60 protein-coding genes, 2 pseudogenes and 3 riboswitches (2 of these 65 running past the window's edge) are annotated in these 57,671 nt (G+C 34.9%); of the genes and pseudogenes, 19 read left to right on the forward strand and 43 right to left on the reverse strand.

What is annotated here, in order from left to right; all coding sequences use genetic code 11:
* The 12 genes from QRY57_RS19660 to QRY57_RS19715 all read right to left on the reverse strand — a co-directional run.
* Positions 1-68, reverse strand: the 5' end (the start) of a protein-coding gene (locus tag QRY57_RS19660; protein WP_051588525.1) for a potassium channel family protein. 646 nt of this gene lie to the left of the window's left edge; only the first 68 of its 714 coding nucleotides appear in the window; it begins with the start codon at positions 66-68; the stop codon falls past the left edge of the window.
* 35 nt (positions 69-103) lie between these two features.
* Positions 104-970 carry a cytochrome C oxidase assembly protein gene (locus tag QRY57_RS19665; protein ID WP_286015911.1) on the reverse strand — a complete coding sequence of 289 codons (867 nt, stop codon included), beginning with the start codon at positions 968-970 and terminating at the stop codon, positions 104-106.
* Positions 971-1,223: 253 nt separating this feature from the next.
* On the reverse strand, positions 1,224-1,682 hold the full coding sequence (locus tag QRY57_RS19670) for a TlpA disulfide reductase family protein (RefSeq protein WP_286015912.1): 459 nt from the start codon (positions 1,680-1,682) through the stop codon (positions 1,224-1,226).
* Positions 1,683-1,755: 73 nt separating this feature from the next.
* Positions 1,756-2,304: a peroxiredoxin gene (locus QRY57_RS19675; protein ID WP_026590179.1), complete on the reverse strand. Its 549-nt coding sequence runs from the start codon at positions 2,302-2,304 to the stop codon at positions 1,756-1,758.
* A 205-nt stretch (positions 2,305-2,509) separates the two neighbouring features.
* On the reverse strand, positions 2,510-3,640 hold the full coding sequence (locus QRY57_RS19680) for an N-acetyldiaminopimelate deacetylase (RefSeq protein WP_286015913.1): 1,131 nt from the start codon (positions 3,638-3,640) through the stop codon (positions 2,510-2,512).
* A gap of 60 nt (positions 3,641-3,700) precedes the next feature.
* Positions 3,701-4,423, reverse strand: coding sequence for a 2,3,4,5-tetrahydropyridine-2,6-dicarboxylate N-acetyltransferase (gene dapD / locus QRY57_RS19685; protein WP_026590177.1), 723 nt, complete (start codon positions 4,421-4,423; stop codon positions 3,701-3,703).
* 71 nt (positions 4,424-4,494) lie between these two features.
* Positions 4,495-5,352 carry a transcriptional regulator CcpC gene (gene ccpC / locus QRY57_RS19690; protein ID WP_432804056.1) on the reverse strand — a complete coding sequence of 286 codons (858 nt, stop codon included), beginning with the start codon at positions 5,350-5,352 and terminating at the stop codon, positions 4,495-4,497.
* A gap of 386 nt (positions 5,353-5,738) precedes the next feature.
* A complete protein-coding gene (cbpB, locus tag QRY57_RS19695; protein WP_026590175.1) occupies positions 5,739-6,182 on the reverse strand; it encodes a cyclic-di-AMP-binding protein CbpB in 444 nt (147 codons plus the stop codon).
* 249 nt (positions 6,183-6,431) lie between these two features.
* Entirely contained in the window at positions 6,432-6,623 is a 192-nt protein-coding gene (abbA, locus tag QRY57_RS19700) for an antirepressor AbbA (protein WP_026590174.1), read from the reverse strand.
* Positions 6,624-6,707: 84 nt separating this feature from the next.
* Complete coding sequence (locus QRY57_RS19705) at positions 6,708-7,184, reverse strand: ribonuclease H-like YkuK family protein (RefSeq protein WP_243765140.1); 477 nt, start codon at positions 7,182-7,184, stop codon at positions 6,708-6,710.
* Between the two features lie 116 nt (positions 7,185-7,300).
* Positions 7,301-7,450: a hypothetical protein gene (locus QRY57_RS19710; RefSeq protein ID WP_090687304.1), complete on the reverse strand. Its 150-nt coding sequence runs from the start codon at positions 7,448-7,450 to the stop codon at positions 7,301-7,303.
* 264 nt (positions 7,451-7,714) lie between these two features.
* The gene (locus QRY57_RS19715; protein WP_000055151.1) at positions 7,715-7,951 is read right to left on the reverse strand and encodes a YkuJ family protein; all 237 of its coding nucleotides are present in this window, start codon (positions 7,949-7,951) and stop codon (positions 7,715-7,717) included.
* Between the two features lie 233 nt (positions 7,952-8,184).
* Between QRY57_RS19715 and QRY57_RS19720 the strand changes: the two genes are divergently transcribed.
* The gene (locus tag QRY57_RS19720; protein ID WP_026590172.1) at positions 8,185-8,421 is read left to right on the forward strand and encodes a glutaredoxin family protein; all 237 of its coding nucleotides are present in this window, start codon (positions 8,185-8,187) and stop codon (positions 8,419-8,421) included.
* A 24-nt stretch (positions 8,422-8,445) separates the two neighbouring features.
* Here the strand turns inward: QRY57_RS19720 and QRY57_RS19725 are convergent, their stop codons facing one another.
* The 3 genes from QRY57_RS19725 to fadH form a co-directional block, all read right to left on the reverse strand.
* Positions 8,446-8,940 (reverse strand): DUF3993 domain-containing protein, encoded by a 495-nt coding sequence (locus tag QRY57_RS19725; protein WP_208017052.1) that lies wholly within the window; start codon positions 8,938-8,940, stop codon positions 8,446-8,448.
* Positions 8,941-9,121: 181 nt separating this feature from the next.
* Positions 9,122-10,339: an EAL domain-containing protein gene (locus QRY57_RS19730; protein ID WP_026590170.1), complete on the reverse strand. Its 1,218-nt coding sequence runs from the start codon at positions 10,337-10,339 to the stop codon at positions 9,122-9,124.
* A 264-nt stretch (positions 10,340-10,603) separates the two neighbouring features.
* Positions 10,604-11,368: a 2,4-dienoyl-CoA reductase gene (fadH, locus tag QRY57_RS19735; protein WP_026590169.1), complete on the reverse strand. Its 765-nt coding sequence runs from the start codon at positions 11,366-11,368 to the stop codon at positions 10,604-10,606.
* Positions 11,369-11,821: 453 nt separating this feature from the next.
* Between fadH and QRY57_RS19740 the strand changes: the two genes are divergently transcribed.
* A complete protein-coding gene (locus tag QRY57_RS19740) occupies positions 11,822-12,679 on the forward strand; it encodes a metallophosphoesterase (protein WP_286015914.1) in 858 nt (285 codons plus the stop codon).
* A gap of 99 nt (positions 12,680-12,778) precedes the next feature.
* On the forward strand, positions 12,779-12,997 hold the full coding sequence (locus QRY57_RS19745) for a hypothetical protein (protein WP_026590167.1): 219 nt from the start codon (positions 12,779-12,781) through the stop codon (positions 12,995-12,997).
* Positions 12,998-13,302: 305 nt separating this feature from the next.
* Here QRY57_RS19745 and QRY57_RS19750 read toward each other — a convergent pair whose 3' ends face one another.
* Complete coding sequence (locus QRY57_RS19750) at positions 13,303-15,411, reverse strand: RNA degradosome polyphosphate kinase (RefSeq protein ID WP_208017049.1); 2,109 nt, start codon at positions 15,409-15,411, stop codon at positions 13,303-13,305.
* A gap of 108 nt (positions 15,412-15,519) precedes the next feature.
* Positions 15,520-17,058 (reverse strand): Ppx/GppA family phosphatase, encoded by a 1,539-nt coding sequence (locus QRY57_RS19755; protein ID WP_286015915.1) that lies wholly within the window; start codon positions 17,056-17,058, stop codon positions 15,520-15,522.
* A 179-nt stretch (positions 17,059-17,237) separates the two neighbouring features.
* On the opposite strand from QRY57_RS19755, the gene QRY57_RS19760 reads away from it, so the two are divergent.
* Entirely contained in the window at positions 17,238-17,696 is a 459-nt protein-coding gene (locus QRY57_RS19760) for a YkyB family protein (protein WP_286015916.1), read from the forward strand.
* Positions 17,697-17,726: 30 nt separating this feature from the next.
* On the opposite strand, the gene QRY57_RS19765 is transcribed toward QRY57_RS19760, so the two are convergent.
* Positions 17,727-18,347, reverse strand: coding sequence for a YkyA family protein (locus tag QRY57_RS19765; protein ID WP_051588530.1), 621 nt, complete (start codon positions 18,345-18,347; stop codon positions 17,727-17,729).
* Between the two features lie 916 nt (positions 18,348-19,263).
* Between QRY57_RS19765 and QRY57_RS19770 the strand changes: the two genes are divergently transcribed.
* Positions 19,264-19,497, forward strand: a complete 234-nt coding sequence (locus tag QRY57_RS19770) for a phage holin (RefSeq protein WP_026590162.1) — start codon at positions 19,264-19,266, stop codon at positions 19,495-19,497.
* 28 nt (positions 19,498-19,525) lie between these two features.
* Here the strand turns inward: QRY57_RS19770 and QRY57_RS19775 are convergent, their stop codons facing one another.
* Entirely contained in the window at positions 19,526-20,041 is a 516-nt protein-coding gene (locus QRY57_RS19775) for a hypothetical protein (RefSeq protein ID WP_286015917.1), read from the reverse strand.
* Between the two features lie 531 nt (positions 20,042-20,572).
* Here QRY57_RS19775 and QRY57_RS19780 point away from each other — a divergent pair.
* From QRY57_RS19780 to metE, 3 genes are all read left to right on the forward strand, one after another.
* Positions 20,573-22,108 carry an MDR family MFS transporter gene (locus QRY57_RS19780; protein ID WP_286015918.1) on the forward strand — a complete coding sequence of 512 codons (1,536 nt, stop codon included), beginning with the start codon at positions 20,573-20,575 and terminating at the stop codon, positions 22,106-22,108.
* Between the two features lie 92 nt (positions 22,109-22,200).
* On the forward strand, positions 22,201-22,755 hold the full coding sequence (locus QRY57_RS19785) for a PadR family transcriptional regulator (protein ID WP_026590159.1): 555 nt from the start codon (positions 22,201-22,203) through the stop codon (positions 22,753-22,755).
* Positions 22,756-23,052: 297 nt separating this feature from the next.
* Positions 23,053-23,241, forward strand: a riboswitch (cobalamin riboswitch).
* Between the two features lie 129 nt (positions 23,242-23,370).
* Positions 23,371-25,659 carry a 5-methyltetrahydropteroyltriglutamate--homocysteine S-methyltransferase gene (metE, locus tag QRY57_RS19790; protein ID WP_286015919.1) on the forward strand — a complete coding sequence of 763 codons (2,289 nt, stop codon included), beginning with the start codon at positions 23,371-23,373 and terminating at the stop codon, positions 25,657-25,659.
* A gap of 27 nt (positions 25,660-25,686) precedes the next feature.
* On the opposite strand, the gene comJ is transcribed toward metE, so the two are convergent.
* Positions 25,687-26,076, reverse strand: coding sequence for a competence protein ComJ (gene comJ, locus QRY57_RS19795; RefSeq protein ID WP_286015920.1), 390 nt, complete (start codon positions 26,074-26,076; stop codon positions 25,687-25,689).
* Positions 26,077-26,132: 56 nt separating this feature from the next.
* A complete protein-coding gene (gene nucA, locus QRY57_RS19800) occupies positions 26,133-26,567 on the reverse strand; it encodes a DNA-entry nuclease (protein ID WP_286015921.1) in 435 nt (144 codons plus the stop codon).
* A 239-nt stretch (positions 26,568-26,806) separates the two neighbouring features.
* On the opposite strand from nucA, the gene QRY57_RS19805 reads away from it, so the two are divergent.
* The gene (locus tag QRY57_RS19805) at positions 26,807-27,550 is read left to right on the forward strand and encodes a DUF3967 domain-containing protein (protein WP_026590155.1); all 744 of its coding nucleotides are present in this window, start codon (positions 26,807-26,809) and stop codon (positions 27,548-27,550) included.
* Between the two features lie 232 nt (positions 27,551-27,782).
* Here the strand turns inward: QRY57_RS19805 and QRY57_RS19810 are convergent, their stop codons facing one another.
* Positions 27,783-29,057 (reverse strand): sensor histidine kinase, encoded by a 1,275-nt coding sequence (locus QRY57_RS19810; RefSeq protein ID WP_026590154.1) that lies wholly within the window; start codon positions 29,055-29,057, stop codon positions 27,783-27,785.
* A 309-nt stretch (positions 29,058-29,366) separates the two neighbouring features.
* Between QRY57_RS19810 and QRY57_RS19815 the strand changes: the two genes are divergently transcribed.
* Both QRY57_RS19815 and QRY57_RS19820 read left to right on the forward strand, forming a co-directional pair.
* Positions 29,367-29,567, forward strand: a complete 201-nt coding sequence (locus QRY57_RS19815) for a hypothetical protein (RefSeq protein WP_026590153.1) — start codon at positions 29,367-29,369, stop codon at positions 29,565-29,567.
* A gap of 100 nt (positions 29,568-29,667) precedes the next feature.
* Positions 29,668-30,831, forward strand: a complete 1,164-nt coding sequence (locus QRY57_RS19820) for an aminotransferase A (RefSeq protein WP_286015922.1) — start codon at positions 29,668-29,670, stop codon at positions 30,829-30,831.
* A 13-nt stretch (positions 30,832-30,844) separates the two neighbouring features.
* Here QRY57_RS19820 and malR read toward each other — a convergent pair whose 3' ends face one another.
* From malR to QRY57_RS19840, 4 genes are all read right to left on the reverse strand, one after another.
* Positions 30,845-31,867, reverse strand: a complete 1,023-nt coding sequence (gene malR / locus QRY57_RS19825) for a maltose operon transcriptional repressor MalR (protein ID WP_026590151.1) — start codon at positions 31,865-31,867, stop codon at positions 30,845-30,847.
* Positions 31,868-32,145: 278 nt separating this feature from the next.
* Positions 32,146-32,988, reverse strand: a complete 843-nt coding sequence (gene malD / locus QRY57_RS19830; RefSeq protein WP_026590150.1) for a maltosaccharide ABC transporter permease MalD — start codon at positions 32,986-32,988, stop codon at positions 32,146-32,148.
* Positions 32,989-34,290, reverse strand: coding sequence for a carbohydrate ABC transporter permease (locus tag QRY57_RS19835; RefSeq protein ID WP_026590149.1), 1,302 nt, complete (start codon positions 34,288-34,290; stop codon positions 32,989-32,991). It abuts the gene before it with no gap.
* Positions 34,291-34,367: 77 nt separating this feature from the next.
* Positions 34,368-35,627, reverse strand: a complete 1,260-nt coding sequence (locus tag QRY57_RS19840) for an extracellular solute-binding protein (RefSeq protein WP_286015923.1) — start codon at positions 35,625-35,627, stop codon at positions 34,368-34,370.
* Between the two features lie 315 nt (positions 35,628-35,942).
* On the opposite strand from QRY57_RS19840, the gene QRY57_RS19845 reads away from it, so the two are divergent.
* Positions 35,943-37,703: an alpha-glycosidase gene (locus tag QRY57_RS19845; protein ID WP_286015924.1), complete on the forward strand. Its 1,761-nt coding sequence runs from the start codon at positions 35,943-35,945 to the stop codon at positions 37,701-37,703.
* 190 nt (positions 37,704-37,893) lie between these two features.
* On the opposite strand, the pseudogene QRY57_RS19850 reads toward QRY57_RS19845, so the two are convergent.
* Positions 37,894-38,498 (reverse strand): annotated as a pseudogene (locus QRY57_RS19850) (hypothetical protein); the annotation flags it as partial.
* Between the two features lie 33 nt (positions 38,499-38,531).
* Positions 38,532-40,208, reverse strand: a complete 1,677-nt coding sequence (locus QRY57_RS19855) for a glycoside hydrolase family 13 protein (protein WP_286017910.1) — start codon at positions 40,206-40,208, stop codon at positions 38,532-38,534.
* Positions 40,209-40,486: 278 nt separating this feature from the next.
* On the opposite strand from QRY57_RS19855, the gene QRY57_RS19860 reads away from it, so the two are divergent.
* Complete coding sequence (locus tag QRY57_RS19860) at positions 40,487-41,587, forward strand: ABC transporter ATP-binding protein (protein WP_286015925.1); 1,101 nt, start codon at positions 40,487-40,489, stop codon at positions 41,585-41,587.
* Positions 41,588-41,660: 73 nt separating this feature from the next.
* Here the strand turns inward: QRY57_RS19860 and QRY57_RS19865 are convergent, their stop codons facing one another.
* The 3 genes from QRY57_RS19865 to QRY57_RS19870 all read right to left on the reverse strand — a co-directional run bounded on the left by QRY57_RS19865 (position 41,661) and on the right by QRY57_RS19870 (position 43,126).
* Positions 41,661-42,170 carry an SDR family NAD(P)-dependent oxidoreductase gene (locus tag QRY57_RS19865; RefSeq protein ID WP_286015926.1) on the reverse strand — a complete coding sequence of 170 codons (510 nt, stop codon included), beginning with the start codon at positions 42,168-42,170 and terminating at the stop codon, positions 41,661-41,663.
* 65 nt (positions 42,171-42,235) lie between these two features.
* Positions 42,236-42,334: a hypothetical protein gene (locus tag QRY57_RS27230; RefSeq protein ID WP_026590143.1), complete on the reverse strand. Its 99-nt coding sequence runs from the start codon at positions 42,332-42,334 to the stop codon at positions 42,236-42,238.
* A gap of 336 nt (positions 42,335-42,670) precedes the next feature.
* Complete coding sequence (locus QRY57_RS19870; RefSeq protein ID WP_286015927.1) at positions 42,671-43,126, reverse strand: RDD family protein; 456 nt, start codon at positions 43,124-43,126, stop codon at positions 42,671-42,673.
* A gap of 157 nt (positions 43,127-43,283) precedes the next feature.
* Here QRY57_RS19870 and QRY57_RS19875 point away from each other — a divergent pair, with 157 nt between their 5' ends.
* Positions 43,284-43,712, forward strand: a complete 429-nt coding sequence (locus tag QRY57_RS19875; RefSeq protein ID WP_372440495.1) for a DUF3997 domain-containing protein — start codon at positions 43,284-43,286, stop codon at positions 43,710-43,712.
* Positions 43,713-43,746: 34 nt separating this feature from the next.
* Here the strand turns inward: QRY57_RS19875 and QRY57_RS19880 are convergent, their stop codons facing one another.
* The 3 genes and pseudogenes from QRY57_RS19880 to QRY57_RS19890 all read right to left on the reverse strand — a co-directional run.
* Entirely contained in the window at positions 43,747-43,932 is a 186-nt protein-coding gene (locus QRY57_RS19880; RefSeq protein ID WP_026590140.1) for a hypothetical protein, read from the reverse strand.
* 80 nt (positions 43,933-44,012) lie between these two features.
* Entirely contained in the window at positions 44,013-44,762 is a 750-nt protein-coding gene (locus QRY57_RS19885) for a hypothetical protein (RefSeq protein ID WP_026590139.1), read from the reverse strand.
* Between the two features lie 124 nt (positions 44,763-44,886).
* A pseudogene (locus QRY57_RS19890) lies at positions 44,887-45,073 on the reverse strand (DUF4184 family protein); the annotation flags it as partial.
* A gap of 423 nt (positions 45,074-45,496) precedes the next feature.
* Here QRY57_RS19890 and QRY57_RS19895 point away from each other — a divergent pair.
* Positions 45,497-46,255, forward strand: a complete 759-nt coding sequence (locus tag QRY57_RS19895; protein ID WP_090687335.1) for an AAA family ATPase — start codon at positions 45,497-45,499, stop codon at positions 46,253-46,255.
* A 64-nt stretch (positions 46,256-46,319) separates the two neighbouring features.
* Here the strand turns inward: QRY57_RS19895 and QRY57_RS19900 are convergent, their stop codons facing one another.
* The 3 genes from QRY57_RS19900 to QRY57_RS19910 all read right to left on the reverse strand — a co-directional run bounded on the left by QRY57_RS19900 (position 46,320) and on the right by QRY57_RS19910 (position 48,499).
* Positions 46,320-47,495 carry an acetyl-CoA C-acetyltransferase gene (locus QRY57_RS19900; protein ID WP_090687337.1) on the reverse strand — a complete coding sequence of 392 codons (1,176 nt, stop codon included), beginning with the start codon at positions 47,493-47,495 and terminating at the stop codon, positions 46,320-46,322.
* A gap of 141 nt (positions 47,496-47,636) precedes the next feature.
* Entirely contained in the window at positions 47,637-48,086 is a 450-nt protein-coding gene (locus QRY57_RS19905) for an NUDIX hydrolase (RefSeq protein ID WP_208017028.1), read from the reverse strand.
* 119 nt (positions 48,087-48,205) lie between these two features.
* Positions 48,206-48,499 (reverse strand): DUF3928 family protein, encoded by a 294-nt coding sequence (locus QRY57_RS19910; RefSeq protein WP_026590135.1) that lies wholly within the window; start codon positions 48,497-48,499, stop codon positions 48,206-48,208.
* Positions 48,500-48,883: 384 nt separating this feature from the next.
* Between QRY57_RS19910 and QRY57_RS19915 the strand changes: the two genes are divergently transcribed.
* Positions 48,884-49,501, forward strand: coding sequence for an ImmA/IrrE family metallo-endopeptidase (locus QRY57_RS19915; protein WP_286015929.1), 618 nt, complete (start codon positions 48,884-48,886; stop codon positions 49,499-49,501).
* Positions 49,502-49,627: 126 nt separating this feature from the next.
* Here QRY57_RS19915 and QRY57_RS19920 read toward each other — a convergent pair whose 3' ends face one another.
* Together QRY57_RS19920 and QRY57_RS19925 are read right to left on the reverse strand one after the other, a co-directional pair.
* Positions 49,628-50,389, reverse strand: a complete 762-nt coding sequence (locus tag QRY57_RS19920; protein WP_286015930.1) for a DUF1129 domain-containing protein — start codon at positions 50,387-50,389, stop codon at positions 49,628-49,630.
* Between the two features lie 2 nt (positions 50,390-50,391).
* Positions 50,392-50,721 (reverse strand): PadR family transcriptional regulator, encoded by a 330-nt coding sequence (locus QRY57_RS19925; RefSeq protein ID WP_026590132.1) that lies wholly within the window; start codon positions 50,719-50,721, stop codon positions 50,392-50,394.
* A 196-nt stretch (positions 50,722-50,917) separates the two neighbouring features.
* Here QRY57_RS19925 and QRY57_RS19930 point away from each other — a divergent pair, with 196 nt between their 5' ends.
* On the forward strand, positions 50,918-51,694 hold the full coding sequence (locus QRY57_RS19930; RefSeq protein WP_026590131.1) for a 3-hydroxybutyrate dehydrogenase: 777 nt from the start codon (positions 50,918-50,920) through the stop codon (positions 51,692-51,694).
* A gap of 56 nt (positions 51,695-51,750) precedes the next feature.
* Here QRY57_RS19930 and QRY57_RS19935 read toward each other — a convergent pair whose 3' ends face one another.
* The 4 genes from QRY57_RS19935 to QRY57_RS19950 form a co-directional block, all read right to left on the reverse strand.
* Positions 51,751-51,912, reverse strand: coding sequence for a YvrJ family protein (locus QRY57_RS19935; protein ID WP_017151057.1), 162 nt, complete (start codon positions 51,910-51,912; stop codon positions 51,751-51,753).
* Between the two features lie 69 nt (positions 51,913-51,981).
* Positions 51,982-53,043 carry an S-methyl-5-thioribose-1-phosphate isomerase gene (gene mtnA / locus QRY57_RS19940; RefSeq protein ID WP_286015931.1) on the reverse strand — a complete coding sequence of 354 codons (1,062 nt, stop codon included), beginning with the start codon at positions 53,041-53,043 and terminating at the stop codon, positions 51,982-51,984.
* Positions 53,040-54,224, reverse strand: a complete 1,185-nt coding sequence (mtnK, locus tag QRY57_RS19945; protein ID WP_286015932.1) for an S-methyl-5-thioribose kinase — start codon at positions 54,222-54,224, stop codon at positions 53,040-53,042. The genes mtnA and mtnK overlap by 4 nt, the downstream gene beginning before the upstream one ends.
* Positions 54,225-54,314: 90 nt before the next feature.
* Positions 54,315-54,456: riboswitch (SAM riboswitch) on the reverse strand.
* Between the two features lie 73 nt (positions 54,457-54,529).
* Complete coding sequence (locus QRY57_RS19950; protein WP_286017911.1) at positions 54,530-55,393, reverse strand: carbon-nitrogen family hydrolase; 864 nt, start codon at positions 55,391-55,393, stop codon at positions 54,530-54,532.
* 14 nt (positions 55,394-55,407) lie between these two features.
* On the opposite strand from QRY57_RS19950, the gene QRY57_RS19955 reads away from it, so the two are divergent.
* Both QRY57_RS19955 and mtnW read left to right on the forward strand, forming a co-directional pair.
* Complete coding sequence (locus QRY57_RS19955; protein WP_286015933.1) at positions 55,408-56,598, forward strand: pyridoxal phosphate-dependent aminotransferase; 1,191 nt, start codon at positions 55,408-55,410, stop codon at positions 56,596-56,598.
* Positions 56,599-56,650: 52 nt separating this feature from the next.
* Positions 56,651-56,756, forward strand: a riboswitch (SAM riboswitch).
* Between the two features lie 64 nt (positions 56,757-56,820).
* Positions 56,821-57,671, forward strand: partial view of a 2,3-diketo-5-methylthiopentyl-1-phosphate enolase gene (gene mtnW, locus QRY57_RS19960; RefSeq protein ID WP_286015934.1) — the 5' portion only. Its footprint extends 394 nt past the window's final position; only the first 851 of its 1,245 coding nucleotides appear in the window; the start codon lies at positions 56,821-56,823; its stop codon lies off the right edge, out of view.

Here is a 57,671-nt window from a genome sequence, read left to right on the forward strand (position 1 = left end):
TCTTTCTCTTTCCCACTCACATGAATTCCTCCAATAACATCAAGTCCTATCTCTTTCCATTGTAGCATATTTTATATTCACCACAAAGCTTAGCAAATTGCACTTATTTTTGCTTCTCTATATAGAAATACTGTTGTAAATAAAACGCAATAATACAAACGAGCATACCAAAAACAAAAATGTTTCCAAACGAACTAAACGTTTGAAACACAAATAATAATGTTTCTTGACCAAAAAAGGCAAATAAGAGTTGTATAAAAGCAAATAAGAGCGCCCAGTTATAATGTTGTTGATGAAATAAATAATGAGTTGCTCCTAAAAATGCACAAAACGAGATGATAAAAATCCACCATGTTTCTAAAAAAACTTGCCATCCTGCAAAGTTATACCCATTTACAATAAGTGCAATGATTCCAATGACAAGCATTGTAGGGACGCTCCAAAATAACGCTCGACTTCGAAAAAAACGAATTCCATTAGAATCACCTTTTTTATTTGCGCAATATGTTAAAAATGCCGCACTTATATACAGGACAGAAAAAATTGTTAATACGATGATTAACCAAAAATGTAATTGATTGTATTCATGTTCGATATTCGTAACAATAGCTGCTAACATACCTGGAATCAACATACCTGTCCATCCATCAATTTTCCTTTCATTCCAAAACACAGCATTTCCTATTCGAATGCCTAAAAGCATAAAAATAATGACACCAATTACAAATAAGGTTGTCTTATTTCCAACTATGCTTGTTGAAAAAGCAATTAAACCAATAAATAAAAAAAGAACAAATCCATTCATAATCTCTAATACAGGTGATAAATAACCTTTCACCCATTTATATGTTTCTTCATATTCGCATTTATTCTTTAAACGATATGCATAAAAACTTATGCCGAAATAAACCGCTGCAATAATAACATATGCATACAAAAAGAAACATAAGATTGCGCTGCCAATCTGCACCTAATCCCCCACCCTTTTATCTATGTATCACATTGATTTTACACATTTTTCACATGAAAAGTAAACTAAAACATACAGTTCCATTGCTTTGAGTCAATTTTTTATTATTAAATCCATACCCTAGATGTATATCTCTCATTTAACCTACTATTTATAAAACCAAAAACCCCCTAATGAAAAGGAGGTTTTTTGCACATATCAAAAGAAATTTCTACTTCCAAGCCGTCTAGCATGTAAATAGAAAATCCACCTTTTATTCAGCTTCTTTTTGCGCTTCATCTAACACACGATTTACTCGTTTCGTTAGCATTTGCATCCCGCTTCCACCCGCTTGGAAATGACGAAGTACACCATTTTTATCAAACACATAATACGCTGGCACATATTGATTTTCAAATGAATCTGTAATCTTATGTTGATTGTCCACTAAAATAGGTTGGGAAATTCCATGTTCTTTTGCAACTACTTCCACTTGCTCAAGGTTTAAGTCTTCTTCTGAACGTGGCATATGAACGGAAACAACATTTAATTGCTCTTTATACTCATCACGAAAGTTATTAATATTTGGCATTGCTTCTTTACATAAGTGACAACTAACTGACCAGAAATGAATAAGTGTAGGTTTTTCACCAATTAGTGATTCACGTACAACTTCTCCATTTAATACTTTTGTTGCACCATCTAAAGAAGGCATTGATTCGCGTAATTTCATTATTTTTCCTCCTAATACATGTAGAGAAAGGCCTAACAAAATATTGTTAGACCTTCTATAGTTTACAATAAAATTAAACGTTTAAAGTTGCTTGACCTGGTTTCCAGTTTGCTGGGCAAAGTCCACCAGTTTGAAGAGCTTGAAGAACACGAATTACTTCATCAACTTCACGTCCGATGTTGTTGTGATGTACAACTTGGTACATTAATTCGCCTTCTGGACTAATAATGAATAAACCACGAAGTGCAATACCTTCTTCTTCAAGTAATACACCGTAGTCACGAGATACTACATGGTTCGTATCTGCTGCTAACGGATAATTTAATTCTCCTAAACCATTTTTCGTACGATCAGTGTTAATCCAAGCTAAATGAGTGTGGATTGTATCAGTAGATACACCGATTACTTCTGCATCTAAATCTTCAAACTCATCATAACGATCAGAAAGTGCGATGATTTCTGTTGGACATACGAAAGTGAAATCCATTGGATAGAAGAAAAGCACTGTCCATTTGTCCTGTTTCATAACTTCTTCAAGACTTACTTTACCAAATTCTTTGTTTGGCATAACAGCGTCCATTTCAAAGCGTGGCGCTTGTTTTGCTACCATACGTTCTGCCATATGTATCAACCTCCATTAATTTTTATCATATATGTCCACTCTTGTAGTATATAAGAGGAATCAGTTTTCAGTCAATTTCAATTGGTAATCATTACAAAACAACTTACTATCAACTTTTCCCTCCACCTACCATTATAAAGTATTGTGTTAGAATTACAAAAAAAATGCATTATATCTTATAATTTCTCAATTAAAAAGAACAAGTTTAAGACCTGTTCCCTTTCCATTTTACATATTGATTTAAAAATGAAATGGTCTGTTCAATCACTTCTTCCTTCGGTTGTAGTTTTGCATGATGTAAACCATATTCTGAGTCTACTCCAAGCCAGAACATAAACCCTGGAATATCACGAAGCATATAACCAAAATCTTCTCCTGTCATCGCTTCTGTACATGTAACAACATTCATATTTGTTTGTTCAGATGTAAATGTCATAAATTCTCGCGTTAACGCACCATGATTATACACTTGATGATACATGGCTCCGTAATCAATAACAGCTTCACATTGAAACGCTGCTTCAATTCCCGCCACAATTGCTTCAATTCGACTTTTCACTTGTTTCATTGACTCGACAGATAATGTTCGAATCGTCCCTTCTAAGCGAGATTTTTCAGCAATGATGTTTTGAACTGTACCACCTGTAATTTTACCAATTGTAATAACAGCGCTATCAAGCGGATTCACATTGCGGCTAATTACAGATTGAAGCTGTGTAACAAGATGACTCGCTGCTACAATCATATCATTCGCTGTATGTGGATATGCCGCATGTCCGCCTTTTCCTTTTAAATCAATATATAATTCTGATGTATTTGCAAATAACAATCCCTCTTTTGTCGCAATTGTTCCTACTGGATACTCAGGTGCGATATGAAGACCTAAAATCATATCAGGCTTCCATTCCTTCAACTCTTCACTTTCTAACATAGGAAGAGCTCCTCCTGGGCCTTCTTCAGCTGGTTGGAATAGAAAGACAATGTCATCATCTATTCTTTCATTTATAGCAGCCGTTAAAAGTCCTAAACCGATAGTAGTATGCAAATCATGACCACATGCGTGCATCATCCCTTCATGAGTAGAAGCGAATTCATAACCAGTCTCCTCAGTAATCGGTAAACCATCAATATCTGCACGATAACCAATCATTTTCTCCGGTTTTTTGCCATTCACTTTAACGATTACGCCTGTTTTCCATGTTTTAACTTCAATATATTCCTTAGGAAGAGTATGAATATACTCTAAAATATATTTTTGTGTTTTCCATTCCTTAAATCCTAATTCCGGAATTTTATGTAAATCCCTACGAATTTGTACAAATTTACTGACTGTCATGTCCGCACCACCATTTATAAAAAGCGTAAGGGCATGAATAGTCCCTTACGCTTTTTGTTTTTATTTTTCTGGGTTTAATTGACGAAGTTCTTGTTTAATTTCTGTTTTTGCCTTTGTCTTCTCATCAATTTCTTTAATAACACGCGCTGGTGTTCCTGCAACTACTGTATATGGTGGTACATCTTCCGTCACAACCGCACCCGCTGCAACAACTGCACCTTTACCAACTGTTACACCTTCTAGAACAACTACATTTGCACCAATTACAACGTCGTCTTCAACGATAACTGGTTTTGCAGAAGGTGGCTCGATAACACCTGCAAGTACCGCACCAGCACCAACGTGACAGTTTTTACCTACTGTAGCACGTCCGCCAAGCACTGCATTCATATCGATCATTGAGCCTTCACCGATTACTGCACCGATATTAATCGTTGCATTCATCATAATAACTGCATTATCACCGATTTCAACATGGTCACGAATAATCGCACCTGGTTCAATACGAGCTTTAATACCTTTTAAGTCAAGCATTGGAATTGCTGAGTTACGACGATCGTTTTCGACAACATAATCTACAACGTGCTTTTTATTTTCTTCAAGAACTGTCTTGATTTCAGACCATTCTCCAAATAAAACACCAGCTTTTTTATTTACAAACGCTTGTACTGTTTCAGGGAATGTTACTTCTTTTAAATCCCCTTTTATGTATACCTTTACAGGAGTTTTCTTCTCACTTTTTTGAATAAACGAAATAATTTCGTTTGCATCCATCATTTTCATGCTTGTTGCCTCCTAAATCCATTTATAATGTTACTCTACCAAACGAAAGAGCTACTAGCAAGACAATAATCTTATTTTTCCGCTTGAATTTCTTCTATAGTATCTAAAAACGCTTGTACTTGTTTAAGTTGCCTTGCAGAATCACTTGTCAATAACCACGTTTCTCGATTCAACTGAACCGGTGTTTTATATGTCTTTTCTCTTACTTCTTTTAAAACAGTGGAGGGCAACAACGCATAACCAATTCCATTTAAAACGAGCTGCTTACATGTTTCAATTTGATCAACTACAATCGTTCGTTTAGGAGGATTAGAAAATAAACCGTACCACCAATTCTGTATTTGTCCATAGTATGTCGAATCGCTTTTAAATTGTATAAACGGTCTGTTTGTATCTTTCAACATAGAAATATCTTTAATTTCTGTATCAACTAAATACAGCTCATCCTCAAATAGTTGCTCTTTATGCCCTTTATATTCTTGTTTCCCTCGTAATATAGCTACATGGACATCGCCTTCATAAAATTGCTTTTGTACTTCACTACTCCACCCTGTAAAAAGAGAGATTTTAACAGATGGGTATTTTTGTACAAATTTCTTTAAAACAGGTGGTAACCAGTATTGTCCAATCACAGAGGCAACCGCTATCTTTAATGTTCCGTATGTTTCCGTATGATAGATTGCTAATTCACTTTTAATGGCCTCTTCTCTCTGCAACATATCTTTCGCATAATTGGCCACTTTTTCTCCTTCTGGTGTAATTGTCAATCCTTTTTGAGAACGGATAAAAAATTTCATTCCCCACTGTTTTTCCATTGATTGTAATCGTTGACTGAGTGCAGGCTGTGAAACGAATAAGCGCTCCGCAGCTTTTCTCATATTGGATTCCTGGGCTAAAACAACCATCATTTGAAAATCATCAATTTGCAACTTTCTCCCTCTTTCCTTATCTTACATGTAACCATCTAACCTCAATATATACGTTGCACCATTCTCTAACATGCAATATTTAATTATTATTTCCAAGAAGCTTGGGTGAATTATGATTTCCCCTAACCTTTTATACCTGTTTAAACTAGCCACTCTACATATAAGTACAAATTGAAAAAACGACATAAAACCTAATAAGAGCAGCCAGATTTTTTTCCTGCCCCAGCCAAATTAAAACAAAGAGAAAAAACAAGTAGCAATCATCTATCGTTCCTCGTAACAGTGACTTATGCGTCGAAAAATCAAAATGCCTTTATATAAATACGTAAAAGAGATGCATGATAAAAAAGCGACTTCTCTTTTTATTCGAAGTCGCTTACCCTTCTTTATCGATTATATTGTCTTACTTTTTTGTTCAGCAATTTCAAAATAGCACGCCTTGTTAAAATCCCTTCGAAGTACCCATCATTGTTTACAGCACAAATAAATGGATGATCAATTGTCATTTCTAACGCTTTAGCAAATGAATCTTCAAGTCTAAGATTCGGAATGTCCTTTTTCATTACATTCTCAACTTTCATATCTTCAAGTTTTTCAAATTCAATACGCTCTAACCCTAAAATCCCATCCAAAATCATAGCAGTACTTATTAATCCATGCAATTTATACATAGGATCTAAAACAGGAATTGCTGAATATCCAGACTTTACAAGAACAAGCAAAGCATGTTCTAAGCTATTTCCAATTTGAACATGCGCAACTTTTTCTGATGAAATCATTAAATCCTTAACAAGAACTTGTTGAAACTCATCTTTCGGAATACTAATCATATTATATCCCCCACTTTTTCTTCCTTTTTCCTGCTAACATGATCTCCAATAGACAATTCATAAGAACCTTACTGTTCACAGTTAATCATATCCACGGCTAAAAGTTTCACTTTATTTCCCATTTCTATTCACATCTTATGATAGCGTTTTCATATTATTATTTTGTCCTAATTTTATTCCAACAAAAATAATGATACACAGTTCATTCTACCATAGAACACAAAAAAAAGACTACCTTTCTGGTAGCGCTTAGTATCCTTCATTTTTCAATCGATTAAATAGCCTTGTAATTCTTCTATATTGGGAAATATCAGTCTCTTTTAAACCACTTTCAATATCTGTAAGCTCAACAGCGAGAATTTCACTAGCATAGTTTTGTCGAAACAAAACATCTAACAACAAACTTTTTTCCTCTTTTGTTAAAGTAAAACTCTTCTGCATATACTCCTCTCCTTATACCTTTTTCCTTAGTATTTATTATATAAAATATTCGCTTAGTTTAATAGATGAAAAATTCAGTTTTTTTCATTTTGTGTAGCGATTTGCATAACTAAAAGCAGCATAGGCATCAGGTTTAATTTTTGCAGTTAGCCCCATCGCCTTCACCTTCGTTGTCATATCAGAAATAAATTCTTTTGTTAGTCCATCATTTCCTATATCTAAGTGAATTTCCATTACAAACCCCGCTCCTTCATGAGCATATGGATGTAACAACTCCCATATACGTCTTATATGTTCTGGCGTAAACAAATAAGCGACTTCTTGACTAAACTGTGTTTCTAAATATATTTTTTCACGTAAAGTAGTTGGTTTCTTACGTACCGCTTTATACCTTAAGCATCCCCATGCTCCTTTCCCAACACGATGAATGTGCACTGCCGTAATAAAACGGGTATCTTTTTGATGTGCTTGTGAATCTGTCCCAATAGATAGACGATACAAATTGCGTGGATCCCTTTCAATAAAGTTACAAATACGTAAGAATACTGTTTCAAAATCCATATGCCTCTCTGACACGTTATAAAATAGATATTCACCGTTCACTTAGTCACGTCCCTTCAATTAGACAGACTTTTTGCATTCTCATTGTATGGGACAAAAGAGTAAAATATGACTTATTATCCTTTACTCGTTTCTATATTTCGAACAGAATACTTACATGCTGGACAGATATAAATTACATTCTGATTAGATTGCGCTGTTAGTACATGATCCATTTCAAATGACATATGACATTTGGGACAAATAACAATTGGTAGTCGTTCCATATTTCACATTCCTTTCAAACTTTTAATACCAGTGTAGGAACAACAAAAAAATCTTATACATATAAAGTGAAACTTTAATCAGTGGGGGGTCTTACTGTCCATTAAGGCGGGATAACGTGAAGCTTCCATCAAGATTTTACAGTTCATTATCTCCACATGTCTTTTTCAATTCTTTATCCTTTTACTATCTAGTAATAAAAAATAAAATTTTTATTAAAATCACCAAAAAAGGTACCGTGAGAAACGGTACCTTTTTTGTATGTATCAAGAAATAATGTCGTAAATTTCAATTGCAACCATATCAATGTTATCGAATTGATATACTTGTGGCTTTTCGCCTTGTTGATACACTTCTAACTCATACATTTCACTTTTATCGAAAAATTTCACGCTACATTTGCGTTCACCGTTCACTTCAAAATAGCGTTGTGCTACTTCACCGCTTTCAGCTTGTTCTTGTAGACTAACAAGTCGAGTTAAAATTCCTTGGAGTAGAGACATGAAATCTCCCCTTTCTCTAATCTTCCTACCAATAGGTTTTACAGCTATACTCATTCTATCCGTCATAACAGAAAAAATGTTCCACACTCTAGGATAAAGCTTCTTGGCGAGAAACTCAACTAAAATTTGTCGAAAAAAGAAGTAAAAAACAGAAAGAAAATCTTTTTCTTCCTTTGTTGCGGTTTTTGTAGCTGCAGAATATAATAAAGAGCAGAAAAAGAGGAGGGTTTATAATGAAAAAAGTAGAGGTTTATACACAACCAGATTGTCCACCCTGTGCCATTGTAAAAGAATTTTTAAAACATAATAACGTAACGTACGAAGAATTCGATGTAAAAAAAGATACTGCAGCTCGCAATCGTCTTTTATATGACTATGATTCATATTCAACTCCAACAGTTGTCATTGACGGTGAAGTTGTTGCAGGTTTTCAAATTGAAAAGCTACAACAGTTACTAAATATAGAATAGGAATAGGTGACTATGCACCTATTCCTATTCTTTTAACTCTTCTAACTTTTTCATTTCTGTTAAAAGTTCCTGACTCTCATGATACCCCGCTAATTTCCATTTTCCTTTATCCTGTTGTAATGTTACTATTTGATATTGTTCATTTTTTGACCGTTCATATACATACAAAAGGTGATGTTCTTCATCATACAACATTTTAGTTGCCGAATTAAATGAAAAAGGTGCTTCTTTCGTAGGAAGTAAATATTCACCACTTTGTTTATCATTCCTACTATTTTCATCTGTAAAAACTTGAAGAAAATTATCTGTAAAGTACAGTGATAACGCATCAACCATTTTATTCATCGGCAAGTGCTTCCCACGAATTGAAAATTGTGCCTCGTATCCCTTTTGAATCGTTGTAAATACTTCTTTTCGATCCACTTTTATCTCTTCTTTACCAAGAACTGTTGTAACACTGTACCCAACCAGAAAGGCCACACATAGAAAGAGAACAAACCAAATTCCATATTTTTTCATTCTTTCACCTTCCTTTAACAGAGCTTGTCTTTGTAGTATTCATTGTAACAATGATTATGCAAAGAAAGGGATGGTTTCGTTCGTAAAATCTTTACAATGATAGACAGCATTTTCACCATCATTTTCACTATTACCAATTTATGATAAAACCAAACAAAAAATGCACGAATTGCTTCGTGCATTAAAATAAAACATCTTCCTCGTATAGAAATTCATAGGACAAATCAATAAATAAAAAATTCTCATCATCAATTGGAAATGAAAATGTTCGCACCATCTCCCCTGTTTCTATATCTGCATATAAATCCGAGAGTCTTGCTTTATTTTCAAATCTCATTTTCATTATATTTTCTAAAAAGTACGGGCGCCAGCTCCAATTTTTCATATAATACTCTGGCATCACAATCCATTCACCATCTTTTTTCATAATGTTTCCCGATTGCTGAAAACCATCTTCATTACAAATAAAGATTCGAAAACTATAATGCGATACATGTTGACTAAAATGTAATAACCAATCATTAACGTCTTCATTCTTTTTCTGCTTAGATAAAACATTCCCAACTTGATCACGTAATGTTTCTGTTAATTGATAAATTTTTTGTAGTTTTTTCTTTTCATGTTGAATAAATTGATGACATTCATTACCGAGACGTTCTTTTAAAATATCTGCTTCAATAAAATCTGGAAAACACTTTTTTAAATAATTGCCTTGATAATATCTCCCGCCATTTTTCCAAGCATATTGTAACTGGTAAAACGCGTCAATTTCTTCATATAATAATGTCGCACCAATCCTTCTTGCGAGTAGTGACAAAGAATATAAAATATCTTGATAAGATTGTAAAAGTGCAGTTTGTCTTAAGTTCGTTAAATCTACCTTTAAAATGTCAGGTGCTAGTACACTAATTCGTTCTAGATTACTCGTTCCTGTTCCGACTTTATTAATTGAAATTTGAATTCCATATGTACGGTAATACATAAGTAAATGATTAAATTGTTCTATATCTGCCTTACACTCGTGCTCTGTTATTTCTAAAACGATATGGCCTAAGTTCAATCCTTTTTTTTCATACATTAACAGTAAATGAAGTAAACTTTCTTCTTCATCATTCATTAATATGTTTGCACCCCGATGTATAAACAATAAAAAATCTTGATTTGTTTCTAAGTAGCGCTCTAATGCTTTTTCTACTATGACATTATCTGCCTCTAATTGGAATTCTCCCGGAATGGAATCATCGCGAAAAAAAGAAGCAAGACTTTGTATCCCATCTTCCGTTTGGATACGTCCTACTACTTCATATCCAATTACTGTATGTTCATCAGCACTAAAAATAGCTTGATAATAAGGAAGGACTTTATCCAAATTACTCATCACATCTAATGCATCTACCAAAATGTTTCCCTCCCTTTACTTTTCAAAATTATAACACGGTATGTATAGAAAAATAATAAAAAATCCCTTCAGTTTTCCTGAAGGGATTAGAGGGGTAAAATGCTAAGGGGAATTAGCAATTCTACTATGAAGAAAAAAGAGGTCTTAAATATACCTTATAAAAAACCTATTGTAAATACTTTTCTACCATATGTCACAAATCCGTCACATTTTACCTCACATGAATGGGGAATAATCCCCAAGTTTCACTCTTATATAATCCCTTTAAAACGGATATTGGTGCAAATGCTGTCCACCATCCATTGTCATACACGTTCCATTTATGTATGCTGCTTCATCAGAGCATAAATAAAAAGCTAAACCTGCAATTTCTTCTGGCGTACCAAGTCGACCAAGTGGGACGCTTCGCAGTGTACGTTTGGCTGCCTCTTCTGAAATCCATAATTTATCCGCGCCACCTGTTCGTTCGATTGGTCCAGGAGCAATTGCATTGACACGAATACCATATTTACGCCCCCACTCGACAGCGAGCGTTTTTGTCATTGCCAACACACCTGCTTTCGCTGCAGCAGAATGAATAACACCCGGTCCTGCATCCCAAGCATACGTTGCTACCATATTAATTATATTTCCTTTTATCCCTTTTTCAATCCAATACTTTCCTACTGCTTGACTGCAATAAAAGGTCCCATTCAACACAATATTAATAACCGCATTCCAGCCATTTATCGATAAATCTTCTGCATGACAAAGAAAATTACCTGCTGCATTATTTACTAAAATATCAATACGTCCAAATTTTTCATCAACATATTCAATCATACGCTTTATATCTTCTATATTTCGAACGTCCATTTGTACTGTCAATACTTGTCCTGCAAATTGCTCAATCTCTTTTTTTGCTTCTTCAAGCTTTTCTTGTGTACGCCCTGTAATAACAACCCGTGCTCCTTCCTTAGCAAAACGAGCTGCCATTCCTTTTCCCATTCCACTTGAACCACCTGTTATGATCGCTACTTTTTCTTTCAAAATATCCCCTCCCAAAAAATGAATACACATTCATTTTACCACTTTATTTCATAGAAATCTTTATATTTTTAAACTTTTCTGATATCTTTAGATAAGAAAATCACTTTCACTGTAATATTTCTTATAATCTATATAAATCCATTTTGACTTTTCGACATATAATTCTCTGCTATGAAGAGGAAAAAGTGACCCACACTTGTTTTCTCTCTTTTTTCACTTGATATGGGCATGAAAAGGATTCGAACACTTCTATACATGGCCAGACGCTCTCTCCCACCTAAAAAGTAGCCTTTGGTCGGCTTTTCAATTTGTATTTATATATGGCTCTTCAATACCCAAAAATACACTTTTGAAACAAGAAATAAACAGAAAGGAGATCCAAGTGACCTATAATGAATTGCCTGTATACCTTATAAACTTCCTTTTGTATACTATAGGTTCGCTCATATTCCTATGAAACAAATTACGAGAAGAAACTTTATAAAAACAGGAATACGCACTTTTCTCTATACTTGTGTTACAGGTGGTCTTGGTTATTACTATGCAAAGTATATAGAGCCGAACTTTCTCTCTTTAACACATCATACACTTCGTTCTTCACTCATTCCAAAAAACTTTCATGGTATGAAAATCGTCCAATTTAGTGATTTACATTTGGGGTACTATTTTTCTCTCCAACATCTTTCTACAATTGTTTCTAAAATAAATGAAACTACGCCCGACATTGTACTTTTTACTGGTGATTTAATCGATGACTACCAAACATATAGCGAAGCTCCTTTTGTTTCTTCAATTTTACGAAACATTCGTGCGCCCTTTGGTAAATTTGCAATCTACGGAAACCATGATCATGGGGGATATGGAACCGAATACTATGGTCAAATTATGAGTGACGCAGGTTTTGAAGTATTACAAAATACCGAAAAACGTATTCGCTTATTAGATAATAGTGAAATTTCTATTTTCGGAATCGATGACATGCTTCTTGGTAAGCCAGAAATCGATGTAACATTACACAATGTGCAGAAAGAGCTATATACAATTGTGCTCGTACATGAACCTGATATAGCCCCCAAAATTGCAGAATTTCCAGTAAATCTCCAACTTTCTGGGCATAGTCATGGGGGACAGGTACAACTTCCCTTTTTAGGAGCGATCGTTACCCCAGCACTAGCAAAGCATTACATTGAAGGATTTTATCATATTCAAGAATTACTTCTTTATGTAAATCGCGGTCTTGGAAGGACACGTGTTCCATTTCGTTTTTTATCCAAGCCTGAAATTACAGTATTCACTCTTCAGCACTTATAACCTATAATTGCCTATTTTCTTATATATCCTTTCTTGTACTCGCTCATCCATGCTATTTCACCATATGATAACAATGAGTCCAATAAAGGAGGTTTTTTCATGTACCCATACCCTCATCCCTATCTAGTTCGTTCAGGACCTATTGGCCCAGTAAGTGACTCACGCATCTTACCATTCTTCGGTGTCCCATTCTTAGCAGGACTTGCTGGCGGCTTAATTGGCGGAGCATTAGCATTCGGCCCTAGACCACCTTACTATCCTCCATATCCACCGCCATTTCCTTGTTATGGAAGTCCGTGCCAACCATATTATTATTAATATAAACAAAAACTATGAAAAAAGCCCCTTAACTTACAAGAGGCTTTTTTCGCCGTATTCTCATAATCTTGCATTCAGGAGTTTACTTGCTCACAAGTTATTAGACTTAACTATTTAATATATGTAAATTCATTTTAATTCGTTGATATACCAGTCACTGCTAGGGAAATAAAACATGGCCTCCACTCATGCTTTCCCTTTATTTGCACTTAACATGGGGAGAAAAGGATCTGACCACTTCTATGCACGGTTAGATTCTCTCCACCTCACAAAGGATGGTTTTATATCGTTTTCCAATTTACACATTACTCTGCATCAGTATTTTGATAAGCCATCTTAAATAATTTCACTTGGCTATCAATCTCTTGGGAACCATTATTTATTATATAATAGTATTCACCATCTTTATTTTGTTCACGTGTTTTTACGTTATCCGCTAAAATAAGCTGCAAAATTGCTTTGATTCTTGCTTTCATTTCAAATCCTAAAATCGGAAATGATATTTCTACCCGTTTTTCCATGTTCCTTGTCATCCAATCTGCTGAAGATAAGTAGATTTTTTCATCCCCATTATGATGAAAATAATAAATACGACTATGTTCTAAATAACGTCCAACAAGACTAATCACCCGAATATTCTCACTCACGTTTTTAATACCAGGCCGCAAGCAGCACGTTCCTCTAACAACAAGTTCTACTTTCACTCCAGCTTGCGATGCTTCATATAGTTTTTGAATTAACGGTTTATCTGTTAACGAGTTCATCTTTGCAATAATACGTCCGTTTCCATATTGCTTATGATAGCGAATCTCTTCATCGATCAATTCCATAAATTGATGACGTATATCGAACGGTGCTACTGATAGGTGATGGAAATGTGGCTTTGTTGTATAACCACTTAAGTAATTAAAGAAATTGGTCGCATCTACCCCAAAGTCTTTCCGAGATGTAATATATCCAAAATCGGTATATAACTTTGCCGTAGCATCATTATAATTTCCCGTTCCTAAATGGACAAATCTTTCAATCTTCCCGTGTTTTCTTCGTACAACAAGCGTAATTTTACTATGCGTTTTCAAATGACTTACACCATAAATAACGTGGCAACCAGCTTGTTCAAGTTCCTTTGCCCAATGGACATTATTTTCTTCATCAAAACGGGCTTTCAATTCAACAAGCACCGTTACTTGTTTCCCCTTTTCAGCTGCAATCTTTAACGCCTGAATAATTGGAGATCCTCCACTTACACGATATAACGTTTGCTTTATTGCTAGCACATTCGGATCATCAGCCGCATCACGTACAAAGTCAATAACTGGCTGAAAAGATTCAAATGGATGATGTAGTAAAATATCATGCTCTATTGCTTTTTCAAATACATCTTCTTCATCATCCAAATCTTGAGGTGGCTGCGGTATAAGAGCGGGGTAAACCAGATGTTCATATAAAGGTGCTAATTTTTTATATAGGGAAAATAAACATGTTAGGTCTAATGGTCCATCCATTATATATACATCTTCATCTTTCAATTCTAGCACTTCATACAGTAAAGCTAACACTCTTTCATCTAAATGCTCTTTGCCAATTTCTAAACGAACAGCCGCTCCCCATTTACGTTTTTTTAACTCTTTTTCAATTACTTTTAATAAATCCCTTGCACCCTCTTCATGAATTGTTAAATCCGCATTACGTGTAATACGAAAACGAGTAACAGAGGATACTTTATATCCTGTAAACAACTTATGAGTAAAGCTACTAATTACATCTTCTAATAATATAAATTTATGTTTTTGATCTTCGCTTGGTAAAAAAATAAAACGTTCGAGCAAAGATGGCACTTGAACGATTCCAAGCTTCGTTCGATTCTCTTCCTCTTCTTGCTTTTCATCATACAGAATAGTAGCTAAATTTAAACTTTTATTTAACAACATAGGGAATGGACGATATGCATCTATTGCGACAGGTGTTAACACCGGGAAAATTTGTTCATCAAAATACTCTTCAATAAATTCACGCTGTTCTTTCGTTAAATCTTGAAATGTTAGCGGCTCAACACCTTCTACTTCAAGCGCCGGCAACACCGTATTTTTAAATGTATTATACTGAACTTTCATTAATTCATGAGCTTTCATGGCAATTTTATTCAGCTGCTGTTTTGGTGTTAATCCAGCCTTATTTTCCGGTTGATTGAATCCCGCCTTCACTTGATCCTTTAATCCCGCAACACGTACCATAAAAAATTCATCCAAATTTGAACTAAAAATACTAATAAACTTTAATCTTTCTAAAAGTGGATTACTTTCATCTTGCGCTTCTTGCAATACACGTTCATTAAAAGCAAGCCAGCTTAATTCACGGTTATTATAGTAAGCAGTATCATTTAAATTCACAGTATTTCCCTTTATTAATTCCATTTCCCTCACACTTCCCCTTGAAACTTTTTCAATATAATTTAGTTACATTTATTGTAACAAATTCCAATTTATAAAAGTGTAAATTTTTTGTAAATATGTCCGTACAACTTAACCTTTCTCTTCAAACACTAGGTGAATGTTCATCTTTAATGCTTTTTCAAGTTGTTTTTTCTGCTTTTCTGCCTGTATCTTTTCTGCTAAAGCCGATTGTTCACACACAATATGAAATACAAGTTCCTCTTTATTTTTCTTCACTTGAATCGTTTCAATTAGTTCCCTTTGCCTCACATTTAAGGAAGCAGAAAATTGTAAGATTGCTCCTAACAAACGAATCTTTTTTTGTTCACTTTTATCAAACCATCCTTCAAATGGCTCCAAATGCTGCTTAAATAACATTTTCGACTTATAAGATGCAATAAGTGCAAGTCTAATACGCTCTTTATGCATCATGCCGTCAATTGTCTTATTCGCCAATAGATAGAATGTATGTAAACGGCTTGCTTCCGCATCTATATATTTCCCAATATTAAATACCTTGGCAGCTTGATAAAAGACCTCCCAATCTTTTTCTGAAAAAGAGATAATTTCAGACTCTTCAAGTTGTGTACAAATTAACGTTCCTTGCTTAATGAGTTGAACCACAAAGTTCATATCCATTTCATATTCATAGGACAATAAGTGTAAACTCTCTTCTATCACATTTGGGTAATAAGAAACACCTAAATTTTTTGTAAGTTCCTCATAGAAAACACCTTCTCGTAATCCTTTTCTACTTAATACAAATGACGGAGCTTGTATAATATTAGTTAGCATATAAAATACTTCTATCGCTGGAATAATTGTATCAGCTCGATCTTTCGCTAACCCATCTAGCTTCTGCAAGTCTGTAAAAGAAAGACTTTCTAATTCCTCTTTTACACCCTTTATATCCACTTCCTTCATTTTATATAAATGCAAACCGGCTATCGGATAAGAAAGAAAATTTTGATGAATTTTCACCATATTTCGAGCACTTCCACCTATCGCAATAAGAGGTAGCCTTTTTCCCTTTAACCAAGGTAACGTTTGAAATTGGTACCATAAATATCTTCTTAGTTCCTCTAATTCTTCTATCGTTGGTATTTCATTATGAATAAATTGTTTTTTTAAAGAAAGCGCACCAAAAGGAAAGCTATAATATTCTATCATTTCTCGGTCTCGAAAATATGTAACCTCTGTACTCCCTCCACCAATGTCGACAGTAATCCCTTCAGTAAAAGAAGTCGAATTCATCACAGCTAAGTAACCATAGCGTGCCTCTTCATATTCAGATAAAACCCTAAGTACAAAATCAGTTTTTCCTTCTACAAGTTTTTTAATTTCTTCTTGGTTCTTTGCTTGTCTAATTGTTGCCGTCGCAACGCAAAGTATATTATGTAATCCGTGAAACCTTGTACTTTCTTGAAATTGAAGTAATGTTTGGAGCAGTATATGCATTCCCTCTTCTATGAGCACACCATCTATTAGATAATTTCTTAATCGTGCAACAACTTTTGTATTTTCAATTTCCTTATAAAAACCTCCATTTTGTTTTTCATAAATCACCAGTCGCATCGTATTTGAACCAATATCAATAATGGCATATTGCTGTTTCAATATATCTTTCACACTTCTCACTCTTTCATCATTGAAGTTCTAGAATTCATTCCTATCACTATTATACAAAATAGTTGTTTTTTGTAACAATATTGCTTTAATATTGAAAATATATACAATCATTTTTTGTATATAATAAAAACTACTTTTATTTATGCTATAATAATGAAAAATTAGAAAGGGGTCCCATCATGAAACCTTCACAGCCACAGTCTCATTTACACAAACGATATTCTATTGATCAATTGGCTCAATCTATCTTTATTGTAAACCGGCATGCCAAAGCTGCTACAAATCCTAAATATTTATATTGGTTGAAAAAGATCGCTTTAGAACGTTTAATTCGTGAAAAGAAAGCAATAAAAGAAGGATTACATTTCTCTAGGAATCCACGTTTTAGTCAACAGCAATCTGATGTTCTCGTTCGGTTAGGCGACTATTTTTTCCATATCCCTCCTACAAAAGATGATTTCAATACTCTTCCACATCTCGGTAGCCTTGAATCTTCCTATAGAAACCCCAAAACAACTCTTTCTTTAGCAGTAGCAAAAAAAACGCTACAAGATTACATTGGGCCAGAAGCACTGAAACAAGAAAAAAAATTAAGCGAACCAATTCCTTGGTATCGTCGTACGTACACAAAAAAATAAAGCAGGTTTGCCTATAAAGGCCAACCTGCTTTATTTTTTGTCTTCTTTTATTTTAATGTTCGCTTGTTTATAAAATGCTACTTTTTCTGTATTATATGATTTTGTGTATTCATTGAACTTATCTTTTTCAGCATCAATATCTTTATACGATTGGTTCACTGTTTTTACTTTATCACTAATATCTTTTAATTTTGCTCCCTTATCTTGCAGCATTGTAAATAATTCTTTTTCTAATTTTAATGATTTACTATAATTATCATACATCTTCTTAAAAGACTCATGTCGTTTTTCGTATGTTTTCGTTACTTTATCCGCTTGTTCTTTTAGCTTACTATTCTCAATTTTCTTCACATATGTATCAACCGATTTTACTTCTTCTTGCGCTTTATTCAATGCTTCTTTTTCTTTATCAATTACTTTTCCACGTTCTGCTGTATTTTTCATTGCTTGATCTAATTTTTCTTTCACAGCTTGATTATTATCTTTTCCTTCTTGTACAATTTGACCGTATAATGTTTGGCCTTCTTTTTCCAGTTCCTCTAATTTTTTCGCATCTTCAAACATCGGTTTTTCTTGCTTCGCAGCATTTTCAAATGCTACATATAATTCCTCTTCTGGTTTTGGACCGAAACAACCTGCTAATAATGTCATAGATAAAACTGCTACAATTGCTATTTTATTATATTTCAACTTCTTTTCCTCCTAATCAAATTTCACCGTTGCTTTTTATCTAACTCAACTTCCCCCCTAATCACGGGCAAGCTGAATTAGGTTTTTCTGATCGGCTCCAGCTCTTGCAAGTGATGTAAAGGATTAAAATATGCCCCCTCCGCCGCGACAGCACAAATTGCATTAGCAATTATAACTAGCCGTCTGATTAAAGACGATCGTCGGCTTCTCACGTCTATCATTCTACCATTCCCTTTCTCACTTTCTATCAATCTTTTTCTAATCCATTTTACACAGTTTAAAAGTTCACTTGCAACAACTTACATATATTCTTTTTATTTCCTTAAAAGGAAAAGTGTAGAGTTCATTTCCCCCTACACTTTTTAAATGAAAAAACATTGTGCAAAATGTATTGACACATCCATCACAATTATATGATGTTTAAATCTATTTTTAAAGACTTTTGTTACAAAACATTGCTTTTTTGTAACAAAAGAGAAAAAAATGTTACGAAAAAACTTTTATTACTCTATCTTTTTTAATCTCTGTTTTATACAACTGCACTCCGTCCTCCCAGAGAATCCATCGTCTAAGATAATAGTTGATGACCTTTTGTATAATATAAATTATAAGTAACATTAAAAGATCGAACATCTGTACATATTGCATCGCTAACCATTTCGCAGCAGTCACTACATTACTAATCAAGAAACTAGCAACTCTCCTTTTATGTTTTATGCACCTTCTTCTTTTAAAATGATATATACTTCTATATCAATAATATTTTTTTACAACAAAAATACACTTACCCTTCGTACATTTTCTCTCTCAAACTTGTATTCATTTTCTTTTCTATTTCATATATATAGTATATAACCATTATCGAAAGGAGAAGGAAATGTTACAAAGAGAAAACATTTCAGACATCATTCGCTTTTTTGCAGGATTTCTCTTATCATTAAAACTATTATTTGAATCATTCGGTCTTTCTTTTATTACAAATGACCAAATCGATGCAATCATAAATGTTGCTTCTTTCTTATTTATTTTATACTTCGGATATAAAAATAACTATGTAGGAAAGAAAGGCCTAGACCAAAAAGAATTACTAAAAAAGCATAATTTGCATTAAAAAAGGAACCCACGCCCGGGGTTCCTTTTTATTGTTGTATCAAAATTGCTTCTGTTGTTTGAAGCGGTCCATATAATCGGCCCATCTGCTGAAATGTATATGTAGCACGCAATGAAATACGTGATGGGATTTGTACACGTGATGCGTTTACCTGACAGATTAATTGCGCTTTTTCACCTGATGATAATTCATCGATACGCCATCTTACAAGTCGAAATAAAAACTCTCCTGCCCCTTTATTCGTTTGTAATGTATTGGGGATATATGCAAAATAATCCCGAATCATATGACTAACGATTACACGAGAAATCCCTTCGCTTCCTCTGTTTTCAACTTCTAATTGGATAAAAAGAATTTCATGTACATCATAAACAATTTCTTGTGAAAAACTCTTTTCTTTCATACCGCGAATTTGTAATGTCACTGCTACATTTGGATTAGGCTGTTTTTTCGTAAATTCTCTAGAACCACCTTCCCTCCACATAACAGGTTGTAAAGACAACGGGAACACTTCTTTATCTAGATTTATTTCCCACATTTTCACAATAACAATTCACCTCATTCCAGATGGTATTCTCCGCACAAATTTATTGTGCTCTCCTAAATAATCAACCAGCCTTCTCCAATTCGTTCACCTTAAAACATTCTCTTATTTTCGCCCAATAAAAATATACGTTGTCAACATTTTTACCTTTCTCCTTTATCATATTCGGCAACGTGATGAAAAAACCATTTTAAATAGCTATAAAGTGAAACTTTAATCAGTGTGGGGTTCATCCCCACACTGATTATGAGCCCATTTTACGATCCGTTAATGCGAGATAAACTCCATCAGTCACTCATTTCCTTTTATTTCTTAAATAGTAAAAGCTATAAAATAAAAAATTTGCCTTTTAGTCAAATTTGACTATAATATGATGTATGCTTTCTATTCTTTATGGCACAAAAACACTATCTTCCCTTATAACAGCAACTATAAAATTATAGTGGTACATAATAAAGACAAGTTAAAGCACAAACTACTAATTAGATTTTCTTAAAGAACAGTTAATCTTATATAAAAGGAGGAATATATTTGCAAGAACAAACATCTCAAAACAAAGCAAGCAAAACAAAGTTTGTTGTAGCTGGATTATTACTTGGTATTTTAATGGCAGCAATGGATAATACAATTGTCGCCACTGCCATGGCAACAATTGTTGGAGACCTAGGAGGATTTGATAAATTTGTTTGGGTCACATCAGCCTACATGGTAGCAACGATGGCAGGAATGCCGATTTTCGGGAAATTATCTGATATGTACGGACGTAAACGTTTTTATATCGGCGGTTTACTGCTCTTCTTGCTTGGGTCAATTCTTTGCGGTACAGCATCAAGCATTGAACAGTTAAGCATTTACAGAGCAATTCAAGGAATTGGTGGCGGTGCCCTCATGCCAATCGCCTTCACAATCATGTATGATATATTCCCGCCAGAAAAACGAGGGAAAATGACAGGACTATTTGGAGCAGTTTTTGGAACATCAAGTGTATTTGGACCTTTATTAGGCGCTTATATTACGGAGTATATAAGTTGGCACTGGGTCTTTTATATCAATATTCCATTAGGCATTATTTCCTTCTTCTTTATCTCCAAGTACTACAAGGAATCTCTACAATATAGAAAACAAAAAATCGATTGGGCTGGCGCTATTACACTTGTAATAAGTATTATTTGCTTAATGTTTGCACTAGAACTTGGTGGTAAGGAATATGCATGGAATTCCAATATAATTCTTGGATTATTTGCTACGTTTGCTATTATGCTTATTATTTTCTTCTTCGTAGAAAGACGTGCAACAGAGCCAATTATTTCTTTCCATTTATTTAAAAAACCTTTATTTGCAGCAAGTCAAGGTGTTGCCTTTTTCTATGGAGCGGCTTTTATTATTTGCACTGTTTATATTCCAATCTTTGTCCAAGGTGTTCTTGGGGGTTCCGCATCAAATGCTGGATTAATTTTAACCCCGATGATGGTCGGTTCTGTAATTGGAAGTCAAGCAGGCGGACAATTTGCTTCACGTACGAGTTACCGTAACATTATGATCGTGTCTGGTATTTTCTTTGTACTTGGTATCTATTTACTCAGCACTTTAACAATGGACACACCGCGTGTACTCGTAACAGTCTTTATGATTCTTGCTGGACTTGGAGTAGGCTTCTCTTTCTCTGTTTTAAGTATGTCTTCCATTCACAACTTAGAAATGAGAGACCGAGGTTCTGCCACATCAACAAACTCATTCTTCCGTTCTCTCGGTATGACTCTTGGTGTAACAATTTTTGGGACTATTCAAAATCATATTTTCACAAATAAATTAGAAACTGTTTTCCCTCCAGAGTTGGCAAAAATGGCACCAAAAAGCGGAGACACAAGCTTTTTATTAGCACCACATGCTACCGAAAAAATCCCGCCTCAAATATTGGATGGAATTAAACAGGCGCTCGCAATATCTATTGCTGATACATTTTTCTGGGCACTTATCCCAGCTACTCTAAGTATTATCTGCATTACACTGATGGGAAAAGAACGTCTTGCAGCTGGAACAAAGAAAAAGCAGAAACAAGTAAGTTAATACATGATAAAACGGAGCGGTATAACCCTTTATGGAAAGGGTTATACCGTTTATAATATGTATAAAGTTTAAATTACAGGAGTTGAGACAGCGTGAGTATGAAACTAGTCATTCTCGGCTTATTACTCGAAGGAGACAAACATCCATATGAAGTACAGCATACAATGAAAGAACGGCAAATGGATTGTTATATTAAATATGCAAAAGGCTCCCTCTACTACGCTTTTGAACAATTAGAAAAGCAAGGAGCCATTGCGGTTACAAACATAGTACGAGATACAAACCGACCAGATAAGACCATTTTCCATATAACTGAAACGGGAAAAAAGCTTTTCCATACACTGCTTTTAAAACAATTTGAAGCAAAAAATCATATATATAAGCCAATCTATTCAGCACTATCATTCGCTCATTTTGGTGATGAAAAAAAAATCATTCCTATTTTAGAAAAAAAGATGGATGACACGATTCAATATTTACATACGATGCAATCCATATACGAACATAGCAAAGAAAATGTTCCACGTGCACAACTTTATATTTTAAAAAGTGTTATCGAACATATTACTGTTGAATTACGTTGGTTAAATGAACTCCATAAAGATGCAAGTGCTGGTTGCCTTTCCGAAATTGGAACAGATATATAGTAAGCCTACTATTGCTTACCGTCTCCTCTACTGCTATAAGACTCTCTATTAATTAGATTCTTATAAGCAGTTTTTTATTTTATCCTCGGGTATATATCTTCCAACCCATTCCTCTTCTTACAACTCCTTGTATTAAACATATTTTTGTAAAAAGCACTCCCATTATACACCTTATTATTCACAATATTTAGGAAAACAATAATTTAAAACTTTAAAATATTCTTATTTCAAAACAGTAGACAAGATTCGAAAAATTATGTTAGAATTTGTTTCAATATCATATTTGCTTGTTAAATTCCTTTCAAAAGGAAAATAGGTACATGGAATTTCTTATTTCGTGTTTAAAAGGGAAGCTTGGTGAAATTCCAACGCGGTCCCGCCACTGTAAGTGCAGAGAATTCTTTCCTATACCACTGTGAAAACGGGAAGGTGAAAGAAATCGTATAAAGCATAAGCCAGGAGACCTGCCTATTTTAACAACACTGATAGACTCACGGATGATGATTAGGTGTTAGAAACGAGAAGAAAGGGTTATTTTCTGTACCTTTATACTTTTCGTCACATGCATTTCCGAGTAAACGGAAGTGCTTACTTTCAATTAGGGAGGAAATTTAAATGGCAATTCAAACAAGTAATTTAGGGTATCCACGCATTGGATTACACCGAGAATGGAAAAAAACGTTGGAAGCTTTTTGGTCAAATAAGATCGATGAGCAGCAATTTTCAACAACCATGAAAGAACTTCGTCTTCAACATGTCAAAGTTCAACAAGAAAAAGGAATCGATTTAATTCCAATCGGCGACTTTACATATTATGATCATGTGCTGGACACAGCCTACATGCTTGGCTTTATTCCATCACGTTTTTCTGAGTTTTCTTCGTATCTTGATGTATATTTTGCAATGGCACGCGGCTCTAAAGATCACGTTGCTTCTGAAATGACAAAATGGTTTAATACAAACTATCATTATATTGTTCCTGAATATGAAGAAGGATTAGATATTTCTTTAAAAGACAATCGACCGCTTCGTTTATACGAGGAAGCAAAACAAGAATTAGGTATTGACGGCAAACCAGTTATATTAGGACCTTATACATTTTTAAAATTAGCAAAAGGATATAAAGAAGATCAATTTGCTACTATTCTAAATCAACTAGTTGCACCTTATGTACAACTATTAACTGAATTACATGAAGCTGGCGCACGCTTCGTACAAATTGATGAACCGATTTTTGCATCTTTAACTAAAGCAGAAATTGTAGAAGCAAAAGAACTTTATGAAACAATTCACAAAGAAGCACCACATGTATCTCTTATTCTACAAACTTATTTTGATAGCGTAGAAGAAAACTATAAAGAAATTATTACATTCCCTGTATCCGGCATTGGATTGGACTTTGTTCATGGTAAAGAAGGCAATGTAAGAGCTATTCTAGAGCACGGCTTCCCAACCGACAAAATCTTAGCATTCGGTTGTATAGATGGCCGTAACATTTGGAGAGCTGATCTTGATGACATTCTTTCTTTATTTAAAACATTACAGGACCGTGTTACACCAAAAGAATGGATTATTCAACCTTCGTGTAGCTTATTGCATACTCCAATTGATAAAACGGAAGAAACACACTTATCAGCAGAATTATTTGGTGCTCTTGCATTTGCAAATCAAAAGCTAGAAGAACTTACGCTTATTAAACGTGCAATTTCTGAAGGTGTGGAAAGTGTTAGTACTGAATTAGCTACTTACCGTAGCGCCCATGAAGCTATACGTTCTTCAGCTGCGCGTAATCGTGAAGATGTAAAAACAGCACGTGCAACTCTTAAAGAAGAAGACTTCTCTCGTCCTCTTCCATTTGAACAACGTTATGCTTTGCAACAAGAAGCTTTACAATTACCGATACTTCCAACAACAACAATCGGTAGCTTCCCGCAAACTACTGAAGTTCGTCAAACGCGTAAACAATGGCGAAGCGGTGATATTACAAATGAACAATATGAACAATTTATTGAAAAAGAAACTGCAAAATGGATTCGTTATCAAGAAGAAATTGGACTTGATGTGCTCGTTCACGGTGAATTTGAACGAACAGATATGGTGGAATACTTCGGCGAACGACTTGCTGGTTTCTCTTTCACTAAAAACGGCTGGGTACAATCATACGGTTCCCGTTGCGTAAAACCACCTGTAATCTATGGTGACGTTGCCTTTATTGATGGGATGACAATTAAAGAAACTGCATACGCACAAAGCCTTACAAATAAAGTTGTAAAAGGTATGTTAACAGGCCCAGTAACAATTCTAAACTGGTCATTCGTTCGAAATGATATTTCCCGAAAGGAAGTTTCTTATCAAATTGCATTGGCACTTCGCCATGAAATTGAATTACTTGAATCTTCTGGTATTCACATTATCCAAGTCGATGAGCCAGCACTTCGCGAAGGGATGCCATTAAAGGAAAAAAATTGGGATGCATACATTACATGGGCTGTTCAATCATTCCTTTTAGCGACTTCTTCTGTAGCGAACGAAACACAAATTCATACACATATGTGCTACAGTAACTTTGAAGATATCGTTGACGCGATTCGTGCTTTAGATGCTGATGTTATTTCTATCGAAACATCAAGAAGCCATGGGGAGTTCATTCATACATTAGAACATACAACATATGAAAAAGGAATCGGTTTAGGTGTTTATGATATTCATAGCCCTCGTGTTCCAAGTAAAGATGAAATGTATACCATTGTAGAACAATCCTTAAAAGTATGTGATCCAAAATACTTCTGGATTAACCCAGATTGTGGTTTAAAAACAAGAAGAACAGAAGAAGTTATACCTGCCTTAGAGCATATGGTTCAAGCTGCGAAAGAAGCTCGTTCCCTTTTAACAACAAACGCATAAAGAAAAAGCCACGATGCCGTGGCTTTTTCACTCTTTCTCTTCGAAAAACAATTCATATTGTATCTTGTACAATTCATCATCCGTTGATTTCTCAAGCGGTATGGCTTGCATCACTAACACATATTCACCTTGCGAAATAGGAATATGTAAAGTGTTTGAAAGAATGCTGCTTATAAAAACACCCTCATTCCCTACCGTAAACGGTGCTGATATCGTTTTTATTACCCCTTCTTTTTCAATGTGCTTTCCTACAGATACTTCTATTTCACACGTATAATCAGAAATTGCCTCAAAAATAACTACACCTTCTGCTTCGACGTATCCTCTCTCAAAAGCTTCATTCGTCCACTCTACATAAGGCTGTTCCCCATCATAATTCATCACGATTAATTGTGAATAGGAAATTGTTAATTCCACAAGCGTCATCTTCCTTCTACTATTGACTTTAAGTAAAATCTCCTTACATTCGCCTACTACTTCACTACAAATTTCACACGAGTACCATCCGGATATTTGTCTAACTTATTTCCAACCCAAGAACCAGCCCCTCTATTATCAGCTGGACTAATATATTCAATATGTGCATCTTTTCCTCCTTCTTTACACATTGCCATTGGCCATTCATCACGATCATATCCTTTTTTTGCTGGATATGGAGCTAGAGACAACTTTCTTCTATCAGCTGCACCATTTCGATCAATCGTACACACTTTAGAATGTCCTGCTTTGATCGCATCTGCAATATGTTTCCCTGTCTCGGGATAGCGTTCTTTTGGAAATTCTAAAACTTGATCATATGTAACTTCTTTCTTGCTCTTTGATTCTGTAGGTGAAAATACTTCATATACAGCAACCAAAATAGAAAGAATCGCAATAATTGAAATGATAATACCTTTTATTTGTTTCATAGATGTACCTCCGTTTTTCGATCCAATTTCTTTTCCTAGGTTATTATATCAAACATCCTCCCTATATGTTTTCAGACATTATTTTATCCCTTCCTCTCCTTTACGCCAAAAACATTCATTTTTATGCAACTTTTCGCTAATCATGTAGAAAACTTCTAGGCTTCCGACATTCTTTTTCAAAGGAAGTCCAAATAAAAAATGGAATTTGTACATACGATACTTTTTGGGGAGGAAATGTCATGGAAGCAACATATAAAACGAAGGATGTTACAAATAAAACAGGAATCCCGAAACACATAGTTCGAAAATATAGTCAACTTTTAGAACAACACGGTTATATGATTACCAAAACCGCTGATGCTCGTATATATAAAATGGATGATTTGAAGCTTTTAAAATTAATTCATGAACGAGCAGCCACTTTACAAGAAGATATTACAGAAACCATTCCAATTATTTTAAAAGAAAAAGACAGTCCACCTGTACCAATAGTAAAACAAAATCAAGAGGTACACGCGAAAGAAGAGGGCCGAAATTTTGAAGAATTTATGTTAAAACTCGATATGCTTGCTCAATTAAATGAAGCAATTATTCATCAAAACTCCACCTTAATCACACAAAACCGCTTAAAAGATGAAAAACTAGATGAATTAATGCAACAAGTTTATGTAAAAGAAGACCAGCAGGGAGAAATGCTGCAAGAGCTTATTGATCATGCAGCTCAAACAGATGCCTTGCAAAAAGAAAAAATGGACTTATTAATGAATCATATGTATAAGCGGGAATCAAAACAAGAAGAAAAAATGAACAAACTTGTCAATCATGTTTACAATAAAGATAACAATCGAGATGCACAGCTTATGCAAGTCATTCGTGAAATTCAAGAAACAAAACGGCTCATCGCCGCCTCAAAGGAGCAAGGTTTATTTCAATCATTTAAAAATTTATTTATTCGAGTCAAGCCAGAAAAAACAAATGAATAAAGTACAACATTCGTCGTTAGCTTTCCATCATCAAGGTAGAAACTTTACACTCCTTTCACTTTTACGTATATAAATCCATTTTAGCTTTTCGACATATAAGTCACTCATGCAAAGAAGAAAAAGTGACCACCTCTATGCATGGCTGGATTCTCTCAACTAAAAAGAATGGGGTTATTTCGTTTTTTCACTTGAGCTTATGATAAATAAAAAAGTTACCTTCTATCGGTAACTTTCATTCCTTATTTCTAGCTGCTGGTAATGTAATAATTGCTTCTGTTCCTTTTCCACTCTCACTTTTATATTCCAGCGTACCATTATGTGCTTGTAAAATACTAAAAGTAACCATAAGTCCTAGGCCTGTTCCTTTTTCTTTTAATGAATAATATGGTTGTCCAAGCCTAGCTAACTGTTCCTTCGTCATTCCAACGCCACTATCTTTTACTCGTACCATAATGACACTATCTTTTTGAATGGCGGTTACTTTTAAATACCCTTTGTTTTCTTGAATTGCTTCGATTCCATTTTTAACGATATTCATAATTGCTTGTTTTAACTTTGTCTTATCGCCAATTGTATAGAGGTTCTCAGAAATTTCAACTTGTAAATAAACGCCCTGCATAGCCGCAAATGAAGACATTAAAGTAGTCATTTCTATGAGTTGCGCTGATAAACATATACGTTCCTTTTTTTCAATTTGCGGCCTAGCTAAATTTAAGTAATCTGAAATAATTTGTTCAGCCCGATCAAGCTCAGCTAGTACAAGACGCATATATTCTTTATTCTTCATATCTTCTGTACTCTCTAATAGCTGAATAAAACCACGAACAACTGTAAGTGGATTTCGAACTTCATGCGCTACACTTGCCGCTAGCTCACTTACAATGTTTAGTTTTTCAGATTTTTGCATTTCTGTACGTAACAATGCATTTTCGTTTAAATACTCTGTTAAATACACTTGAAATACCATTGTCATAACCATAATAAGGGAAGCAAATATGTATCCACTATATAAATGCGACATAGGTGGCGTAAAGCCTACTCTCAGTAAAATTCCAAACATACTACATGCTAAACTGATCAGAGCGTACAAAGATGAAATAATAAGAGCTAAAATGAGTTTTTTCTCTCTTGGGAAAACAGACCACTTTTTTGATAATAATAAAGGAATAATCGCAATACATAAAACTTCTATTATCCGAAACCACTGTAAACCATTCAAAAACCATTCGTATATAACAAAGATAAAAGCTGGGATAACCCCTGCAATCCCACCATACAAAAAAGCACTAATAATTGGAATCGGATAGAAATTATAACCACACAAATCACCAAAGCAAATCGGATACGTCACAGAAAGAACAAGCGTAATACTAGATAAAAACATAATAAAGTAGCGATTGGGCTTTGGAAGCATATCTTGATAGCGATTTAGACGAATCGCTTCATATAAAAACAGTGGCAGAATAATGATAGCAACTTGGATCATTAAGTCACGGATTAGCTCCATACCCTTTCATCCTCTACATGTATTTTGATATGATTATATCATTTTACAGTCACTTTTGTTTTAAAATTTAGATTTTTCTTAACACATTTGTAAATCATTTGTGAATAAACGTTAAGAAATGTTACAACTTTCCGAAATGATTGTAAACCCTGTACCAAACTACCATGATGCAGTATACAATGAATACGGGTTAAAGAATAAAACAAAAATAGTCCAATAAACGGACAACTATAACAACATGTAGCATATAATCCATACTATCTATGTTTATAAATAAGTAATCATTATTTTAGTAGGAGGAAGATAAATATGGCAGGAACTACGCTTGTTCTAAAAGAGGAAAATTTGGTTGTTCTCGAAAATGTGGAGAAATCAGTATACGAAGAATTGCAAGATAAAGCTGGTGAAGAAAATTGCACATGCGCTGTAAATGAATCTGTTGTATACCTTGGAAAAGTATCTTCAGTTCTTTGGAATGAAGATGAAATAGATTGGGAATATGGGTACTAAAAAGTCGCTTTAAGCGGCTTTTTTTATGCACTCTAAAGCGAAAATATAAAATTTATGATAAAATAAAAGAAATTTTGCAAACAGAAGAAAGGGAGACAAAATGGAACAATTCATTAACCCTAGAGTGAAGGATATCCAAATTTCTGGTATTCGTCAATTCTCTAATATGATTCAAAACTATGATAATCTCATTTCTTTAACAATTGGACAACCAGATTTCCCAACGCCTTCTTTAGTAAAAGAAGCTGCAAAACGAGCGATTACAGAAAATCATACAAGCTACACACACAACGCTGGCCTATTAGATTTACGCAAAGCAGCTTGTCATTTTCTAAATGAAAATTACGATTTACACTATTCACCTGAAAACGAAACCATCGTTACAATCGGTGCTAGTGAAGCGATTGATGTTACGTTCCGTACTATTTTAGAACCTGGAACAGAAGTTATTTTACCTGCCCCTATTTACCCAGGCTATGAACCTATTATTAGACTATGCGGCGCAACACCTGTGTTTGTAGATGTTCGAGAAACTGGATTTCGTTTAACAGCAGAAGCGATTCAAAAAGCAATTACAGATCAAACAAGATGTATCGTTTTACCTTATCCTTCTAATCCAACTGGTGTTACACTGTCAAAAGAAGAACTAACAGATATTGTATCTGTTTTAAAAAATAAAAATATTTTCGTTCTTTCAGATGAAATCTATAGTGAGCTTGTATATGAAGATAATCATATATCCATTGCTCATTTTCCAGAAATGCGTGATAAAACAATTGTTATTAACGGACTAGCAAAATCACATTCAATGACAGGTTGGCGCATCGGTCTTTTATTTGCTCCAAGCTATTTAGCACAGCATATTTTAAAAGTCCATCAATACAACGTTACATGTGCAACTTCAATCTCACAATATGCTGCAATTGAAGCGTTAACAGCAGCAAAAGATGCACCGCGAATGATGCGTCATCAATATAAAAAACGCCGTGATTACGTATACAACAGACTGATTCAAATGGGTTTAACTGTTGAAAAACCAACGGGTGCCTTTTATTTATTCCCATACGTTGGAAATCTTACATCTTCATCATTTGATTTTGCTATTGATCTTGTCAAAGAAGCTGGGCTCGCAGTTGTTCCAGGAACGGCATTTTCAGAGTATGGCGAAGGGTATCTCCGTCTTTCATACGCTTATAGCATGGAAACACTGAAAGAAGGCTGTGATCGTTTAGAAAGATTTTTAAAACAAAAAGCTAAGAGATAACACTCTTAGCTTTTTACGCATAATGATCACAAGTCTGACGTTTCAGTAATTTATGCGGAATAATAATGCATTTTGAAGTGGACTCAGAATGCTCCACCTTATCAACTAACGCTTTTGCAGCTTCATACCCTAATTGATAAATATTTACATCAACCGTTGTGAGCGGCGGACTCGCTATTTCAGATAATAAAGCATTGTTAAAACTCACAATAGAAACATCTTTCGGTACAGCAACTCCTTTTTTCGCAAGTGCACTCAGTACCCCAAGGGCAATTAAGTCGTCTGTTGCCATAATTGCTGTTGGTGGCTTTTCAAGACCCATTAATTCTTCTACAGCTTGTTGACCACTCTCTCTTGAAAAATCAAAATGTAAAATATATTCATTTGGCAACACGATGTCTGCTAATTTTAATGCATCGCTCATTCCAGCTAAACGATCCTTTGTAACAAGTAAATCAGAGCCGCCGCCAATAAACGCTATTTGTTTATGTCCTAGTGAAATTAAATATTCCGCTACTTCTCTTGCAGCTGTATAGTTATTATTATCTACATATGTAATTTCATCTTTTCTTTCGTACGGCTTTCCAATTAAAACAAATGGGAAATTTTGTTCATGTAAATATTGAATAATACGATCGTTTTCACGTGAATAGAGAAGAATAATTCCACCGATTTGACGCCCCTGTACCATCTTCACAACACCATTAAAAATTTCCTCTTCTGTTTCACCAGTTGACATATACAGCGCATAACCTTCAACATGTGCAAAGGAACTTATCCCTCGAATTACTTCTGGGAAAAATGGATTTTGAAATGCCTTACTTGCAGAACTTGGCATAACAAGACCAATTGTTTTTGTCGTTTGATTCGCAAGGTTTCTCGCATTTAAATTAGGATGATACCCTAACTCGCTCATTACTTTACGAACACGACGCTTAGTTTTTTCACTTATACTTGGATTATCAGCAATTACACGAGACACAGTAGATGGTGCAACATTTGCCTTTTTTGCTACATCTTTAATTGTAACTGTCATTAAATCTCCTCCTCTCTTCTTATTCTTCATTCATATCTATTATTATTCTGTATTCCACAGATATTAGGAGAAAACGAAAGCTACCATTACTTTATTTCATTTCTCAAAAAAAATTATATTAATGTAAACTAATATTCTCCCTCTTCATGTATTGTAAGGGATACAGGCTTATTTTCCTATACTATAATATACTATTTTTTTCACATCTTTCCCCTTACGATGTCATATGAACCCGAATTTCTCCTAAAAAAAGAGAAATGGGACATAATGTCCCATCCTCATCCTTTCGTACCTCCAGCTGTTAAGCCTGAAATAAAATATTTTTGCAATGATAAGAATAAAATAGAAATCGGTATTGCAATTAATACAGAGCCAGCTGCAAATGTTGTAAATTCATTACCAAATTTTTTCGCGACCATTTCATATAATCCAACCGCTAACGTATAGTTTTCCGGTGTGCGTAAAATGATGCTCGCTAAAATAAAATCTGTAAACGGACCGATAAAGGTAAATAAAGCTACTACTGCCACAATTGGTTTTGCAAGCGGCATAATAATTTGCCAAAAAATACGGAAGTGTCCTGCCCCATCCATACGTGCTGACTCATCCAACTCTTTTGGAATCGTATCAAAATACCCTTTCATAAGCCACGTATTCATTGGAATTGCTCCGCCGACATAAATTAAAATTAATGCAAGATGTGTATCAATTAATCCTGTTAATTGTGCTAATACATAGAGTGCAATCAAAGCTGCAAAGTTGGGAATCATTTGCAAGATTAAAAATGTTAACAAACCATTCTTTCTTCCAACAAAACGATATCTTGAAAATGCATAAGCTGTAAAACTAATGGATAGTACAGAGAAAATCATCGTTAAAACACTTACTTTGAGTGTATTTTTATACCAAAGTAAATAATTGCTTTGTGAAAGATCTAATAACTTTCGGTAATGATCTAACGTTGCATTTTTCGGAATAATACTTGATCCTGATAAACTATCTCCTGGATTAAACGATGAACCAACAATCCACAATAATGGATAAAAAATAATGACACACATTATGAAAATTACAAAATAACTTAATGAGAGACGTAACATCTTTTGTCGTTTTATATTCATTTACATCATATCCTCTTCTTGGAATGATTTTGTTCTCTTAAATTGCCATAATGCAACTGAAATAACGATTAACGATAAAATCATCGTAAGTGCCGCTGCTTTTCCATATTGTGCTGATGTCATCGTTAATTTATAAATCCATGAAATTAAAATATCTGTTCCTCCTGCATTTTGCCCAGACACAGCAGGTCCCCCGCTATTAAACAGATAAATAATACTGAAGTTATTAAAGTTAAACGTATATTGTGTAATTAAGATTGGAGCTGTTGCATATAGAACAAGCGGCAATGTAATTTTTCGAAATTGTTGCCATGCCGTTGCCCCGTCTACTGTAGCTGCTTCATATAATTCCCCTGGAATCGATTGCAATATCCCTGTGGTCATTGCAAAAATAAATGGGAAACCAAGCCATGTTTGGATAAATATCAAAGCACATTTCGCCCAAAATGGATCTGTCATCCAAGCAATCTTTTCGATTCCAAATAAAGCTAACACTTGATTGTTAATTGCTCCAAATGATTCATTAAACATACCTGCAAAGACAAGAATGGATACGAATGCTGGAACAGCCCACGGTAAAATAAAAATCGTACGAATTACTGCTTTTCCTTTAATACCAGGCTGATTCACTAATATTGCTAAGAAAATCCCAAGGGCTACTTGTAAAGTAGTCGCGACGAATGTCCAAATCACAGTCCAAGAGAATACACTTAAAAGCGTGTCTCTCCACATTGGTAATGTAAAAATATCAATAAAGTTTTTGAATCCAACCCACTCTACCAATTTTGCAGGAGGGGAATGATATAAGTCATAGTTTGTAAATCCAATTAAGATAACAAAAATGATTGGAAATACAACAACAAAGATTAATAGCAGAAATCCTGGTGAAACCATTAAATACGGAAAACCTTGATCTAATAAATTACGATATTGCTCTTTCACAGAATTTAAAGGTATTCCTACATCACGCTTTTTTCCATTTTGATAGGCATCATATAAATTAAAAGCATATATACCTAATCCAAATGCAATAACAATTAGTGCTAAAATCCCTTTCACTAATAGAAAAATAGAGTGATCCCGAGGAACTTCTGTACCGAGCGTAACAATTCCCCACAATCCTATATTTAATAAATCAGCGAATGCTACCACAAATGAACCTGTTAATACAAGAAAGATAAGACCTTTTAGATATTGTTTATTATATATTTGACCAATACCTGGAATAATTGACAACATCGCGGCTGTTTTGCGGTGTTTTGAACCGTTCACTTCCTGTGCTGGTTCAATGGATGTTTGCATATTTCTTCCCCCTTTTTTCTTCCCCTTGGAAGGAAGAGAATCCGTATCTCCCTTTTACGAGAGATACGAATCCCATCTTATTTTTTCTTACTATGATTTGCTTCAATGTTTCCTTTAATTTGTTTTACAGCTTCATCAAGTGCTGCTTTCGATTCTTGTTTATTTGCTGCAACTAATTGAAGCGCATCTCCAGCTGGTTTCCAAACTTCTTGCATTTCTGGAATATTCGGCATCGGAATACCATTCTCTGATTGAACTGCCACCGCTTTTGCAGCTTCATTTTCTTTAATAATTGGATCTTCCATTACTGATTTAACAGGAGGAATTTCTTTCGTTTTTTCAAAACGGATTTTTGCGTTCTCTTCATTTGTTACCCACTCTGTAAATTTTGTTGCTAAATCATTCTGTTTGGAAAAGCTAGTTACATGCCATCCTTTTACACCCACAAAAGTTTTCATCGGTTGACCGTTTGGTAATTTTGGCATCGGTGCTACCCCATAATCAATGCCTGCTTTTTCCATCGCTTGGAATGCCCATGGACCATTCATCATAGATGCCGCTTTTCCTTCATTAAACAATCCATCTGCAGCTGCCCCACCAGATTCTCCAATAATTCCTTTTGGGAATAATTTTTCTTTATACCATTTTTGAATATATTCAGCACCTTGTACCGCACCACTATTATTTAATCCAATATCTTTCGGATTCGGTTTTCCATCTTTTTCACCAAATACATAACCGCCCATACCTGCCATGAATGCATTCGCAAAATAGAAGTTATCCCCTAATGCTAAAAATCCATACTTTCCATCTTTCGTAAAGTCTTTTGAGAAATTAAAAAGCTCATCCATTGTTTCTGGTGCTTTTGGCATTAACTTTTTATTATAAATAAAGATTGGTGTTTCAATTGCTTTTGGTAAACCGTACATTTTCCCATCGTATGTTTGTGCCTGTATTGATAAATCTGTAAATTTATTTTTCACAGTATCATCCACTTTTACTTCTGAAAGTAGCCCTTCTGTTACCGCATTACCAATATGATCATGAGGCAGTGTTACAACATCTGGCCCTGTACCAGCTGGACCGTCGAGACGAAGTTTTTCTACTTGTTTCGTCATCTGAACCTCTACAACTTTTACTTTCACATTATATTTCTTTTCAAAACTTTTCACTGCTGGATCTAACCCGACACCCTTTTTCTCATCTTCCCAAACAAGCAGATCATAATCTTTCTTCTCCTTGCTCGCTTCCTTTTTCCCTGAATCTTTCGGACCACATGCCGATAACATACCGATCGCCAACGTTGAAATTGTTAATAATGATAATGCTTTCTTCACCCTAAAAACCTCCCTAAATTATATGTACTGACCCAACAAATGAAAACGTTTGCACTAACTAGTTTAATAGAAGCGCAAACAATCTTCCAATCTATGAAAACGTTTGCGCTATTTGTCTCCCATTATACATTCTTTTATATATTTTGCAAATATTTTATTTCTGTATTTTTCAAAAAAATTTATGACATTATTCTTTCTTTCGATTGACTTTATATGAAATGAATACTACCCTTATAAGCAATATTAAAATTGTAACAAAAGCAATCGTTTGCAATATGTTTTTATTTATAGAGATATCAAAGGGGGATTTTCTATATGTTTAAAGAAGCAATATATCATAGACCAAAAGACAATTACGCATACGCTTATGATGAAGAAACGCTTCATATTCGATTGCGTACCAAAAAAAATGATGTGGATATCGTCTCATTTATTCATGGTGATCCTTATGAATGGCAAGATGGGAAATGGATCACAGCAAACATGCCAATGAAAAAAAGTGGATCAACAGATTTATTTGATTACTGGTTCATTTCAATCAAACCGAAATTTAAGCGCTTACGATATGGGTTTGAACTAAAAAATAATACGGAAACGATCATCTATACAGAACGTGGCTTTTTCCATGAAACACCTAATGGTGATGTGGGCAACTTTTTTTGCTTTCCATTTATTCATCAACAGGATGTTTTTAAAGCACCTTCATGGATAAAAGATACAGTCTGGTATCAAATTTTCCCTGAACGATTTGCTAATGGGGATCCTACATGTAATCCAGTAGATACACTACCTTGGGCGAGTACTGATCCAACACCTACTAATTTTTTTGGAGGAGATTTTGCCGGAATCATTCAACGGCTTGATTATCTTGTAGAACTCGGTATTTCTGGAATTTACTTTACTCCTATCTTTGCAGCACACTCGAATCATAAATATGACACAATTGACTACATGGAAATTGATCCGCAATTTGGGACGAAGGAAACTTTCAAAAAATTAGTTATCGCCTGCCACGAACGTGGTATAAAAGTCATGCTAGACGCCGTTTTTAACCATAGTGGGTACTTTTTTGATAAATTTCAAGATGTGCTAGAAAAAGGTGAGCAATCTCGCTATATCAACTGGTTTCATATTCATGAGTTTCCAATCGTGACAGAGCCACTTCCGAACTACGATACCTTTGCATTTACACCCTATATGCCAAAATTAAATACTGCCCATCCAGATGTAAAAGAGTATTTACTCGAGGTAGGACGTTATTGGGTACGGGAATTTCACATTGATGGCTGGCGCCTCGATGTAGCAAATGAAGTCGATCATAACTTTTGGAGAGAATTTCGTAGTGAAGTAAAAGCAATTAACCCTGAGGTCTATATTTTAGGAGAAATTTGGCACGATGCTCTGCCATGGTTACAAGGTGATCAATTCGATGCCGTTATGAGCTATCCTGTCACCAATGCCCTACATTCTTATTTTGCAAACGAAACAATTGGGGCAAGTGAATTTATGGAACAAATTACAACTTCTCTTCACTCCTATTCCATGAACGTAAACGAAGCTGCTTTTCATCTATTAGACAGTCATGATACACCGAGAATTTTAACAACCTGTAGTGAAAATAAAGATAAAGTAAAATTACTATATATATTCCACCTTTCTTTCATCGGTTCCCCATGCATTTATTATGGTGATGAAATCGGCATGGACGGCGGAATGGATCCTGAGTGCCGAAAATGTATGATTTGGGATGAGGATAAGCAAGATAAAGCATTATTTAAGCATATACAAACATTAATTTCATTACGGAAACAATACAAAGCATTTGGTAGCCATGGGGCATTTCAATTCATTGAAGCAAATGATGAACAGGGTTATATTTCTTATACGAAGACATATGGAGAAGAAACAATCTTCATTGTTTTAAATCCAACAAACAATGAAATATCCGCCCCTATACCTTTTGATATCTCTAGTAAAAAAATCGTCAACCTATATACAAATGAAGAATTTTCTGCAGAGGCAAACTCATTACAGGTTACACTTCCATCATATGGATTTTCAATTTTGAAATGGTAAAATATAGAGTGAAATTTTAATCAGTGAGGGCTTCTTCATCCCCCACTGACTATTAGTTCTGATCAATCGGGATTTTACGAAATAAAGGCTTGATCAAATTTTTCACATTATCTGTCTCCACTTGTTGTTTACGTCCGAAAATCATAAGTTTCTTTGTGCCTTCAGCCTATAGGGTGAAGTTGTGAATTCATTGTCTTTTTTCCTTTCTTGAAAGTTTAGGTTTCTTTTGAGACTGTGGTATGTTGATATGCCTTGAAGCCATGAATTGTTTTTTGAAATCAAAATAAAAATACAAATGTGTACTTAGAGACAAGAAAGCAACTGAAAAAAATGAAGAAAGAATGATCAGTACGATCGCCATAGATTTTTGGCTCAAAACCCAATACCAACTTGACCAATCATATAACCTAAACCTGAAAAAAATACGATTTTAGGAATTTTTACATCTTGATCTGTTATCTTCCTTAAGCGGGCTGTAAAATATTTAATCCAGAATAACACGGATTTATAAACAACAAAACCATATGCTATAAGCGATAAGATAAAAAATAAAGGTGACTCTAGCTCTACGAATTCGTATGCCAACTTTTGAACAGCTATAAAGCTGCAAATTGAGATACTGAATGCGACAAATCCAGTATATAGTAAATGTTGTAATTGAGGCTGCCGAGGCTTATAAATCAAAATCCAAATTCCCCATAGATTGCATATCACATAAAATGGAAGAGACACGTAAGAATATATACCTCGCGGTGGAAAAAGGTAACAAATGAACAACACCCCTTTAATTTGCATGTTTAATATGCGAATTAAAAGGGGTGTTGTTCATTATCTTAATTTATACACTCTCGCTTCATATGGCCGTAAATCAATACTCTCAATTATTTCATCTTGCACATCATAATTGTGTATTAATAATTCTGAACTATTATAAGCTATCTCTTTCGGTATTTTAAATACACACTCATCCTCAGTAAAGTTCGCAATCACCAGTAATTCTTCATCTTTCCATTTTCTTATATAAGCAAAAACAGATGGATGATCCTCTAAGATCAAATCATATGTACCATACACAATGATTTCATGTTTTTTACGAAGCTCAATCAATTTCTTGTAGTAATAAAAAATAGAGTTTGAATCTTGTAATGCTTGTTCTACATTGATTTCTTTATAATTAGGGTTTAATCCAATCCATGGTTCCCCGGTAGTAAATCCAGCGTATTCTGTTGCATTCCACTGCATGGGTGTTCTCGCATTATCTCGCCCTTTTATATAAATCGATTGCATTACTTGTTCTTCATCTTCACCACTCTCTATTACTTTTTCACGGTACATATTCAGCGTTTCAATATCTCGGTACTTATCAATCGAATCAAAGTGAACATTTGTCATCCCAATTTCTTCTCCTTGGTAAATATAAGGAGTGCCTTTCATCATATGAAGTACCGTCGCTAACATTTTCGCTGATTCTATGCGATATGCTTTATCATTACCAAAGCGAGAGACCACACGAGGCTGATCATGATTATTCCAATACAGACTATTCCATCCCGTTTGTTCTAAAGCTTTCTGCCATTTTGTCAAATTCTGCTTTAACGTAAGGAGTGAACACGGCTTTACGTCCCATTTCCCCCCTTCTCCAGAATCTAAATCCATATGTTCAAACTGAAATACCATTTGTAATTCTTGACGTTCTTCTGCTGTATAAAGTTTAGCTTCCTCTGTTGTTACACCTGGCATTTCACCAACTGTCATAACATCGTATTTTGACAATACCTTCTCATTCATTTCATGTAAGTACGTGTGAATGTTCGGTCCATTCATAAAGTATTGATGGCCTGAAACATAACCTTCTTTGTCTGTTTTCACAGTTGGTAATCCCTCTGTTTTAGAAATAAAGTTAATCACATCCATACGGAAACCATCAATTCCTTTTTCAAGCCAAAACTCCATCATTTCATAAACGTCTTTTCGTACCACTTCATTATCCCAATTTAAATCAGGTTGCTTTTTAGAGAATAAGTGTAAATAATATTCATCTGTCGCTTCATCATACTGCCAAGCAGATCCACTAAAAGCTGCTCCCCAATTATTTGGCTCTTTTCCCTCTGTACCAGGGCGCCAAATATAGTAATCTCGATACGGGTTATCTTTTGACTTGCGAGATTCGATAAACCAATTATGTTCATCAGAAGTATGGTTAACAACTAAATCCATCATTAATTTCATATTACGTTTATGCATTTCGTTTAATAATTCGTCCCAATCGTTCATTGTTCCAAACTCATCCATAATCTTTCGATAATCGCTAATATCATAGCCATTATCATCATTTGGAGATTCATAGACTGGTGATAGCCAAATAACATCTATACCTAGTTCCTGTAAATAATCAAGCTTTGAAATTATTCCACGAAGGTCACCAATCCCATCACCATTACTATCCATAAAACTACGTGGATAAATTTGATATACAACACTTTCTTTCCACCATTGTTTTCTCATCATGCTACCCCATTTCATTTTTCTTATCAAAAAATCTCAGGTGCAAACGTTTTCATTAATGAATGATAGCAGATTTTATAAGAATTGAAAATAGCGCTTACATTTTTCTCTTTTCATTTAGTCAGTTTACATAGATAAAAGGCTTTATTTATTAAATATTTTACTCTATTCATGAAAACGTTTTATTTTTTTGTATCATTTTTATTTATTTTTCAAAAACATTCGTTTATAATAAATTCAAAGAAAACGTTTGCATAATTTTTCTAGGAGGAAAAGTCATGGCAGAACTAAAGTTAGAAAATATTTATAAAATTTATGATAATAACGTAACAGCAGTAACAAACTTCAATTTACACATTCAAGATAAAGAGTTCATTGTTTTCGTTGGTCCATCCGGATGTGGAAAATCGACGACATTACGAATGGTAGCTGGACTTGAAGATATTTCAAAAGGGGAATTTTCTATTGATGGTAAAGTAATGAATGATGTTCCTCCCAAAGATCGCGATATCGCAATGGTCTTTCAAAACTATGCTCTCTATCCACATATGAGCGTTTACGATAACATGGCATTTGGATTAAAGCTTCGTAAAATCCCAAAAGACGAAATTGATCGCCGTGTAAAAGACGCAGCGCAAATTTTAGGGCTTTCGGAGTATTTAAACCGAAAACCAAAAGCATTATCTGGCGGACAGCGTCAACGTGTTGCGTTAGGTCGTGCGATTGTCCGTGACGCAAAAGTTTTCTTAATGGACGAGCCGTTATCAAATCTAGATGCAAAATTACGTGTAGCAATGCGCTCAGAAATTTCTAAACTACATCAACGGCTTGGAACAACAACAATTTATGTAACACATGATCAAACAGAAGCGATGACAATGGCTTCACGCCTTGTCGTTATGAAAGATGGAAAAATCCAGCAAATAGGTTCACCAAAAGAAGTATATGAAACACCTGAAAACATTTTCGTTGGTGGATTTATCGGCTCACCTGCAATGAATTTCTTCCGTGGTAAATTAACAGAACAAGACTTTGTTATAGATGATAAAATAACTATCAAAGTATCTGAAGGCAAAATGAAATTATTACGTGAACAAGGCTATGTGAATCAAGAAATTGTCTTAGGAATACGTCCAGAAGATATCCATGATGAACTTCTATTTTTAGAGGCTTCACAAGGCACAACATTTACAACTCAAATTGTAGTTGCCGAACTATTAGGTGCAGAATCTATTTTATATATGAAACTTGGAAATCAAGATTTTGCAGCCCGTGTTGATGCAAGACATACCTTTTCACATGGTGATCAAATCAAACTTGCATTCGATATGAACAAGGCACATTTCTTTGATAGTAAAACAGAAAAACGTATTCGCTAAAATATCGCTTTTCTTCACCTCAAACAGATACAAGAAAACCGTCCGCATATATTTTTGGGGCGGTTTTCTATTATTATATTAGGGTTCCTGCTGCATGAAATGACCGTTCTTCGGCACTAAAAATACCAAAAACAGGTAAATCAGTTAGTGTCACTTCTTCTTGCTGTTTCATAAAAGATGACGTCAATTGCTTTATTTCTATCCAAACGTCATTAATACAAAGTATATTGGAATCGTTCTCTTGTTGACGTGAAAAATTAGAATCTATTTTATATAATCCAGCATTGTTAAAGAGCACATCAATACGATTATAAGCGTCAATAGCTACTTCGATAACACGTTGCCAATCTCTTTGTTTCGCCATATCATGGGTTACAAAAAGCGCCTCTCCACCTAATTCTACAATTTTCTCCGCTGTTGCTTGTCCATTTTCCTGATCAATATCCGTCACAATTACTTTTGCACCTTGTTCTGCCAACAAAAGAGCTGTACTACGTCCAATACCGATGCCACCGCCAGTTACAACGGCAACTTTTCCTGCAAGCTTCATCGTCATTACCCCTTCTATAAGTCTTACCGTCATTCAGTATACTCCTTTCGCCTTTAGCTCTGCAAGCAGGAAAAGTCAACATTACCACTTGTATGCGTTCACCTTTTTGTTTTCTCTTTTTTCTTACTGTTATATTGATCAAAAGCTAGACCGATAAAAATAAGTATCACCCAAAAAAGCAAGCTACTGCCCGTCATTTTGATCACCCCTTTGTTATATAACACGATTGTTTCATTTATTATATCATTTTCTTAATTTTCAATCTAATGTACAAAAAAATAGGATATGTTAAAAAGTTTGCCTTCGCTTACTTTCTAACATATCCGACATCAATATGGAGGGTACTATATAGGAGATGTCCGCCCTATATGAACTCCATTATATCAATTAAATTGATCGAATTTTGTAAAAATTTTAAAAGTGTATAGAATTTTTTTACATCTCTTAAATTTCTTCCTTTTTGAATAACATATTGTCACTCAAAAAGGAAGAACTACAAAATATAACCATTTATCTTTCTATTCTATTATTCTTTAAACAAGGCTCATCACTTTCGTTTTCATAATTATATCATGGAAACCACAATTATCATGACGGAACAACATCATGTATACATTACACATAGATGGTATTCCAAGTAGCAATATGTTCGGTAATAACAATACAAAGAAACGTATTGTTATCGTTTGAATTGTTAACTTTTCACTTGTTAATGATATAAGTCTTATTCTGGTTATTTTCTTACCAATTGTACAACCGTTCCATATAAATGGAACAAGAATAAAATATATAGCCATTAATATTAAAACAAGCGCAAGATCATATCGATAATCACCTAAGCTTATATTAAAGCGATTGAAAATGGCTCCATAATTTCCCGTTACAATTGCCACAACCGCCCCATACATCACCGAGATTAGAAACATATCGATAATGGAAGCACCTATGCGATTCATTACCACCGCTGGACGATGCATCTTTAACTTCATTTTATGTCGACTCCTTTGTATCCTACTTTACCTGTCTCATAGTACCATTTCTAAAAACCATTGTAAATAACTCATATATTGGCGTTTCTCTTCCTTTTCTTGTACAATGTGTTTACAACAAGCATTTTATAAGGAGGGCCTCATATTGAAGCGATTGATGACCGTAATCGCCATTATATTATTGACTGGTTGCACAACAAACTCTAATAGCCATTCAGCTTACACCATCAATGACGAATATGAACTAATAAAAACTTCCAAAAATGCATTTGAACTTTTCCCAACACAAGATGCTGTATATGCTACACAATATGTCCCAGCTAAAATTGTAGAAATTGCTTGGGACGATATATATATTATTGCAAAACAAATTGAAGAAAAATCTGACCCAAACAACCCAGAATCTAGTATTACAAATAAGCAGAGCGAATATTATTGGATTATTGATATGAACAACAATCGTCGCTTTGGTCCTTATAATGAAAAGCAATTTCAGGAACAAAAAGAAGCATTTCGAATTTCTGAACAATTACAAGCCATAGAAACTTATTTAAACGAACAAAACAAACAGTCCTCAAGCACATAAAAACGGCTGTTTGTTTCAAAAATGGTATACTTTTTCAGTCCATTTGTTGATTTTGATAACTTGGATGTTCCTCTTTTATCGTGATAACAGTACCGCATTTTTTACAAATTTCTACCTCAGCCACTGTCTGTGCAAATAAAGTAAGATAGTTTTTTTGGTCTGGTGCTATCGTTCCTTTTTCTATTTCTTTACTACCACATTCGTAACATCTTTTTTCCATTTTTCTTCCCCCTTTGCACTTTATAATACATTCGCTTTGATTTGACAAATTTCCTGTTCATTTTCTATACAAAAAACATCTCACTTAGACAGTGAGATGTTAAATGTTTGCGGTTCTGCAACAATGTCATGTGTTTCATTCGATACAAGAACATCAGTTGTAAATGCGATTTGGGTAATCTCTTTGTTCTCATCATCGAGTATTAATCCAATTATCCCTTCCCTTGTTTCACCTCGCTTATACTCTTCTTTTGTAACATTTTTCGTGTCTACAAGCGTATCCTCTTCATATAAGAAGTTTTGTTTTGGGACATTGAATTGCTGTGTTCCATTAATCGTGACATCATTTATAGAGAAAAACTGCATGTCTTTATCTCCGCTATTTTCTACCTTATATGTAATTTCCACATAGCGCACTTTATCTGCAATATCTTTTCCACTTAACGAAGCGTACAACTCAGCATCTTCTCGATTAACTTTATCTCCAAGTCTACGCTGCACTTCCTCTGGAGTTAATGCTGTATATACCTTCAATGTATCTTTTGCATCTTGACTCATTTGTGATAATGCGATAACTTTTACATCTTGCACATGAATTTTCATTGGAAGTACTTCAAATGTTTGATTCACATGTTTTAGTTGTTCTAATTTAAATGTACCCCATCCTTTTTCTTTTACAGCCTGTCCAACTTTCTTTAATTCCTTGCCACCATACTCAGTTGTTTCTGGAATAGTTTCTTTCTTTACCTCTTTTTTTTCTTCCTTTTGAAAACAACCACTGAGCAAAACGATAGAACTACATAAAATACAAATACTTTTCCATACTTTCATCTTCTTATTACTCCTAACACTCTTATTCATAATTAACTAGATTATTCCTTTACTTTATATACTGCTGAAACAATGAATATCCCCAAAAAACACTTGTAATTCCGGATACTATTATACTCCCGATTTGTAAAATTTGAAAATACAGGTCTAACAATGCATGAGCAGTAAACACGCCAAGCGGTAAGTTCAAATAAAAAACCTAACCATATATGTCCACTGGCACCGTACGGCCGAAAATGCAAAACATATTCAAAATCGGGCGCCATGCTTCCTAATACTAATGCTGTCACTGAAACATATCTTGGTTTCATGCAAAAGGGAATGACAGCAGTCAGATGTGCAAATGTAAACAGCCTATGTTACTTTCCTTCTGAAACTAAAAAATCTTCCTATATAAGACATCCTCTATCATAACGATATCGATTCTTTATATGCAATACTTATTTTGACATTGGAATATCTATACTTTAAATGATATAATCTAAATGTAATTTTTAGGAAATAATCAAGTGACATGATGTTGACACTCATACTTGTATTTTTTCTATGGAAACATATAAAAATAGCACAGTATATTCCAAGTTCACTAAGTTTTATTATAAATAGAAACACATATGACTGGTACGAGTTAGGTTTCTCTACTTTACAATTTGTTATTTTATTTGCAAGTTGTCTGACTCTTGTATTTGCTTCTATATTAGAAACAAAATCTTCAACGAATTGAGGTATATAGTTTGAATGAACATACAACCTTTCTAAAGAGCGTCTCCTTACAAAAAGAACATATTCCTACTTTTTCCGTGTATCCATATTGTTTGCCTGCCATCCGAACATTACAATCACTCGATTTCCACCCTAATGTCACATTTATTATTGGAGAGAACGGAACTGGGAAATCTACATTGTTAGAAGCCTTAGCCATCGCTTTAGGGTTTAATGCAGAAGGTGGAACAAAAAATTTTCGTTTTGCTACTCATGATTCGCACTCACCCTTACACAAATATATTCGAGTAGCAAAAAGCTTTGTTGCACCAAAAGATGGATTCTTTCTACGCGCGGAGTCGTTTTATAACGTTGCTTCTTACATTGATAAGATTGACACAAATGAGGATGCAGCTTTAGGGAATAAGATCATCGATTCATACGGAGGTATATCCTTACATGATCAATCTCATGGTGAATCATTCTTTTCTTTATTTATGAATCGCTTTTCAGGACAAAGCTTATACATTTTAGACGAGCCTGAAGCAGCTTTATCTCCAATGAGACAGCTTTCTATGCTAATTCGTATGCACGAGTTAGCAGAACAAGGAGCACAATTCATTATCGCTACCCACTCTCCTATTTTGATGGCCTATCCAGAGTCGAGTATATATTCGTTCTCACAAGAAGGAATCACTGAAACAACCCTAGAGGAAACTGAGCATTATCAAACGATGAAACTCTTTTTCGAGAATCGCGATCGCTTGTTTCATCATTTGTTCCAATCATAAAGCAAAAGATAATATTGCTCGTTGATATCCAAAAAAGAAGAAGCAGCAAGCTGCCTCTTCTTTTTTATAGTGCTTCTATAAATAACGCTACCCCAATGCCACCACCGACACAAAGGGATGCAATGCCTTTTTCTAAACCTCTTCTTTTTAATTCGTGAATTAAACTTACCGTAATACGTGCACCTGTACAACCAATTGGATGCCCAAGTCCAACACCACTTCCGTTGACATTTACTTTCTCACGGTTTAAGCCAAGTTCCTTCTCAACCGCTAAGTATTGTGCCGCAAAGGCTTCATTGATTTCTAATAAATCAGCATCTTCTAATAACCAATTTACTTTCTCTAAACCTTTACGAATTGCTGGTGCTGGACCAATCCCCATAATTTTCGGATCTACCCCAGCTACAGAATAACCAACGATTCTAGCTAATGGTTGTAAGCCTTTCTCCCTAGCCTTTTCTTCACTCATTAATACTAAAACTGCACTTCCATCATTAATACCTGATGCATTCCCTGCAGTTACTGATCCACCTTTACGAAATGCTGGCTTTAACCCCGCCAATTTTTCAGCTGTAATATCTGCACGTGGATGTTCATCTTTTGAAAATACTACTTCTTTTCTACGCTCTTTTATTGTAATAGGAACAATTTGATCATCAAAATAACCTGATTCAATTGCCTGAAGAGCTAATTGATGACTACGCAACGCAACTTCATCTTGTTCCTCTCTTGTAATTTCATATTGCTCAACTAAATTTTCCGCTGTTTCCCCCATCATAATATGGTGGATTGGATCTTCTAAAACTTCCCACACCGTATCACGAATCTCTCCATGTTGAAGACGCTGTCCCCATCGGTGTTGTTTTAATGCATAAGGACTTGAGCTCATCGCTTCTACTCCACCCGCAATAACAACCTCACTTACACCTAACTGAATTTGCATTGCTGCTGACATAATCGCTTGCATACCTGAAGAACATTGACGCTGAATCGTATAACCTGTAACCGTTTCTGGAAATCCTGCTGCTAATGCAGCTGTTCGCGCTGTATTTGCTTCATCTGTTCTTTGAATACAATGTCCTAAAATGACTTCATCCACTTCATGAGGTTCTACTCCACCTCTTTTAACAGCTTCTTGAAGTACAGGAACAACTAATTCTACTGGTGTTACATTTTTTAGCGCTCCCCCAAAAGTTCCAATTGGCGAACGAACTGCAGCTGTAATGACCACATTATGCATCTTGCACTTGCCCCTCTCTTATGTACCCTAGTAAGTTTTTGGATGGAATAACATAAGATGTATATCTAAATTTATCATACTACAAACATACCAGAAAAATCAAAAAATTTAATATAATAAAAATAGAGAGAATCTTCCTCTCTATTCGGTCAATGCGTATAAAAATTTTTGCAAAATTTTCTCTGTTGTTTTATTTAAATTAGGTAATTTTTCAGCTGGAAAATACTTAAGATCCAGACTTTCTTCATCAAGCTCTATTTCACCACTTACATGATGCGCTTGGTATAGATGAATCACATTATAAATTTCATCCCCATTTGGATAGCGATAATATACATCTTTCCCAGAAAGAACACCAAGAAATTGCAACGTCTTCACTTCTAATCCTGTTTCTTCAAAGAACTCTCGCCGAGCCGTTTCTTCCGTTGTTTCACCTAACTCCATTGCACCACCTGGTACACCCCAATCATATGTATCCGAACGATATTGAAGCAATACTTCTTGTTTTTCATTTAAAACAATTACTGCCGATCCTACAAGAATTAACGGCCTTGTACCGACTGATTTTCTTAATTCTTCAATATACCCCATTGCAAACCTCTCCTTTCCTCATCCTTCCTTATCATAGCAAACTTTCTTATTTTTTTGTGTGATGAAAAAAATATTCCTACTAGCAAAAAAAGGGAGCATTCGCTCCCTTTTCATTACTTTTATTTTCGAAAACTTTCATATTTAACTGCTTCAAATGCCTTTTCAATCTCTTCATTTCTATAATGAACATATGTAAAACGTCCTAATTCTACTAATCGAGAGATTTCTTGTAATGCCTTTTGCTTTTCATATGTCTCTTTAATCATTACATGTACATAAAATTTCATAAGTGGATGTTCATATAAAGTTTCTCCAACCTCCACATATACATCCTCTACCCCTTGTACCACTCTTACATAACTCGCAAACTGATAAACGGCTTCTCGATCTGACACAATTTTTAATGTGTACATATATTCTCCCCCTTTTCTTTTACTATATCAGAATGAATAACATATAATTTAATTAAACTATGAATATTTTCCGACTTCTTCCACTTATTCTTATATCCATATTATTCATTCATCTGTATCTTCTCAGTTAAAAACACAGCTATCCACAAAAGAAAATTTTAATCACTCATTATCAATCGGACTTTTCCAAACGGTTCTCCCACCTTATTTCTTTGGGTAGAGTCTTACTTCCTGTTAACGTAGGATAAAACACGTTGTATACAATATTTTCCCAGCAATTCCAACCCATCAAAATACACCTAATTTATAAGGATTATATCCATACATAACCGTTTCCTTTCACATAATATATTAATAAACTATTTTCCATTTGAGGTGTTTCTAATGGATCCGTACGTAAATATATGTATTTGCATTGCCCCAGGCTCCGATATTAAAGACCACCGTATCGCCAAAGACTTAGCAATCGCTGAATCAATATGGCACCCCATTTCATTTCAAATTAAAGATGTCATTATACTAAATGAAGCATTTAAATTTCATGATGGTGAAATTAGCTATATGGATTCTGTCCGAAACCAGCCTAAAGTTTCTTCCTTTTTTAACACCTGTTCATCAGAAGTTCCCGATTGTGATATTTATATTTGTTATATCGGAAGTAATTACTTTAAAGAACAATCCGTCATTGCATGTGCCTATTCATTTGTTATAAACCAAATCCTCACAGGTTATATCATCCTTACTAACGCTGCTTCTCCTATGAAAAATATATATACACTTGCACATGAAATGGGACATATTTTATTTACAAGGCGGATTAACGGAAAGCTTACCCATGCAGATCCGCATTCTCCAAACGGATCTGAACACCATCCTTCTTCAAGTAATCTCATGTATCCAATTGTTCCTCGTCCTGACAAAGTACACATTGAATCTTTATTAACAAGTGAACAGAAAAATCTCGCTTTGCAAAGCCCCTTATTACACAAAAAAAAACAGTAACAATACTATTACTGTTTAAAATCATATATTGGCTGCACAGAAAACCGCTCTCACTCAAGACCCCTGTATACTATTTCTTTGGAGATACTTCCGCATGTACCCAAAGCAGCCTTTTTCCTTATACTCCTAATTGACACTTTTTCGCTCTTCTATTTTCATAGACCATCTCAATAATCCATATAAACTAGCATACATAAGTAAAATTTCTAGCACTCCCCAGTATGGATTTTGTTTTCCTAACTCTTTAAATGCAAACATAATTGATAATGGAACAATTAACACAAAGATTCCAATCCAGCCAAGTGCATATACTTCGCCAATAATAAGTAGTAAAAAGATAATTGCAGCCAGTATATAGCTTTGCATAGTAGACAATTGTAAGACAGGAGTTCCATACCCTTTATTAACAAACATTAATAACACTAGTAATACAATTGGAATCATCACTATTGCATAAATAATCCCAAATTCTTTTAATTTGCTTTTGAAAGACGACATCCGAAATGCAATAATTGTCCCAATAATAGTAATCATTAAAACGATTGGATATCCAATTAATTGTACATTTGTTAATGTAAATTGATGATTTGGATTATTAAACAAAATATTAGTTAGTAACCAATATCCACCAACCCCAATCATCATCCCCAGAATGCTCCTTATACTCCCTCCTTTATCTGTCTCCATTTCTTTCGCCAATTCATCTGCATACTCTTTCGGCGAATCTCCAAAAATATCCCTTACCCTCTTCCCCCGTTTCTCTCCTTCAATTAAATGAAGCTCTGCATCTTCTAAAAATGCATTTATATCTTCTTCCTTCATTCCTTTTGTTAACAAATACACTTTCATATCTATTAAAAACTTTTCTCCTTCTTTAGAAACTTGCATTATCATCTTCTCCCCTTTCCTTTTAGCAAACGTTCTACACTGCTTTGCATCACTTCCCAGCGTTCCATAAATTCATCAAGTGCATCTTCACCTTTTTCTGTTAATGTGTAATATTTTCGCTTCGGACCAGTTGAAGATTCTTTCATTACGCTCGTAATTAGCCCTTCCTTTTGCATCCGTATTAATAATGGATAAATACTTCCTTCACTTGCCATAGTGAAACCATACTTAGCTAGTTTTTCACTCATTTCGTATCCGTATATCTCTCCTTCAGAAATAATTGCAAGGAGACAGCCTTCTAAAATCCCTTTCAGCATTTGACTTGTCGACATAATTCAAATCCTCCCTCTATCTTGTTTTACAAGATAGATAAGCATAAGTATCTTGCTTTACAAAATAGTATAGCAAAAGCTATTTTGCAAAACAAGATAGTCCAGTATATTTTTCCAAATCTTTGCAGGATTTTCATTACATTCCCTCTAAATAGAGCAATAAGGTAAATCTTATATATAAAGGAGTGCTCTCATCATGGTTACAAATCGTGTCGTCTTTTTAACAGGTGCTGCAAGTGGTATTGGTTATGAAATGGGAAATGCATTTGCAAAAGAAGGAGCAAAAGTGGTGATTAGTGATCGTCTTGAAGATCGTGCAAAAGAAGCTGCTGAACAGTTACGCAAGGAAGGATATGAGGCAATCGGTCTAAGATGCGATGTGACATCTGAGCAAGAAATATCCGAAGCGATTTCTGAAACTATTACTAAATTCGGCTCACTTGATGTATTAATAAATAATGCTGGTATGCAACATGTCTCACCAATTGAAGAATTTCCAACCGACAAGTTTGAACTTCTTATTAAAATTATGCAGATCGCACCGTTCATTGCCATAAAACATACTTTTCCAATTATGAAAAAACAAAAGTATGGGCGGATTATTAATGTTGCCTCTATTAACGGACTTGTCGGATTTGCCGGGAAAGCTGCCTATAATAGTGCGAAACACGGCGTAATTGGTTTAACAAAGGTTGCCGCGTTAGAGGGAGCTACTCATGGGATTACAGTAAATGCTCTCTGCCCAGGTTATGTGGACACACCACTGGTTCGAAACCAACTCCAAGATTTAGCAGCAACAAGAAATGTTCCACTAGAGCGTGTATTAGAAGACGTTATTTATCCACTCGTACCACAAAAACGATTGCTAGCTGTGGAAGAAATTGCTAGTTATGCTTTATTTTTAGCAAGTGAGAAAACAAAAGGAGTAACTGGTCAGGCTGTTGTTATAGATGGCGGCTATACATCACAGTAGCTCTTTTTTGATTGCAAAAAAAGGCTTATGCTTCTTGAAAGCATAAGCCTTTTCCCTCACTTCGTTTCATGCGGAGCTTCATATCTTGTCATCTGTTGTGGTAATTTCTCAATTGCAACAATTACACCATCTAATTTACTTTCAATACGATGCAGTAAATATAACGTCACAACGATTGGAAATCCAACATTACCGATCATAGATATCCATTCCTCCATCTACTTCCCCTCCTTTCTTTTACATAAATAAGCAAAAGAAAGGAAATTTGGCAATAAAAAAACAAGCTACTATATATTAGCTTGTTTTTCAAATAATAAAGCAATCTCTACTGCATAATCCCCTTGTAGAATTCCCTTTTCAGTAATAATTCCCGTAATAAGATCATGAGGAGTTATATCAAATGCAGGATTATAAACACTGACGCCCTTTGGAGCAATTTGTTTTCCAAAAACCTTTGTAACTTCAGATTCGTCACGTTCTTCAATCACAATTTCAGCACCCGTTTTCTTCGTGATATCAAATGTAGAAAGTGGGGCAGCAACATAGAAAGGAATATGAAAATACTTTGCTAATATAGCTAAATTCAGGGTTCCTATTTTATTTGCTGTATCACCGTTCGCAACAATTCGATCTGCCCCTACAATTATAGCAGTAATATGTTTTCTTCGGATCACATGAGCTGCCATATTGTCTGTAATGAGTGTTACATCAACACCAGCTTGTTGCAATTCCCATGTAGTAAGACGCGCTCCTTGCAAGACAGGTCTTGTCTCACATGCATAAGCATGTAAGTTTATCCCACGCTCTTTTCCAATATAAAACGGAGCTAGTGCTGTTCCATAACGAGCCGTAGCAATACTTCCAGCGTTACAAATCGTTAAAATATGATCTCCATCTTTAAATCTAGTTAAAGCATGTTCCCCAATACTACGGCACACATTTTCATCTTCTTGCTGAATTTTAAGTGCTTCCTCTTCCAACATTTTTCTCGATTCTTTAATTGTTGTTGCTTTCTTAATAGAGCTACTCATACGATCAATTGCCCAAAATAAATTAACAGCTGTCGGACGTGCGGTTGCTAAATAATCACAATCGCGTTTGAAAATTTTTTTAAACTCAGTGATATTCATAGCATTATATTTTTTTGCTGCAAGTGCTAAACCAAAAGCAACTGTAATACCAATTGCAGGTGCCCCGCGTACTTCTAACATAACGATACTTTTCCATACATCTTCAATACTATTCAATGTTTTATATTCTACAACATGTGGTAATCTCGTTTGATTTAATAAAGTAATAGAATCTCCCTTCCAACTTACAGAACGCGGAACAGCAACTGTTGCGCTCATACTCTTGCCTCCTCTCCAGAAACAATATATCGAAATATTGTTTGAAACACACGAACATCTGCATTTGTTGCTTCATGTAATAGTAATTCTCTTCCTAAGTATAACGCTTGCTTTTTTGCTTGAATTCTTCGACTTTTATTCTTAATCCCATCTAAATCTACTACATGTGCTAATCCAATTGTTCGACGAATGATTTCACAACCAGCAAATCCAACTGCGTCAGCAAAAATATTTTGTAGCACAATCGCAAGCCATTGTTTCTCCTTTGTATACGGTTCTATCCCTTCTAATAGCCATAGCTTCGTGAATACTTCTACAAAATTACTCCATGTTTTTTCAATATGATAGAATAAAATATCTCGTTTCTCGTCTTCCCTTGCTAGTGCATTCAACAATAAATTTGCAATAAATTGACCAAGGTCAAATCCAAGCGGTCCAAATGTTGCAAACTCCGGATCAATTACCTTCGTTTCAGAAGATGATGAAAAAATACTACCTGTATGTAAATCACCATGAATTAACGCTTCTTTTCTCGTTAAAAATTTATATTTATACTGCGCTACCTGTAATTTTAATTTCTTATCACACCAAAGTTCATCTAAGACAGGTTGCAATTCTTTCTCATAATCGTTTGTTTCATAGTTCCCAAACGGATCTGTAAACACAAGATCTTCTGTAATTTTACAAAGATCAGGATTTACAAACTTTCCGTCTAACACCCTTTTCTCTTCTGCTAGTAGGCCAAAATCTGACGTATAAAACAAAACATGTGCTAAGAAGCGCCCAATATGCTGAGATAAAAGCGGATATTCTTCCCCTTCAACCAATCCTTTACGAGTAATTGTAAAAGCCGATAAATCCTCCATTACTGTCACAGCTAATTCTTCATCATGACCATATACTTTTGGTACATATTCTGGTACGTATTTTGCAAAAACTTGCAATGCTTGACTTTCAATCGTGGCCCTTCTTAACGAAAGTGGCCAGCTTTCTCCAACGACTTTTGCATATGGAAGAGCCTGTTTTACGATAAGGCCGCTTTCTCCATCATGGACCCTGAATACATAATTCAAGTTCCCATCTCCTATTTCATGACAAGTTAGCTTTGCGTCTGTCCTAAAGTATCCATGCTCTTTTACATACTGAACTGCTGTTTCTATTGTTAATGAACGATATCCCATTTTCTTATCCCCCTTTTTTAATGCAGAGGCTTTTCATCATAAGAAAAACCTCTTCCCATGAAGAAAGAGGTTTGAAGTTTATCTTCTCCCCTCTTATCTGTCAGAAAGCTATTCTTTCTGCTGGAATTAGCACCGTGCCTTTTTGGCGCATAAGCGCCCCATCTCGCAATGGTATTACGGTCGGTTGCTGGGTTTCATCGGGCCAAATCCCTCCACCTGCTCTTGATAAGAGTTGCATGATTTATTTGAATTTTTAACTTTCTGCTACAGACTATAACAAGAATAAAAATCATTTGTCAATATTTTTATTTATATAATTCTGGACGTCGATCGGCAAAGACAGGAATTCCCTTACGCACTTCTTTAACTTTTTCTAAGTTTAGCTTCCCATGCAAAATTGATTCTTCTTCTCCTGCTTCTACTACAATTTCCCCCCATGGATCAACAATAAGAGAATGTCCAGCAAACACATTATGTGGATCCTCTCCTGCTCTATTACACGCAACCACATAACATTGATTTTCAACCGCTCTTGCTTGAAGGAGTAAACGCCAATGAGCTAAGCGAACAAACGGCCATTCTGCTACAACGAATAACACATTTACCCCTCTTACAGTATAAACACGCATCCATTCTGGAAAACGAATATCATAACAAATCACACCACCACACTGTACACCATCCAATGTAAATTCTCCTGTTTCACTCCCCCCTATTAAATAGTTATGTTCATTCATCAACTGGAACAAATGGACCTTGCTATACTCATTTTGCAGTCTCCCCTCACGATCCACTATATACATCGTATTTGTAACACCGTGCTCTGTTTGCTTCGCAATGGAACCACCGACAATATTTACATCATATTTCTGTGCCCATTCTGAAAGAATCTGTTTTGTTTGGATCCCATCTCCATCTGCAATTTCCGGAAGTCTTTCTAAATCATAACCAGTCGTCCAAAGTTCAGGTAATACGACAATATCTGGTGTTCCTTGCATCGCTTCTTTTATTTTTTTCTTTGCATTTTCAATATTTATTTTCACATCACCAAAAGCAATATCCATTTGAATACATGCGATTTTCATTTTATCCACCTCATTTTCAATTTTCCCTTTACAAAAACTTGGAAAGGCTATATTATTTGTCACTAGAATTGTAACAATTTTCAAAAGAGGTGGAAAGTATGAAACATTTTCAACCTTCCAGGGTTGTAACATCCTTACCAACACAGTTTTTCGCTTCACTTGTTGCAAAAGTTAACAAAGTGGTGGAAGCAGGTCATGATGTTATCAATCTAGGACAAGGCAATCCAGATCAACCAACACCGCCGCATATCGTAACAGCTTTACAACATGCAGCAGAAAAAACAGTTCACCATAAATATCCACCATTTCGCGGGCATGAAAGCTTAAAAAAAGCCTTTGCGGCGTTCTATGAACGTGAATACGGAGTCAAAGTAAACCCTAAAACAGAAGTCGCTATTTTATTTGGCGGAAAAGCAGGGCTTGTTGAATTACCGCTTTGTTTCACAAACCCGGGTGATACAATTCTTGTCCCCGATCCAGGATACCCTGACTATTTATCAGGTGTCGCTTTAGCAAAAGCAAACTTTGAAACAATGCCATTATTAGCAGAAAATAATTTTTTACCAGACTATGCAAAAATTGATGAATCTATTGCCAAACAATCAAAATTAATGTTTTTAAACTACCCTAATAACCCGACTGGTGCTACTGCATCAAAAGAGTTTTTTGAAGAAACAATTTCCTTTGCCAATAAACACGATATTTTAGTCGTGCATGATTTTGCTTATGGTGCAATTGGCTTTGACGGCAACAAACCAACGAGCTTCTTACAAGCAAACGGTGCAAAAGATGTTGGCATTGAGATTTATACATTGTCAAAAACATTTAATATGGCTGGTTGGCGAATCGCCTTTGCTATCGGTAACGAAAGTGTCATTGAAACAATCAATGTATTGCAAGACCATATGTACGTCAGCATTTTTGGTGCTGTACAAGAGGCAGCTTGTGAGGCGCTATTAAGTTCACAAACTTGTGTGAATGAACTTGTTGAACGCTATGAATCACGAAGAAATACACTTATTACAGCTTGTTGTTCAATTGGCTGGGATGTTCTCGCACCAAATGGATCATTTTTTGCATGGCTTCCCGTTCCTAATGGTTATACATCGGAACAATTTACTGACTTATTGTTAGAACAAGCGCACGTAGCAGTTGCACCTGGAGTTGGGTTCGGGAAACATGGCGAAGGCTACGTTCGTGTTGGATTATTACATACAGAAGAGCGACTACAGGAAGCTATTCAACGAATCGATAAATTGAAAATTTTCAAAAAACCGTTGACATCGTAAAAAAACTCTGTCAAAATTCAGATATCGTAAAAATTAAAACATTTCAAAATACTTCTTATCAAGAGCAGGTGGAGGGACGAGCCCGACGAAACCCGGCAACCGATCTACAATTGTAGGCACGGTGCTAATTCTCGCAGCGTTACGCTGACAGATAAGGAGCTGGTTGTAAAAAAACCTCTCCTTAGCTGAGAGGTTTTTTTATTTAACTAGGAGGTTATGAAAATGAGCGGAATAACAGCAACCTATTTAATCCATGATGATTCTCTTCATTTAAACCAAAAAGCAGAGCAAATCGCTCTCGGTTTGACAATTGGTTCATGGACTCATCTGCCACACTTATTACAAGAACAATTAAAACAACATAAAGGCAACGTCATTCATGTCGAAGAGTTGGAAGAGCAAGAGCGTGTAAATACGTATCTTGGAAAAAAAGTAATACGTGGACTCATTAAAATTCATTATCCGTCAGTAAATTTCAGCCCGGATTTACCGGCTATTTTAACAACAGCATTTGGAAAATTATCGCTAGATGGCGAAGTTAAACTAATTGATTTAACAATTTCAGATGACTTAAAAGAACATTTCCCTGGTCCTAAATTTGGCATTGAGGGAATACGAAATCTCTTACATATTCACGATCGTCCACTTCTGATGAGTATTTTCAAGGGAATGATCGGTCGCAATATAGGATATTTAAAAACCCAATTGCGCGATCAAGCAATTGGCGGTGTAGATATTGTAAAAGATGATGAAATCTTATTTGAAAACTTATTAACACCGCTCACAAAACGAATTTCTGCTGGAAAAGAAGTATTACAGTCCGTATACGAAACATACGGTCATAAGACTTTATATGCAGTAAATTTAACGGGTCGTACCTATGATCTTAAAGAAACTGCAAAACGTGCTGCCTCAGCCGGTGCAGATATTCTTCTATTCAATGTATTCTCATATGGATTAGATGTACTGCAATCACTTGCTGAGGACGATGATATACCTATTCCAATTATGGCACATCCTGCTGTAAGCGGCGCATACGCTTCATCGGAATTATATGGATTCTCTTATCCATT

Source organism: Bacillus arachidis (assembly GCF_030285945.1).
Classification (GTDB): Bacteria; Bacillota; Bacilli; order Bacillales; family Bacillaceae_G; genus Bacillus_A; species Bacillus_A arachidis.

What these genes read in the sequence shown, in the direction of transcription:
- QRY57_RS19670 (WP_286015912.1), bottom strand. Translation starts at nt 1,682, where the DNA reads ATGAAATTACGCGAATCAATGCCTTCTTTAGATGGTGCAACAAAAGTA.
- QRY57_RS19675 (WP_026590179.1), bottom strand. Translation starts at nt 2,304, where the DNA reads ATGGCAGAACGTATGGTAGCAAAACAAGCGCCACGCTTTGAAATGGAC.
- QRY57_RS19680 (WP_286015913.1), bottom strand. Translation starts at nt 3,640, where the DNA reads ATGACAGTCAGTAAATTTGTACAAATTCGTAGGGATTTACATAAAATT.
- dapD (WP_026590177.1), bottom strand. Translation starts at nt 4,423, where the DNA reads ATGAAAATGATGGATGCAAACGAAATTATTTCGTTTATTCAAAAAAGT.
- cbpB (WP_026590175.1), bottom strand. Translation starts at nt 6,182, where the DNA reads ATGATTAGTATTCCGAAAGATGAGTTTCAACAAGTTCTTGTTAAGGAT.
- abbA (WP_026590174.1), bottom strand. Translation starts at nt 6,623, where the DNA reads ATGCAGAAGAGTTTTACTTTAACAAAAGAGGAAAAAAGTTTGTTGTTA.
- QRY57_RS19705 (WP_243765140.1), bottom strand. Translation starts at nt 7,184, where the DNA reads ATGGATTTTGAAACAGTATTCTTACGTATTTGTAACTTTATTGAAAGG.
- QRY57_RS19710 (WP_090687304.1), bottom strand. Translation starts at nt 7,450, where the DNA reads ATGGAACGACTACCAATTGTTATTTGTCCCAAATGTCATATGTCATTT.
- QRY57_RS19715 (WP_000055151.1), bottom strand. Translation starts at nt 7,951, where the DNA reads ATGTCTCTACTCCAAGGAATTTTAACTCGACTTGTTAGTCTACAAGAA.
- QRY57_RS19720 (WP_026590172.1), top strand. Translation starts at nt 8,185, where the DNA reads ATGAAAAAAGTAGAGGTTTATACACAACCAGATTGTCCACCCTGTGCC.
- QRY57_RS19725 (WP_208017052.1), bottom strand. Translation starts at nt 8,940, where the DNA reads ATGAAAAAATATGGAATTTGGTTTGTTCTCTTTCTATGTGTGGCCTTT.
- QRY57_RS19740 (WP_286015914.1), top strand. Translation starts at nt 11,822, where the DNA reads ATGAAACAAATTACGAGAAGAAACTTTATAAAAACAGGAATACGCACT.
- QRY57_RS19745 (WP_026590167.1), top strand. Translation starts at nt 12,779, where the DNA reads ATGTACCCATACCCTCATCCCTATCTAGTTCGTTCAGGACCTATTGGC.
- QRY57_RS19750 (WP_208017049.1), bottom strand. Translation starts at nt 15,411, where the DNA reads ATGGAATTAATAAAGGGAAATACTGTGAATTTAAATGATACTGCTTAC.
- QRY57_RS19760 (WP_286015916.1), top strand. Translation starts at nt 17,238, where the DNA reads ATGAAACCTTCACAGCCACAGTCTCATTTACACAAACGATATTCTATT.
- QRY57_RS19765 (WP_051588530.1), bottom strand. Translation starts at nt 18,347, where the DNA reads ATGACATTATTAGCAGGTTGTTTCGGTCCAAAACCAGAAGAGGAATTA.
- QRY57_RS19770 (WP_026590162.1), top strand. Translation starts at nt 19,264, where the DNA reads ATGTTACAAAGAGAAAACATTTCAGACATCATTCGCTTTTTTGCAGGA.
- metE (WP_286015919.1), top strand. Translation starts at nt 23,371, where the DNA reads ATGGCAATTCAAACAAGTAATTTAGGGTATCCACGCATTGGATTACAC.
- nucA (WP_286015921.1), bottom strand. Translation starts at nt 26,567, where the DNA reads ATGAAACAAATAAAAGGTATTATCATTTCAATTATTGCGATTCTTTCT.
- QRY57_RS19805 (WP_026590155.1), top strand. Translation starts at nt 26,807, where the DNA reads ATGGAAGCAACATATAAAACGAAGGATGTTACAAATAAAACAGGAATC.
- QRY57_RS19810 (WP_026590154.1), bottom strand. Translation starts at nt 29,057, where the DNA reads ATGGAGCTAATCCGTGACTTAATGATCCAAGTTGCTATCATTATTCTG.
- QRY57_RS19815 (WP_026590153.1), top strand. Translation starts at nt 29,367, where the DNA reads ATGGCAGGAACTACGCTTGTTCTAAAAGAGGAAAATTTGGTTGTTCTC.
- QRY57_RS19820 (WP_286015922.1), top strand. Translation starts at nt 29,668, where the DNA reads ATGGAACAATTCATTAACCCTAGAGTGAAGGATATCCAAATTTCTGGT.
- malR (WP_026590151.1), bottom strand. Translation starts at nt 31,867, where the DNA reads ATGACAGTTACAATTAAAGATGTAGCAAAAAAGGCAAATGTTGCACCA.
- malD (WP_026590150.1), bottom strand. Translation starts at nt 32,988, where the DNA reads ATGAATATAAAACGACAAAAGATGTTACGTCTCTCATTAAGTTATTTT.
- QRY57_RS19835 (WP_026590149.1), bottom strand. Translation starts at nt 34,290, where the DNA reads ATGCAAACATCCATTGAACCAGCACAGGAAGTGAACGGTTCAAAACAC.
- QRY57_RS19845 (WP_286015924.1), top strand. Translation starts at nt 35,943, where the DNA reads ATGTTTAAAGAAGCAATATATCATAGACCAAAAGACAATTACGCATAC.
- QRY57_RS19855 (WP_286017910.1), bottom strand. Translation starts at nt 40,208, where the DNA reads ATGAGAAAACAATGGTGGAAAGAAAGTGTTGTATATCAAATTTATCCA.
- QRY57_RS19860 (WP_286015925.1), top strand. Translation starts at nt 40,487, where the DNA reads ATGGCAGAACTAAAGTTAGAAAATATTTATAAAATTTATGATAATAAC.
- QRY57_RS19865 (WP_286015926.1), bottom strand. Translation starts at nt 42,170, where the DNA reads ATGACGGTAAGACTTATAGAAGGGGTAATGACGATGAAGCTTGCAGGA.
- QRY57_RS27230 (WP_026590143.1), bottom strand. Translation starts at nt 42,334, where the DNA reads ATGACGGGCAGTAGCTTGCTTTTTTGGGTGATACTTATTTTTATCGGT.
- QRY57_RS19870 (WP_286015927.1), bottom strand. Translation starts at nt 43,126, where the DNA reads ATGAAGTTAAAGATGCATCGTCCAGCGGTGGTAATGAATCGCATAGGT.
- QRY57_RS19875 (WP_372440495.1), top strand. Translation starts at nt 43,284, where the DNA reads ATGACCGTAATCGCCATTATATTATTGACTGGTTGCACAACAAACTCT.
- QRY57_RS19880 (WP_026590140.1), bottom strand. Translation starts at nt 43,932, where the DNA reads ATGGAAAAAAGATGTTACGAATGTGGTAGTAAAGAAATAGAAAAAGGA.
- QRY57_RS19885 (WP_026590139.1), bottom strand. Translation starts at nt 44,762, where the DNA reads ATGAAAGTATGGAAAAGTATTTGTATTTTATGTAGTTCTATCGTTTTG.
- QRY57_RS19900 (WP_090687337.1), bottom strand. Translation starts at nt 47,495, where the DNA reads ATGCATAATGTGGTCATTACAGCTGCAGTTCGTTCGCCAATTGGAACT.
- QRY57_RS19905 (WP_208017028.1), bottom strand. Translation starts at nt 48,086, where the DNA reads ATGGGGTATATTGAAGAATTAAGAAAATCAGTCGGTACAAGGCCGTTA.
- QRY57_RS19910 (WP_026590135.1), bottom strand. Translation starts at nt 48,499, where the DNA reads ATGTACACATTAAAAATTGTGTCAGATCGAGAAGCCGTTTATCAGTTT.
- QRY57_RS19915 (WP_286015929.1), top strand. Translation starts at nt 48,884, where the DNA reads ATGGATCCGTACGTAAATATATGTATTTGCATTGCCCCAGGCTCCGAT.
- QRY57_RS19920 (WP_286015930.1), bottom strand. Translation starts at nt 50,389, where the DNA reads ATGCAAGTTTCTAAAGAAGGAGAAAAGTTTTTAATAGATATGAAAGTG.
- QRY57_RS19925 (WP_026590132.1), bottom strand. Translation starts at nt 50,721, where the DNA reads ATGTCGACAAGTCAAATGCTGAAAGGGATTTTAGAAGGCTGTCTCCTT.
- QRY57_RS19930 (WP_026590131.1), top strand. Translation starts at nt 50,918, where the DNA reads ATGGTTACAAATCGTGTCGTCTTTTTAACAGGTGCTGCAAGTGGTATT.
- QRY57_RS19935 (WP_017151057.1), bottom strand. Translation starts at nt 51,912, where the DNA reads ATGGAGGAATGGATATCTATGATCGGTAATGTTGGATTTCCAATCGTT.
- mtnA (WP_286015931.1), bottom strand. Translation starts at nt 53,043, where the DNA reads ATGAGCGCAACAGTTGCTGTTCCGCGTTCTGTAAGTTGGAAGGGAGAT.
- mtnK (WP_286015932.1), bottom strand. Translation starts at nt 54,224, where the DNA reads ATGGGATATCGTTCATTAACAATAGAAACAGCAGTTCAGTATGTAAAA.
- QRY57_RS19955 (WP_286015933.1), top strand. Translation starts at nt 55,408, where the DNA reads ATGAAACATTTTCAACCTTCCAGGGTTGTAACATCCTTACCAACACAG.